Origin of the sequence: Actinospica robiniae DSM 44927, assembly GCF_000504285.1 — a bacterium.
GTDB classification, from domain to species: domain Bacteria; phylum Actinomycetota; class Actinomycetes; order Streptomycetales; family Catenulisporaceae; genus Actinospica; species Actinospica robiniae.
In genome coordinates this window covers 245,372-303,042 of record NZ_KI632511.1, presented here as the reverse complement: position 1 = coordinate 303,042, position 57,671 = coordinate 245,372, and the positions used below count along the sequence as shown (strand labels likewise).

Genomic DNA, 57,671 nt, shown 5'->3' with positions numbered 1-57,671 from the left:
GTCGTTCTGCTTGGTGCCCGAGCCGTGCGCGTTGACGTAGTCGACCTCTGACGGGTCGATCCGCGCCTGTTCCAGCGCGCGGTCGATGGACTCGGACATCTCCAGCCCCTCCGTCGTCAGCCCCGTCATGTGGTACGCGTTGCCGCGCGTCGCGAAACCGCCGATCTCGCAGTAGATCCGGGCGCCCCGGGCGCGGGCGTGCTCCCACTCCTCGAGCACGAGCACCCCGGCGCCCTCGCCGAGCACGAACCCGTCGCGTTCCGCGTCGAAGGGGCGCGAGGCGTGCTCCGGGTCGTCGTTGCGGGCCGAGGTCGCCTTGATGGCGTCGAAGCAGGCCACGGTGATCGGGGATATCGGCGATTCCGAAGCGCCGGCCACGATGACCTCGGCCTTGCCCTCGGAGATCAGCTGGAAGGCGTAGCCGACGGCGTCCAGACCGGAGGTGCAGCCGGTCGAGACCGTCTCGACCGGTCCGCGGGCGCACAGGTCCTCGGCCACCTCGGAGGCCAGGACGCTGGGTGAGAACGCGCGGTGCAGATGCGGCGCGGCCTCGCGGTGGTCCACGTCCCAGCGGCTGCCGGCCGCGCTGACGGCCACGTAGTCCCGCTCCAGCCGGGTGGTGCCGCCGACGGCCGTGCCGAGGGAGACGCCGAGCCGCCAGGGGTCCTCGCGCGCGAGCTCGATGCCGGAGTCCCGGACCGCTTCGGCGGCGGCGACGAGGGCGAACTGTACGTACCGGTCCGCGCGCTCGGCGCGGACCGGGTCGAGTCCGCAGGCCAGGCCGTCGAAGTCGCACTCGGCGGCTATTCGGGAGCGGAAGCCCGCGGGGTCGAACAGCGTGATCCCGCGGGTCGCGGTCCGGCCCGAGGTCAGCAGGTCCCAGAAGGCGGTGATGCCGACGCCGCCGGGGGCCACCGCGCCCAGGCCGGTGACGGCCACCCGCCGGTTCACCGCCGTGCTCCCGCCAGGTCGGGCGGTCCGGCCGGCTCGGCGCCGGCCGCGTCCTCGGTGTCGACGTGGCCGAGCTCGGGACGCGGCGCCAGCGGACCGAGGTGGAAGACCATCCGGGCCTCGGTGTCCCCGACGTTGCGGAAGCGGTGGCGCATGTTGATCGGCACCATCAGGCCCTGGTCCGGGCGCAGCTTGTGGGCGACCCCGTCGAGGTCCACCTCGACGTCGCCGCAGACGAGGAAGACGAACTCCTCGGAGTAGGGGTGGTAGTGCTCGGCGATCCGCTCCCCCGGCGGGATCAGGGCGAGGCCCATGAACCCGCTGGTGGCCCCCACGGTCTTGGGTGTGAGGATGGCCCGCAGGTCGCCGCCGCGCCTGCGGTTCGGTTCCGTCTCGTCGAGGTCCACGATGCGCACTGATGGCTGAGCGGTCATTGATCTCTCCATTGGCTGGGGAAGGGTGGCGTCGTGACGGCGGCTCAGGCGTCCTGCGCCCGGCGGTCGGTGACCGGATCCATGCGGCAGCCCTCGAGGAAGCGCTCGATCCCGGGCAGCGACCGCAGGTCGGTGCCCGCCTCCGGATCCAGCTGCCGGGACAGCTCCTCGGCCGCGGCGCCAAGCCCGAAGCCCGCGGCCGATTCGACCGCCTCGTGCTGAGCGCAGTTCAGATCGACCAGCCGGACGAGCGTGTCGTCGCGCAGGAACATCGTGGTCCCGATCAGAGCGCGTCCGGGATCGGCGACCGCCGCTTCGTCGTGTTCGGCGAGCAGCCGCGCGACCTCGGCTCCGCAGCCCGGGCGCACCGGATAGAGGTAGGCGTGGCGGACCGCGCCATCGACCCCGTCGGCCGACTTGCCGACGTGCTGCACGGCGGGCAGCGCGGCCCGGGCGAAGAACGCGCGCGCGGACGACGGGTCGTCCAGGTCGCGCGCCTCCTCCAGGTAGGGGTTGATCGCCTGCTCGACCGCCCTGATCTCGGGCTGGACCGCGACGTGGCGCAGGGCGTTGCCCAGGTCGCCCTCCACCTCGACGGCCCGCACGACCCGGTTGCCGCGCATGAACAGCGAGGTGCGCCGCAGCCGGGTGGTGTCGTCGACGCGCGCCTGCGGCGACCGGTAGTCGGCCAGGAAGCCGGCCACGGCCTGCTCGCTTCCGGGCTTGACCGTGAAGGTCAGGGCGTGCCGGACGACGCCGCCGCGGGAGAGCGGCGGTACCGGGATGGGATCGGTCCCGCCGGCCGGCGGCCGATCGCCCGTCATCGACCGGGTGGGGACGGTGGCGGGCGCGGCGGGCGCCGGGACGGTGCCGCGCAGCGCGGTCGCGCCGCCCTCGGGGGTCTCCCGGGCGATCAGGAACCGCAGCGAGCGGGTCTCGCTCACACAGACGTGCAGCGGTTCGACCACGGCGCGGTGCTCTTCGCTCTCGACCCAGTTCAGGAAGGGCTCGGCGCTCTCCCACTCGCTGGTGATCAGCCACTGCGAGGCGTTGCCGAGGGACTGGCACAGCTGGTCGCTGATATGACCGGCCACATCGGCCACCTGCAGCCGGATCTGGTCGTAGGCGGCGAGGAACTTCTGCTCGTGCCCGTCCAGGACGTCGAGCAGCAGCACCACCCGCAGCCGCGAGGTCGCGGCGTCCGGGCCGGGGGTCTGGGTCTGGGTCTCGTACACGGTCGACAAGGTCGCTTCTTCCTCTCGAGCGGCGGTCCGGCGGCGCGGCGGCGGGATCGCCGCGCCTCACGGCCCCGCGATTCCGGCGATCCGAGCCGAGGCCGTGGGTTTCGACGTACTGGATCATCTGAACTCGATGCTCACCTGACGGCATCACGGATGCGCGTTGCGTGAGCCAGATGAGTGAGGATCGGCTCAAGCAGGGCTCTGCGGGGAATGCACGGTGCAGGCGGAGACGCGCTCGGACGGCCGGGGGGCGACGGCCGAGCGCGGCAGCCGCGAACCCCCTGACCACCGGCTTGGAGAGGTCCATGGCATCGAAGGAAGCAGAGCGTGTTCCCGTCCTGATCGTGGGCGGTTCCCTGGTGGGGCTGTCCGCCTCGTTGTTCCTCGGCCGGCTCGGCATCGAGCACCTGCTGGTGGAGCGGCACGCCGGGACCTCGCATCATCCCCGCGGGCGCGGCAACAACGTGCGCACGATGGAGCTCTACCGGGGCGCCGGAGTGGAGCAACTGATCCGTGACGCGGCGTCAGTTCTGGCCGAGAACCACGGAATCCTGCAGGCGGGCTCGCTGACCGGGCCCGATCAGGAGTGGCTCTTCCGCCAGATCGACCCGGGCGGCGCACTCTCCCGGCTGAGCCCGTCGGGCTGGTGCCTGTGCAGCCAGAACGACCTGGAGCCGGTGCTGCTCGACGCCGCCCTGGTGCAGGGCGCGGACATCCACTTCGGGACCGAGCTGGTCTCCTTCGAGGAGCACGGGCAGGGCGTGACCGCGCAGATCCGGATCCGGGAGACCGGGCAGACCCGGACGGTCGAGGCGGACTACCTGGTCGCCGCGGACGGGCCGCGCAGCCCGGTCCGGGAGCGGCTCGGCATCGGCCACACCGGCAAGGGCGACCTGTTCCACAACGTCAGCGTGACCTTCAAGGCCAAGCAGCTCGCCGACGTCGTGGGCGATCGGCGGTTCATCGTCTGCTATCTGACGAACCCGCAGAGCGAGGGCGCGCTGCTGCCGGTCGACAACCAGGAGAACTGGGTGTTCCACGCGCCGTGGCGGCCGAACGACGGCGAGACCCTCGAGGACTTCACCGACGAGCGCTGTGCGGAGCTGATCCGCACCGCCACCGGCGTGCCGGACCTGGAGGTCGAGATCACCGGCAAGGCGCCGTGGCACGCGGCGGAGCGGATCGCCGAGCGCTACGGCACCGACCGGGTCTTCCTCGTCGGGGACTCGGCCCACGAGATGTCCCCCACCGGCGCGTTCGGTTCGAACACCGGCATCCAGGACGCCCACAACCTCGCCTGGAAGCTCGCCGCGGTGCTGGAGGGCTGGGCCGGCCCGGCGCTGCTGCGCACCTACGAGGCCGAGCGCAGGCCCGTCGCGCTGGCGACCGCGGAGCGCGCCTCGGCCCGCTCGGCGGAGCATCAGCACCCCGGGTACGAGGTCAGCCCGGGCACCGGCCGGCAGCCCGGCATGCTCGCCATCGTGTTCGGCTACCGCTACGCCTCCAGCGCGGTCTGCGGCGCCCCCAAGGACGCGGAGGCCGTCCCACAGGACTTCCGGCCCAGTGCCGAGCCCGGACGTCGCGCGCCGCACATGTGGCTGCTGCGCCAGGGCGTCCGGGTCTCCACCCTCGACCTGTACGAGAAGAACCCGGTGCTGCTGACCGGGCCCGAGGGCGGCGACTGGCATGCGGCCGGCCTGCGCCTGGCGGCCGCGGCGGGCGTCCCGCTGGACTGCTACCGGGTCGGTCCCGGCAGCGGCGACGACCTGGTCCCCGAGGCCGAGGACGCCGACTGGGCGCAGCTGCACGGCGTGGCCGCCGACGGCGCGGTCCTAGTGCGTCCGGACGGCTTCGTGGCCTGGCGGTCGCACGGCTCCTCGGCCGAGCCCGGCCGGGTCCTGGCGGAGGCGCTGGAGAAGGTTCTCAGCCTTCGCTGACACTCCCCCTCGACGGTGCTCGCGGCGGCGGGCGGACGGCTTCGGCCCTCCGCCCGCCGCCGCGTTTTCCGGGCGTGGCACGCGGTCCGACGCTCTGCGCGCGCCCAGGCGAGTGAAACTATCTGATACTCCGTCAGTCATTCAGCGCATCTTCTGATGACTAGTCAGAAAGTTCGGGAAACAGCTTCTCGACCCGCCTCGGCCGCGCGGAGTACCGCGACGGCAGGCTCTAAGAGAAGAGGAACCCCATCACCATGCTGGCCTCCCGTATCGCCGCCCTCACCTTCGTCACCGGTACGCTGGTCGCCGCCGCGAGCCCGGCGTTCGCCGCCGCCGACCCCGGCACCAACCCGCCGCCCGTCGCCCCGGGCAGCAGCATCTGGATCACCGACGGCTTCACCGACTCGTTCTGCCCGAGCACCGACGCCTCGGCGGTGGCCAAGTCCGACGGCTTCAAGGGCGCGATCACGCTGACCCGCAGCGCCGGCTTCAAGGGTCTGTCCGGCAGGGGCATGTCGGTGGACACCCCCGGCTCGTACACCGTCTCGATCACCTGCGCGAGCGGCAAGACCTCCGCCGCGGACATGCAGACCCTGGTCGTCTCGCCCAAGGGCGCGGCCCACACCGGTGACGGCGCCTCCCTCCTCGGCGGCGGCACCGACACCGCCGGCCTGGCCCTGCTGGGCGGCGCGCTGGCCCTCGGTGTGGTGGCCACCCGCCGCAAGGCCAAGACCGAGCGCTAGAGAGGCGAGGGCGGCACCCCCGTCCCGCCCCTGACGGCTCGCGCCCGGGCACGGTCACCCCGTGCCGGGGCGCGCCCGCCGACCCCCTGACGCTCCTCGCACCACAGCACGACCCGAACGAGACGACCGAAGGCCGGGAGATCCCGATGGCGCACAAGGACGGCGACGTCCGCGGCAACAAACTGCTCTACGTGGCCGCGGCGGTCCTCGCCGTCGCGGCGTTCTTCAAGCTCGACCACGCGAGCGCCGCGTCCGGGCCGCCGCAGCCCAAGGCGACCGTCCTGGGCAGCCTGGCCCCGGCCGCCGTCAAGCCCGTCGTGCCGCTCCCGACGCTGGGCCGCTCCGTGCCGACCCACATCGACATCGACGCCGTGAACGTGCACGCCGACATCATCACCGTCGGCGTCAACAAGGACGACACCGTCGGCACGCCGCCGCTGAGCAACGCCAAGGTGGCCGCCTGGTACAACGGCAGCCCGACGCCGGGCCAGGTGGGCGCGTCGATCATCGACGCGCACGTGGACTCGTCGCTGATGGCGGATTACCGCGGCGCGTTCTACTACCTCGGCCTGGCCAAGCCCGGCATGGAGATCGACGTCACGCGTTCGGACCACAGCGTCGCCGTCTTCATCGTCGACGAGGTCCAGGACGCGCTCAAGGCGGATTTCCCGACCGACAAGGTGTACGCGGCCACGCCCTACCCCGGGCTGCGCCTGATCACCTGCGGCGGCGACTTCGACCCGAAGACCAAGGAATACCTCGGCAACACGATCGTCTACGCCCACATGACCGCCAAGCGCGTTTTTCCGCACAACGCTAGTTGACATAACCCAGTGATCAATCTGACCGTAGGCTGATCAGCCCATACGCGAAATCTCCGCCACGCAGGTGGATTCGCGGCACCCTGGCGTACTCCGCCCCTGAGCTCAGGGCCATGCCATCCCATTTCGGCCAGGATGGACGCGTGACGACTACGACCAGCACGGTGCCGAGCGCGCCCGAGCCGGCCGCCGAGGCGGGAGACCGCCCGGCGGCCGACGTGTTCGCGCGGCGGTGGCGCATCGCGGCACTGCTCGCGCTCTGTGCACTGACCGCGGCGCTCTACGCCTGGAACCTCTCCGCCGCCGGATACCCGCCGTTCTACTCGATGGCCGTGCGCAGCATGTCCATGAGCTGGAAGGCCATGTTCTACGGCGCCCTCGATCCCCTCTCGACGCTGACGATGGACAAGCTCGCCGGCTCGTTCGTGCCGCAGGCCCTGTCCGCACGCGTCTTCGGCTTCCACGCGTGGTCGCTCGCGCTCCCGCAGATGCTCGAGGGCGTCGCCGCGGTGCTCGTGTTCCACAGCGCGGTGCGGCGCTGGACCGGCAGCCGCGACGCCGCCCTGCTCGGCGCGCTGCTGCTCGCGTTCACGCCCGTGGTGGCGTCCATGTTCGAGCACTCGATGGAAGACGGCGCGCTGACGCTGTGCCTGGTGCTCGCCGCAGACCGCTATCAGTACGCGGTCACCCGCGGCAGACTCCGCTCGCTGGTGTTCGCCGGAGTCTGGGTCGGGGTCGGCTTCCAGGCCAAGATGCTCGAGGCCTGGGTCATCCTGCCCGCGCTGGCCGTGGGATACCTGGCCACGGCGCCGCTGCCGCGCGCCCGGCGCCTGGCCCACGCGGCGATCGCCGGGCTGGCCATGGTCCTGACCTCGCTCTCCTGGCTGCTGCTCTACACGTTCACCCCCGCCGCCGATCGTCCTTACATCGACGGAACGAACAACAACAACGCCTTCTCGATGGTCTTCGGCTACAACGGCGTGTCACGGCTGGGGATCCACGTGCCGGGTGCTCTCGGCACGGCGAGCGGTAGCAACCTGCATCACGCGCTCAAGCAGCTCGGCGTGTCCTCCAGCCCGACTCAGTCTCAGTCGTTCGGCGCCGACGGCTGGACCAAACTTCTCGGCCCGGAATTCGCGCCCGAGGTCGGTTGGCTCTACCCGCTGGCCCTGCTCGCGCTCGGCGCCGGGCTCTGGTGGACGCGGCGGGCCTCGCGCACCAACGCCGTGCGCGGCGGATTCGTCTTCTGGGGCATCTGGTTCGTCACCGGCGCGCTCGTGCTGAGCGTGATGGCCGTCCCCCACATGGCCTACCTCTCGCTGCTCGCCCCGCCGATCTGCGCGCTGTCGGCAGCAGGCGTCGTCCTGTACTGGCGCACGTGGCTTCTCCCGGTCGCCGTGCTCGCCGAAGCGCTGTGGACCGCGTACCTGGCACACCAGTACGCGCACTTCCTGCCCTGGCTCACACCCCTCGTGATGGCTTTGGCGGTGCTCTCGCTGTCGCTCGTGGCCATCGGGGCGTTGAACCGCTCCTCGGCCCCGACAGACCGGCCGATCCGCCTGGCCGCGATCCTCGGCGCCACGGCCATGCTCGCCACCCCGCTCGCGTGGGCCGCCGCCACGGTGAACACGTCGTACAGCGGCAACGCCCTCGACGCGATCGCAGGACCAGTCCAGTTCGGCTTCACCGCGGGCAGCAGCACTCCGGTCGCCCGGCAGGGCGCGCCGGCCGGCGGAAACCCCCTCAGCCAGGACGCCAGCATGAACGCCGCGCAGCGGGCGCTGCTCGCCTACGTCGACGGCCACGCGCACACCGCCTACACCTTCGCGACGGACGACTGGCTGACGGCAGAGCCGTACGTGGACGGCGCCGGCGCGGCGGTACTGCCGATGGGCGGCTTCAGCGGGATGGCCCCGGCCCCGAGCCTCGCGGCCGTGCGCGCCGACGTGCAGGACAAGCGGCTCGCCTACGTCCTGCTCGACGTCCCCGGCACCTTCAACATCGGCTTCCTGTTCGGCAACGTCGGCGGCGGCCCCACCATCAAGGCGGTCGACGCCTGGGTGCGCGCCTCCTGCCGTCTGGTGCCCTCCGCCCAATACAGCGGGTCGGCGGGACCGGTGGCCCAGATGCTCTACGACTGCGCTGAGCCGAAGGCGGCGTGAGTGCCTTTTTCGCTCTCAGGGTTCTGGTGCGATAGTAGGCGCCGTGTTCGATGGACTGCTGGATGTCGACTGGGAAGCGCTGGAGCACGCCTACGGCTCGGCCGAGGACGTGCCCTCGATGTTGCGGAAGCTCGCTTCGGACGACGGTGCCGAGCGAGAGTCGGCGTTGGCGGAGCTCTACGGGGCTGTGCATCATCAGGGCACTGTGTACGACTCGACCGTGGCCTGCCTGCCTTTCCTGTTCGAGCTGGTCGCGGACACCGGCAACGCGGGCCGCGGGCAGGCCATCGAGCTGATCGCGGGCATCGGCGCGGCATGCGAGGACGGAGCTGACGCGCCGGCACCGTATCAGGAGGCGAATGCGCTGATTCGGGCGCGGGCCGGAGACTTCGCCTCCTGGCTGGAGGATGACGACGCGACCGTGCGCGCCACCGTTGCGCGCACGGTCGGGTACGTCCTCGCCGACACCGAACGCGTCATCGCGTTGCTCCAGCAGCGAATGGAGTGCGACGGGGATTCCGGCGTGCGGCTGGCCGCGTTCGATCAGTTGGCCCGCCTCGATTCGGGCCGGCCCGAGGATGTGCCGGCCCGTATCGCGCTGATCGAAGAGGAAGTTCAGCACCCTGATCCGGTCCGTCGCGTGGACGGGCTACGGCTCGCCGGCGAGTTGATGCGCGGCTTGCGCGGGTCATATGCGAACCTTGTTACGCTGGTCGGGGGCCGACTCGCCTCGTCCGAGGCGCAGGTCAGGCGCATGGCGCTGCTTGCGCTCAAGAACAAGTACGATCTCGCCGCGCCAGCCGCCGACGCTCTCGCCGAGCAGGTCGCGGCTCTCGGGCCGCAATCCTGGAACAGCGCGGATGCGAAGGTGCGCAAGGACTTCCGGGAAATGGTCCTCATACTCGCCCGGCTCGGTGATGAGCGCGTCTTGCCGATCATCGAAGCGGCGCTGTCCGAGGAAGCCGGTGTGCGCCCGCTTTCGAGCGCGCTGGTGAGGTACCGCGCACACACCGACCGCTTCATACCGACGCTGCGCGCCCAACTCCATGCGCAGACGGACGAACTCGGCACGGGCCCCATCACCGCAGTGTTCGGACTGCTCTCGGCGGTGCGCGACCTCGCCGTCGTGGACGCGGCCCCCGAAGTACTGCGCCTGCTCGACGCCGCGGTGCGCGGACGTCAGCGGCTGGTCACCGAGGTCACCCTCAGAACGCTCGCATCCTTCGGCCCCGCAGCCGCAGCGGCGTACGACCTCGCGGCCGCAATCGCTGCGGACGAGGAGCAGCCGGGTCACGTGGTCCTGCGTGCCATCGAAGCATGCTGGTTCCTGCGCAACGACGCCGACAAGCTGCTCCCGCTACTGGAACCCCGGCTGCGCGAGACGGACTGGTTCTCCGAAGGGAATCCGGCCGAACGGACCGTCGTGGGCAGCGCAGCGGACGTGGCCGGGGCGATCGGCCCGTCGGCCACGCCGTTGACCGGCCATCTACGAAAGCTGATGGCTTCGGCCGACGACGATCAGGCGCGCGTCAAGAGTGCCATTGCACTGATACGCATCGTCGGGCCGGCCGAGTTTCCCGCTGCCCTGCCCGCACTCGAAGCCGCGTGGGAGAACGATCCGTACACCCGGGTCCAGACCGCCGAATGCATCCGCGATCTCGGCCCGGCAGCAGAGCCCTTCCATCCGGTCCTGCGCACGGAACTCGAGACCCCGTACCGTCATGCCGGCTCGCCCGGTATCACCGACAGCGACGAGGTACGCCTGGACGAGCACCTGCTCGCTCTGTGCCGGCAGGCCCTCGACTCAGGTGGCGCCGCAGAGTTCTGCGGCGCCACCTGAGATCACCCGTCAGACGCTTCCGACGCCGTTCGAGTAGCTGGTCATGTTGTACGTGCCGAAGCCGTTCTCGACCGGACCGCCGAAGTCGTTGATGCAGTGCACGATGCCGCCGCCGTTCGCGTCGTTGAGGCAGACGATCATCAGGTCGGTGAAGACGACGCCGGGGGTGTCGGGCACCTCGTAGGCCCGATCGGTGTAGACGTGCGCCTCTTGGGTGAAGACGCAGTAGCTGCCCAATCCCCACGCCTGGTGGTCGGTCACGGAATCAGCGACCTTATAGGCGGCGTAGCCGTTGGTGCTGCCGTGGACCCAGGCGTCCTGGCTGGGGACGTCGTACGGGTGCTCGTTCTGGAAGAAGTACGAGCGGCCGTGGTTGCCGTTCCAGATCACTTCGTACTTCTGGTAGTGCTCGACGGCCAGGCCGTAGGCGACGACGCGGTCGCCGTTCACGATGATGCCGGTGTCGGCCGGGTTGACCGTCCAGCCGACGGTGCCGTCGTTGCCGTGGTCGGCGCGCCAGAGCCACAGGTTGTCGCAGATCACGTCGTTGCTGTCGACCTGCACGCTGACGGTGGCACCGCCGGCGAGCGCGCCGCCGATGCGGGCGTAGACGTCGAAGAGCGCGGTGGGGTCCTCAGTGTGCCGGATGTAGCTGCGGCCGTGGCCCACGCGGAGCAGGACCGGCGAGTTGGCGGAGGCCGCCTCGAGCAGCACGCCCGCGATGCTGACGCCGCCGACGTCGGCGACCTCGATCAGCGAGTTGCCGTGGGTGGCCTGCAGGGTGGTCAGACCCAGGCCCAGGACGACGGTGCCCGGACGCGACACGCGGATCGGCGAGGACAGCGCGTAGACGCCCGGGGTGAACAGGAGGTGCTCGCCTCGGGCGAGGGCCTCGTTGATCTCAGCGGCGGAATCGCCGGGCTGGGCCACGTGGAAGCGCGACAGCGGGATGCTGATGCCGTGCGCCCGCCCGGAAGACCAGGTGGTGCCGCTGCTGTTGCGGCGCACCGCGGGCACGAAGACGCTGTAGGAGCCGTTACGGCCGACGGTGAGGAACGGCTTCTCCCGCACGACCGGGCTCTGGTCGACCACGGTCCAGGCCGGGTTGGGGAAGTGCTGGGCCGGAGCGCCCTGGGTGCCGACGAACACCATGTTCCAGTTGGAGCCGGTCCAGCTGCCGAAGGTGTCGTTGCGCGAGAGCCACTGCTGCTGCGAACCCGAGTCGACCTGCCCATCCACCACGCTGTCGGCGAGGAACCCGCCGCTGGACCACTGGTTGCCGGGAGGGCTGGGCCACAGGGTCATGTCGCCCTTGATGTGGGCGCGGCGCATCGGGCCCGCCTGCGCGACTGCCCAGCGCTCGAGGCCGTCCGGCGGCACGATGCACAGGTTCTCGGCCGCACGCCAGAAGTTCTGGGTGCCGTTGCCGCCGAGCCATTGCGCGTCGACCGTGACGTGTCCGTTGATCACGACGTCGTCGGGGCTGTCGCCGAGCCCGAGCACGTGGGTGTAGAAGCCGACGTTGATGTCGACGTTGTAGGTGCCCGGCTTGAAGGCCAGCGCGTACCGCTCGGTGCCGAACTGGTTGGACTGCTGGATCGCGAACACGGCGTCGACCTGAGCCTGGATCGCCGCGTCGCCCATGGAGGGGTCGAAGACGAGGACGTTGGGGCCGAGGCCGCCGGCTCCGTGGGAGTTCGAGGAGGCGGCGAAGGCCGCTGACGTGCCGAGGCCGCCGATCAGCGGCAGAGCAGCGGCTACGGCGGCGCCGCGCAGGACGTGGCGGCGGGTGGGGGTGGCAGACAACAGCGCTCCCTGACGTGGTGGATGGGGAAGGCGTCACGCTGGACCTCGAGAGCACGGAGAGCGCTCTCCCGGCGAGAGTCAACCACTCGGTCCACGCAGCGTCAATACCCTGTGCTAGCCGCCGCCCGCACCACCGCGTCCCGCCGCTCAAGGCTTCGCAGGACCGCGATATGCGCGCATCCGGCCACCTCCGGACGCGCGCGAGCCGCGGCTATTGGAGTTCTCGGCGCAGCTTCATGATCCGGCGCAGCGCCGCGTCGGACTCGGGCACGTCCAGCGTGCCGTCGGCGAGGGCGGCGGTGAGCGCGTCGACGACCGCCTGCCCGTGGGAGATGTCGCGGGTCGACTCGAGGATCAGGTCCATGCCGGCGTTGGCGGCCTTGACCGCGTTCTGCGGCGGCGTGCCGAAAGCGGCCAGGGCGCCGGCGTTGATGGCGTCACTGATGGTGACGCCCTCGAAGCCCAGCCGGTCGCGCAGCTCGCGGCGGATGATCTTGGAGGACAGCCCGGCCGGGTAGTTCGGGTCCAGGGCGGTGTAGACGGCCCACGACATCATGACCAGCGCGAGGTTCGCGGCGATGGCCGGGATGTACGGCTGCTCGTCGATGGAACGCAGGTCGGACAGCGATGTGGTGAGAGTGACCGGGCCGTTGTCGGTGTTCTGCTTCGCACTGGCGGGGCCGAGTCCGGGGAAGTGCTTGGCCGTGGCCGCGACACCGGTCTCCTGCTGCGCGGCGATGAACGCGGTCCCGCAGGTCGCCACCACGGCCGGATCCATGCTGAAGGAGCGCTGGTACTGGTCCTCGAAGTCGCCGGGCGTGCGGAACACGTCGAGGACCGGCGCGAGGTTGACGTTCAGCCCGGCGCTCCGCAGCAGCAGCCCGGCTTCGCGGCCGGCGCCCGCGGCGGCGGGCCCGGGGTCGGGCGACGCTCCGATCTGCTTCGCCGTCTGCACCGGGCCGCCGGGCAGACGACGTACCTTGCCACCTTCCTGATCGGTCATCACCAGCAGCGGCGCGCGCACCGGACTGCTCGCGTTCGCTTCGCGCATCTGCGCGACGGCCGCGGTGATCTGGGGCAGACTCGAGATGTTCTCGCCGTACAGGATGACGCCGCCGACCAGGCCGGCCGCGATCAGATCGAGCAGCGACTGCGGCACCGTGGCGCCGGGATATGAGAAGATCACCCGCTGCGCCGCGAGGTGACGCACGGTCAGCTCCGCGTCCGGCTCGGGCGCGAACCGCGGCGCCGAGTCCTGGGCGTCGGCCGCACGCGCGACGCCCGGCAGGGCGGCCACTGCGGCGAGCGAGGCACCGGCTACAGCCAGCGCGTCGCGGCGGGAGAGCGGGCTGCCCGGGTAGACCATGCGTGCATCCTCCTGTGAGTTGCCGTGCGACGCCGTTCTACACAGCCGGGCGCGCCACCTGCGGAAGGCGCGCCTCGAGGGCGCGCGGACGATCCCCACTTCGGCCCATTGGACGGGCGGGACGGGTAGCGTCGGGCGCAAGCGGAAGGGAGCAACTCATGCTCAGGCAAGTCGCGGACGGTGTGCTGGTCCATGAGAGCCGGTTCTGCAAGAGCAACGCCGTCGTGGTTCAGGGCCACTCCGGCGTGCTGCTCGTCGGCGACATGCTTTCCGACATCTTCGTGCCGATGGTGGACATGATGAACGCCGCCGACCCGACCTCGGACTATCTCGCCGCGCTAGGGCAGCTCGAGGATGTGGCCGACGACGTCGACATCGTCATTCCAGGCCACGGCTCCGTCGCCGGCGCCGATCAGGTCCGCGCACGGATCGAGCAGGATCGGGCGTATGTCCATGACCTGATCAAGGGCGACGTCACGTACGACCCAAGGAATCCCTCGCGAGCTTGACGAGAATGACAGTGGCCTGCATCGGGTTCATCGCGCGTTCGAGGTCGTCGACCAACCTGGGCTTCGTCGGCGCGACCTGGGTTTGAGGGGCGTCAGCGATATCAGGCGAACCGCTTCGAGGGAGACGCCTGCCGACTCGAGTGCCTTGACCGCGACGCCTTTGCCCTCGCGGATGAGGCCGAGCTACATGTGCTCGGTGCATACGTGGTTGTGGCCGAGTCTCCGGGCACGTCGGCAAGCCGATAGTGATGTGCGCACGAGGTGGGAGGCGATCGAGAGCTTAGCCGACCGCAACGCACGCGAAACGGATCTCGCCGCTCGACTTGCGGCAGACCTCTGCCAAGTGACGCCTCGTCGCGGCGACGAAGGTGCGCGCCGCTATCGGCTCTATGCGGGTGTGACGATCAGACTTCTGGAGAAACGGCACGACCGCGGAACCGATCACGCGGCGATTTTCCTGGCCGACCCACAGGCTCGCAAAACCCTGGTTCTCAGGGCTTTGCAGGAATCGTCCAAGACCATCGGAAACTGCCCGGTCAGACCACTGACATGCCGTCGATCGACATGCAGTATCTGCTGATGGAGCTACACAAGCGAGGGCCCTCGATCCTTTACACCGAAGGCCTTTTCGCCGAATCGACCGAGACGCCGCCCCGCCGGATCCCACGCGCCAGGTCCTGCTCTGGTCCGTCATGGGCGAGTCCGGGCTGCGAGTGATCACCACGGCGACGCGCGCGGAGCTTCGGGCGGTCACGCCGCGCAACCCCGTCTACCGGCTCGCCCGGCGCCGCTTCATCCGCGTTGTGCGCGTCAGCGGGTGAGCGCGCCTGGGACGTGCGCCAGGGACGCGGTCAGGTCCTCGATGAACACCTGCGCGGCGCGCGGCGGTTCCAGGCCGCGGCGGCGCGCGAGCAGCACCGTCCGGTGCAGGCCGGGCGTGCTGATCGCCGTCACGGTGAACCGGCCGCGCACCACGGTGCTCGGCACGACCGCGACGCCGAGGCCGGCCTGGACGAACTCGAGCACCGCGTCCATCTCGCCGCCCTCGATCGCGAAGGTCGGCTCGAAGCCCGCGGCGCGGCAGGCGGCCACGGTGGTCTCGCGCAGGTCGTAGCCGGGCCGGAACATCACCAGCGGCACACCCTCGAGCTCTGCGACGGTCAGCCGCTTACGCCGCCCCGTCGGGCCGGGTTCGCCGAGCCGGGAGATGACCACGAGCTCCTCCGTCAGCAGCGGGACGGTGGCGAGCTCCGGATCGTCGCCCAGGCTCGCGTCGATCACCAGCGCCAGATCCAGGCTGCCTTCGAGCAGGGCCTTCTCCAGGTCCCGGGAGCCGCTCTCGTGGATCACGAGGTCCACTCCGGGATGTGCTGACCGGTAGCCGGCCAGCACGGCCGGCAGCAGTCCGGTGCACAGGCTCGGGGTGGCGCCGAGGCGGACGCGGCCGCGGCCGAGGGCGGCGAGCTCGCGGATCTCGCGACGTGCGGTCTCGGCGTCGGCGAGCATCCGCCGGGCGACCGGCAGCAGCGTCTCGCCGGCCGCGGTCAGCCCCACCTGGCCGCGGGCGCGGTGCACCAGCTGCGCGCCCAGGTCCATCTCGAGCGCCTTGATCTGCTGGGACAGCGAGGGTTGGGCCACGTTCACGCGCTCGGCCGCCCGAGTGAACGAGCCCTCCTGTGCGACCGCGAGGAAGTACGCCAATTGCTGCAACTGCATGAACACAGCATAGACCAACATAGCCAGTGCCTATGGATCTGAGAGAATCCATCTCTTTGACCTCTGCTCAGGCGCGCCTTACCGTGGCGACGTGGCTATCGACACCCGCGTACGTCCGGCCGAGGCGGCCAGAGCCCAGACCCTGTGGCGCTCCTCCATCGGCAAGAAGGCCGTCATGGCGGTCACCGGGCTGATCATGGTGGCGTTCCTGCTGGCGCACATGCTCGGCAACCTCAAGATCTTCTTCGGGCCGCACGACTTCGACGGCTACGCCGCCTGGCTGCGCACGATCGGCGAGCCCGTGCTGCACGGCGCCTGGTTCCTGTGGATCCTTCGCGCGGTGCTGCTGGTCGCGCTCGTGCTGCACGTGACCGCCGCCGCCCAGCTCTCCCGGCGCGACCTCGCCGCCCGCCCGACCCGCTACGCGCACGCCCAGCGGGCCCGGGCGAGCTTCGCCACCCGCACGATGCGCTGGGGCGGGGTGATCCTCGGGCTGTTCCTGGTCTGGCACATCCTCGACCTGACCGTCGGAGTGGCCAACCCGGACTTCGACAAGGGCGGGCCGTACCACAACGTGGCCGCCGACTTCCAGGTCTGGTGGATCAACCTCATCTACTTCGTCGGGGTGCTGATGGTCGGGCTGCACGTCAACCACGGCTTCTGGAGCGCCGCGCAGACCCTCGGACTGCGCCGGCGCCGCGGCCGCGACCTGGCGCTGCGCTACGTCGGCAGCGGGCTCGCCGCGGTGATCACCCTCGGCTTCCTGGCCGTTCCCATCGGCGTCATGACAGGTCTGGTGCGTTGAAATGACCCTCGAATACACGACCGGCTCCCCGATCCGCGACACCGCCGCCCCGACCGGGCCGATCGAAGAACGCTGGGACGGACGCCGCTTCGCCGCCAAGCTGGTCAACCCGGCCAACCGGCGCAAGCACAAGGTGATCGTCGTGGGCACCGGCCTGGCCGGCGGATCGGCCGGCGCGACGCTGGCCGAGCAGGGCTACCACGTCGTCCAGTTCTGCTTCCAGGACTCCCCGCGCCGCGCCCACTCGGTGGCCGCGCAGGGCGGGATCAACGCGGCCAAGAACTACCGCAACGACGGCGACTCGGTGCGCCGGCTCTTCTACGACACCGTCAAGGGCGGCGACTTCCGCTCGCGCGAGTCGAACGTCTACCGGCTGGCCGAGATCTCCACGCAGATCATCGACCAGTGCGTGGCACAGGGCGTGCCCTTCGCCCGCGAGTACGGCGGCCTGCTCGACAACCGGTCCTTCGGCGGCGTGCAGGTCTCGCGCACCTTCTACGCCCGCGGCCAAACCGGGCAGCAGCTGCTGCTCGGCGCGTACCAGGCGCTCTCCCGGCAGATCGATGCCGGCAACGTCGAGATGCACGCCCGCACCGAGATGCTCGACCTGATCGTGGTGGACGGGCGCGCCCGCGGCATCGTCGCCCGCGACCTGGTCACCGGCGAGGTCAGCACCCACCTCGCCGACGCGGTCGTGCTCGCCACCGGCGGCTACGGCAACGTCTTCTACCTGAGCACGAACGCGAAGGGTTCCAACGCCTCGGCGATCTGGCGCGCACACCGGCGCGGCGCCTATCTGGCCAACCCCTGCTTCACCCAGATCCACCCGACCTGCATCCCGCGCACGGGCGAGCACCAGGGCAAGCTCACCCTGATGAGCGAGTCGCTGCGCAACGACGGCCGCATCTGGGTGCCGGCCGCGAAGGCGGACACGCGGCCGCCCGAGCAGATCCCCGAGGACGAGCGCGACTACTACCTCGAGCGGCTCTACCCGTCCTTCGGCAACCTCGTCCCGCGCGACATCGCCTCCCGCGCGGCGAAGAACCAGTGCGACGAGGGCCGCGGCGTCGGCCCGGGCGGGCTCGGCGTGTACCTCGACTTCCGCGACGCGATCGCGCGGATGGGCCGGGCTGCGATCGAGGAGAAGTACGGCAACCTCTTCGACATGTACCAGCAGATCACGGCGGAGAACCCGTACGAGGTGCCGATGCGGATCTACCCGGCGATCCACTACACCATGGGCGGCCTGTGGGTCGACTACGACCTGCAGAGCAACGTGCCCGGCCTCTACGTGGTCGGCGAGGCGAACTTCTCCGACCACGGCGCGAACCGGCTCGGCGCCTCGGCGCTGATGCAGGGCCTCGCCGACGGCTACTTCGTGCTGCCGGCCACCCTCGCCGACTACCTGGCCCGCACCCCGCTCGAGCCGGTGGACCCGGCGCACGACGCGGTGCTGCGGTCCGAATCAGAGGTCGCCGAAAGGCTCTCCCGGCTGCTCGCGGTCCAGGGCAGCCGCACCGTGGACTCGTTCCACCGCGAGCTCGGCACGCTGCTGTGGGACCACTGCGGCATGGCCCGCACCGAGTCGGGCCTGCGCAAGGCGCTGGAGCGGATCCCGCGGCTGCGCGAGGAGTTCTGGCGCGAGGTGCTGGTGCCGGGCAGCGGCGAGCAGCTCAACCAGGAGCTGGAGAAGGCCAACCGGGTCGCGGACTTCCTGGAGTTCGCCGAGCTGATGGTGCTCGACGCGCTGGTGCGCGAGGAGTCCTGCGGCGGCCACTTCCGCGAGGAGAGCCAGACCCCTGACGGCGAGGCGCGGCGCGACGACGAGCGCTTCTCGCACGTCTCCGCCTGGGAGTACACCGGGGTCGGCGAGAGCCCGGTGCTGCACCAGGAGGAGCTCGAGTTCGAATACGTCCATCCCGTTCAACGGAGCTACGCGTGAAGATCACGGTTCGGATCTGGCGGCAGGCCGGTCCGCAGCAGGACGGCGAGCTGGTCCCCTACGAGGTCGACGGCATCAGCCCGGACATGTCCTTCCTGGAGATGCTCGACATCCTCAACGAGCGCCTCATCCTCGGCGGTCAGGAACCGGTCGCCTTCGACCACGACTGCCGTGAGGGCATCTGCGGCGCGTGCAGCACGGTGATCAACGGCCGTCCGCACGGCCCGGAGCAGACCACCACCTGCCAGCTGCACATGCGCAGCTTCAAGGACGGGGACGTCATCGACGTCGAACCGTGGCGCTCGCGCGCGTTCCCGGTGATCAAGGACCTCGTGGTCGACCGCGCCGCGCTCGACCGGATCGTGCAGGCCGGCGGCTACATCACCGCGCCGACCGGCACGGCCCCGGACGCGCACGCGACGCCGGTGCCGAAGCCGGACGCCGACAAGTCCTTCGAGAACGCGACCTGCATCGGCTGCGGGGCCTGCGTCGCCGCGTGCCCGAACGGCTCGGCCATGCTCTTCACCAGTGCCAAGGCCGCGCATCTCAACTCCCTGCCGCAGGGCCAGCCGGAGCGCGATTCCCGCGTGCTGAACATGGTCGCGGCCATGGACGACGAGGGCTTCGGCGGCTGCACGAACACCGGCGAGTGCGTCGCCTCCTGCCCGAAGGGCATCCCGTTCCAGAGCATCGTCGAGCTCAACCGCGACTTCCTGCGGGCGGCCCGCAGGAAGTGAGGTCGCCGAGCGGGGGCGAGGGTCACCTGAGCTCGGCGGTGTTCACGGCGGCCGTTTCGACGAGGCGTTGGACGTCGCTTGCGCTCGGCGTACCCCAGGCCGCGTACGTGACCGACTCCAGCAGGTCGCCCCTGCGGATCAGGACGAGGTAGACCGACGCAGAGCGTCCGGACGTGCTCAGCGCACGCCGAGCGTCGGACGCGTCGCCGCTCCGCGGGAGCGACGTCTGCGCGAGGACCATTTGATGCGTCTGTCCAGTTAGCCGCATCGTGAGATGCTCGCACGCTGATACAGGCGTCACGTACTTCTTCCAAGCGGCATCCACCTCGTCTGTGCCGCCGTAAGCGAGGGTCTCAGCCAAGATGGGCATACTTCCCGAGTCCGCGGTGAAGTCGGCTTCGGCGTGTAAGGGCAATGCGTCGAAGGCTGGATCGCTGATCGCCTTGCAGCTCGCGTCGAGGTCTGTGCCGGCGCTTGTGCTCTCCTTCCAGCCGGCGGGCAGGTCGGAGAGGGTGATCAGGTGCGCACGGAGCACGGTGTCCGACGACTGCACGATCTCGGCCGACTTGCTGCTGCCCGGCGACGGCACGAGGATTCGCAAGGGACTGACGCTCACGATGGGGTGGCTGACGCGCCCGCCGCCAGAGCAGCCTGCGAGCACCACCATTGCGGCCATGAGAACACTGATGCGACGGAGCATGAGGCCTCCACTCTCAGTGCTCGTACTTTACCGGGGCGCCGCCTCCGCCAGTGTCTTCTTCGCGTCGGCGGCAGCGTCGGGATCGGTACCGCGCCAGGCGACGATGTGGTCGGGGCGCAGCAGGATGTGTTGGCCCTGCGGCAAAAAGTCAGTGAGTGGGCCGCCGCCCTTGAGCACGGCCCAGGCCGGTCCAGCCGCGTCGATGGTCGAGCGGGTCCGCGCGGCGTCGAGCCAGCGATGCGGTATGCGGGTGCCGACGCGCCCGGCCGGGGCGAACTCGGTGGTCGGCTCGGGGTCCGTCTGATCGACGGCGATGACGGCGCCATGCGTGTACTGATACCCGCCGAGCGCGAGGACGAAGGGGTGGGCGAGGGACGGGTCGGGAACGCCGGATGCGAACCCTGCTGATCGGCGGGCGGACTGGTCGGCGACGAAGTACCCGGCCGGGCGGCGCTCGGCGTCGTAGCTGTCGAGCAGGGCGGGATCGGCCTGGCCGTGCAGGACCGCGGCGAGCTTCCAGGCGAGGTTGTGGACGTCTGCGATACCGGTGTTCGCGCCACTGGCCGCGTAAGGCGGCATCACGTGGGCGGCGTCTCCGGCCAAGTGGATCCGGCCGGCGGAGAAGGCGTCGGCGACGAGCATCTGCGGCTGCCAGGTCAGGACACTGAGTACGTCGAGATCCGGTGCGGGCACGCCGAGTGCGGTGCGCAGCAGGTTCGGCCAAGCCCGGTCGGCGCGGTCCCCTGCGACGGTGAACACCCAGCGGGCGCGCCCGTCGATCGAGGCGAGCCAGCCGGCCGCGTCGGGGTGCTCGATCTTGCAGAGGTTGAACTCCCGCCCGCGCACGACATCGGCGAGGTCGGCGCGGAAGTACACGTTGGTGCTGGGCTCGCCCAGATCCCCGCGCCCGGACCGGGCGATGCCGAGTGACCGGCGGATCTCGCTGCGCGCGCCGTCTGCGGCGAGGAGGTACTGCGCCTCGATCTTCTCGCCGTCGGCGAGGATCCCGACCACGCCGTCAGCATCCTGCCATGCCTCTGCCAGGCGCGTGCCGAAGCGGATCTCGGCCCCGGCGTCCGACGCGGCCTGGCGCAGCAGCGGTTCGAGCTGGTCCTGGGCGATCAGGCAGGGCAGCTCGGGGCTGAGCTCGTCGATCGTGTGGCCGCCGGGGATGTGCAGCGGCTGCTGGACGGATTCGGCGAGGGTGCGGCCGGCCGCGAAGTGGTCGTGTCCGGCCAGGTCGCGCGCGGCTTCGCGGACCAGGGCGGCCAACCCCAGCTCGCGGAAGATCTCCATGGTGCGCATGTGGAAGCGGCGGGCCTTGGGCTGCGGGGAGGTCGCGGCGTGCTTCTCGACGAGCGTCACGGCGAGTCCGTGGTGGCGCAGCGCCAGCGCCGCGGTGAGGCCGACCAGCCCTCCCCCGACGATCAGGACGTCCGGGGAGCTGGCCTGTGTACGTTGTCCACTCATACTGTACAACGTACACAGACTGCTAAGCTGAGGGCAAATGAGCAAACCACCGCTGTGGCTCGACGAGCCCGATGCCCCGCGCACCCGGCCGGCCCTGACCCGCGAGCGCGTCGTCGAGGCCGCGATCGCCCTCGCCGACGAGGAGGCAGACGGCCAGATCACCATGCGCACCCTGGCCGAACGGCTCGGCGTGCGCAGCCCGATGGCCCTGTACCGATACGTCGGCAGCAAGGACGGGCTCGCCGATCTGATGGCCGATCACGTCTACGGCCGGTTCACCGTCGCTACCGGCCAAGGCTGGCGGCCGGCGCTGCGCGAGCTGGGAGACAGCGGCTGGCAGTCCGTCCAGCGCCACCCCTGGTTTGCGCGCCTCGCCTTCGCCCGCCCCCCGCTCGGACCCAACGCCCTCGCACTGTACGAAGCCGCGCTCGCCGAGCTCGACCCGCTCGATCTGCCCGCCTCGACCCGGATGGGCTTCGTCAACACCGTGCTCGGACACGTCCTCGGCTCCGGGCTCGCCCTCCTCGAAGAGCAGTCGATGCGCCGCCGCACCGGCGTGGAAAGCGAATCAGAGCTCTCTGACGCCGCGACCCCCTACCTCGCCCGCATCGCCGCCGACGGCAAGCACCCCCATTTCAGCCGCTGGGCCGCCGACCCGCGGCGCCACGATGCCGCTCCGCAAGACTTCGAGACCATCCTCGAGTGGCTGCTCGACGGCCTCGACACGCTCGCGCACCCCACGCCTCGCGCATGAATCAGTGGTGATCCGACCGATTCCTTTTCCGATCTCGGCGAGTCTGCCTAAGTGAAGGATCATGACGTGCTGGAATGAGAGGATCGGCGAAAATGCGGACGAACACCGAGACGGGCGTGGAGCTGGCGACGGCTCTGCAGAGCACACTGGGCATTCTGCGCACGGTCACCCGCGACGAACTGGCCAAACCCACGCCGTGCGCGGCCTGGGACGTGCACGCGCTCATCAACCATTTCATCGGCACGGCTCGCTGGTGGGCGCCGATGGTCACCGGCGACGACGCGGCCGGGGCCGCCGAGGACTTCGCCGCCGGTGACTTCGTGGCCGCCTACGAGGAGAGCATCCGGATCGCGCTCGAAGCCTTCGAAGCGCCCGGAACGCTCGAGCGGACGGTGCAGCTGCCGTTCGGCACGTTCTCGGGCGCGGAGGTCGCGGGCTTCGCGGCCACCGACCAGTTCGTGCACGGCTGGGACCTCGCCCACGCTCTCGGGCAGGACACCGATCTCGTTCCCGATCTCGCCGAGTCGCTGCTCAGCTTGGCGAAAACCGGTGCCGTCGACTCGCTGCGCGGGCCCGCGGACGACCCCGAGGTCCTGTTCGGGCCGGCCCTCGATGCCCCGGCCGACGCGTGCGCGGCGGACCGGCTCGCCGCATACTTCGGGCGCAGAGTGTAGGTCGCAGAATGTAGGTCGCGAGGAAGGAGCGTCTTGCGTGGCGGGGACCGAGGATTTCGTCCGGCAGACCGAGCCGTACCGCCGTGAGCTGCTCGCTCACTGCTACCGCATGCTCGGCTCCGTCTTCGATGCCGAGGATCTCGTCCAGGAGACGTACCTGCGCGCGTGGCGCCACTTCGACGGCTTCGACGGCCGCTCCTCGGTGCGGACCTGGCTCTACCGGATCGCGACGAACGGCTGTCTGACCGCGTTGGCCAAACGGGAGCGGGCAGCTCGTCGAGTGCTGCCGTCCGGCCTGGGGGCACCGGACGGCGACCCGGAGACCGCGGTGATCGAGCCGGATCCGGCCGAACCGTGGCTCGAGCCGATCCCGGGCGCGTGGGTCGCATCCGAGTCCGGCGACCCAGCGGCCGTGGTCGCCGGACGCGCCGGGGTGCGGCTGGCACTGGTCGCCGGCCTGCAGCTGCTGCCACCGAGGCAGCGGGCCGTCCTGGTCCTCCGGGATGTGCTGGCGTTCCCCGCCGAAGAGGTCGCGCAGATGCTCGGGACGACCACGGCGTCGGTCAAGAGCGCCCTCCAGCGCGCCCGGGCCACGCTCAAGGACCAGGCGCCGACGGTCGAGGAGATCCGCGAGCCGACCGAGCCAGAGGCCAAAGCGGTGCTCGACGACTACATCAAGGCGTTCGAGGCCGCTGACGCGCAGCGCTTGGCGCAGCTCCTGCTGAAGGACGCCACGATAGAGGCGCCGCCCATGCGCGCCTGGTTCAGCGGCGTCGCCACCTGCCTGCCGGTCCTGCGCGACCGCGTACTCGGCGAGCCCGGCCGGTGGCGCATGTTCCCCGTGCCCGGCGGCGCGAGCGGCGGGGTCGCGGCGGCGGCCTACGTGCGGGATGAGACCGGCACATACCGGCCCTACGGCATCGTCGTGCTCGAAGTGACCGGCGGCGGCGTCAGCCGGATCGTCTCGTTCGGCAAGCCAGAGCTTCTTGCCGTTTTCGGCTTCGCGGACGCGCTCGAATCGGAGTGATCGGCGGATCTCGAGGGCATCCGGCCCCGCCGCGGATGCAACGGCGAAATCGGGGCACCGTGGCCCCATGGCCCTACACCGAAGCGAACGAATCCTGGTCGGCACGGCGGGCTGGGCGGACCGCGACCTGGTGGCTTCCGGCTGGTATCCGCCGCAGACGCGGACGGCCGCAGCACGCTTGGCCTACTACGCCGAACGGTTCCCGCTGGTCGAGGTCGACATGTCCTATTACGCCATTCCCACGGCGGCGACCGTGTCGGGCTGGGTGGAGGCGACCGACGACCTCATCATGGACGTCAAGGCCTTCCGCCTCTTGACCGGCCACTCCACGCCGATCGCCTCGCTGCCGCCGCAGCTGCGGGCCGAGGCTCCGAGACCCGCCCTGACCGGCCGCAATGCTCCAGAGGCACTGCTGCGCGGCGCATGGCAGCACTTCCGCGACGGCCTCGAACCGCTCCGCGCGGCCGGCCGGCTGGGGCGCGTCCTGCTGCGGTTTCCAGCGTCGGTGATGGCGGGCGAGCCCGGCGTGACGCAGGTGGCGAAGGCGCTCGAGCTGTGTCGGCCACTGCCCGCCGCCGTGGAGTTCCGCCACGCGTCCTGGCTCCATCCGGAGCGGCGCGCCCAGACCCTGGATCTTCTCGCTGATCACGACGCGGCGTACGTCTGCGTAGACATGCCCCAGCACTCGGCCTGCGCGATGCCGCCGGACCTCGAGGTGACCGCGCCCACGGCCGTCATCCGGCTGCACGGGCGCAGCAGGCACTGGATCGACGGCGACAAGCGCGAACGCTACCGGTACGACTACACGCCCGCTGAGACCGAACAGTGGTCGCGCAACGCCCGCCTGCTGACCCAGCAGGCCCACGAGGTGCACGTGATCGTCAACACGTGCTGTGCGGGCACCGCGCAACGTACGGCTGCGGGCCTGCAGGCGTCCCTGCGCTCGGCTGCCGTATCCGGATAACGGAATGTCCGGCCGTGGAATCCGGCTGGGCGGACCCGGAAGCTGAGAGCAGCCGAAAGGTTCGGCCCGGCTCTGGCGGCGGGCTCGTCCGAGGATCAAGCTGAACATGAAGAGCCATGGAAGCAGGTGAGCGCCATGCGCACTCGGTTCCGTCCGAACGCCCAGCTCGTCGCGCGGATGAGCGTGACGATGTTCCTACTCGGGCTGTTGTACGTCGGCTTCGCGGTAGCCCTCATCGTGCTGCTCAAATCCCTCGCGCTGATCATCGTGATCCTCGCCGCGCTGCTGGTGGTGCAGTACTGGTACTCCGACAAGATCGCATTGGCCGCCCTGCACGGCCACGAGGTGAGCGAGGCCGAGGCGCCCCAGGTGCACGCGATCGTCGACCGGCTGTGCGCGTCGGCGGATCTGCCCAAACCGCGGGTGGCGATCGCCGACCTCGACATGCCGAACGCCTTCGCGACCGGCCGGAACGCGAAGCACGCGGTCGTGTGCGTGTCCACCGGGCTGATCCGCCGGCTTGACGAGCCGGAGCTCGAAGGGGTCATCGCGCACGAGCTGACCCACGTGGCCCACCGGGACGTCGTGGTGATCACGGTCGCCTCGTTCCTCGGTGTGCTCGCCGGCCTGCTGATGCGCGCCGCGCTCTTCTCGCAGCTGTTCGGCGGGCGGCAGCGCGACCAGAACACGGTGCTGATCTTCGCCGCGATCGCGGCCGTGTCCGCGGCGGTCTACGCGATCAGCTACGTGCTGATCCGGACCCTCTCGCGGTATCGGGAGCTCGCGGCGGACCACGACGGCGCCCTGCTCACCGGCCGCCCCTCGGCGCTGGCATCGGCGCTGGTCAAGGTCTCCGGCGAGCAGTCCCGGATCCCGTCCCGGGACCTGCGCGGCGCCCAGGCGTTCAACGCGTTCTTCTTCTCCCCCGTCGGCGCGCAGTGGACCCTCTTCTCGACCCACCCGAGCCTGCAGCGGCGCCTGGAGGAGCTGGAAAAGATCGCCGCCCAGCTCGGCGACCAGAACTGGTCCCTGCCGCGGTCCTGACCGCCGAAGGCGCGGCGACGCGCCGCGACGGACGACGCGGCGATCCCCGGCGTCGCGCGGGCCGGACGCTAGGCTCTGGCGTGTCACAGTACGCATACCAGAGGGTTGTCGTCGTCGGAGCGCCCCGGCACGGCCCGGCGCGGAGGTCGCGGCCGCCCCGGAAAGGCCGCCATGGCGCAGAGAACAGAGTCCGACCCGTCGGGACCGGTGCCGCTCAGCCGGCGCCGACTGCTGGTGGCGGGAGGACTCGGCGCCGCGTCCGTCACCGCCCTCGACACGCTGATCGGCGCGTCGCCCGCGGCGGCCTCGGTCGTCCGGCCGCAGACTCCGCTGCCGGGCAGGGAGATCCCCAAGTACCTCGACGCGCTGCCGACGTTCAGCGGAAAGCGCGTCGGCGCGGCCTCGATGACGACCTCGTTCGTCGAGTTCCCGCAGAAGGTGCTGCCGGCCTGCGTCTATCCGGAGCACTGCGCGGAGGGCACCTGGGTGTGGGGCTACCAGGTAGCGGACCGGCCGGCGAGCTGGCCGGGCTGCACCGTCGAGGCCTGGGAGGACCGGCCCACCACCGTCCGCTACGTCAACAAGCTGCCCGGGCGCAACGGCGGATCCCGGGTCGCGCCGCTGCTCACCGTCGACCAGACGCTGCACTGGGCTGATCCGCTGCACGAGATGAACTCGTTCAAGCCCTATCGCGGCCCGATTCCGGCGGTCGCGCATCTGCACGGCGGCGAAGTGCCCTCCGGCGACGACGGCGGACCGCAGGCCTGGTTCACCGCGAACGGCCTGCGCGGACCCGCGTACGCGAGCTACCGCCCGACCGACCGGAACGCGGCGGTCTACCGGTACCCCAACGCCCAGCCCGCGACCGCGCTGTGGTTCCACGACCACGCCCTCGGCGTCACCCGGCTCAACGTGTACGCCGGGCTCGCCGCGTTCTACCTGGTCCGCGACCGCTACGACACCGGGCGCCCGGACAACCCGCTCGGGCTGCCGGCCGACCCGTACGAGATCGAGATCGCGATCCAGGACCGGCAGTTCGACACCGACGGCCAGCTGCTCTTCCCGGACGGCTCGACCGCGGCCTCGGAGACCTTGGTCGGCCTGCCTCCGAACCCGCGCGCGCACCCGTACTGGATCCCCGCCTTCCTCGGCGACGCGATGGTGGTCAACGGCCGGACCTGGCCGGTGCTGCGGGTCGAGCCGCGGCGCTACCGCTTCCGCGTCCTGAACGGGTGCAACGGCCGCTACCTGTCCATGAACCTGACCGAGGCGCGCTACGCGAACGGGTATTCGGCGCCGTCCGCGGTCGCGTTCTGGCAGATCGGCACCGACGGCGGGCTGCTCGACTCCCCGGCCGAGCTCAACACCCCGGGCGGCCCGGACGCGCAGCGGCTCGTGCTCGCGCCGGCGGAACGCGCCGACCTGATCATCGACTTCTCGGCGCTAGCGGGAAAGTCGCTGGTCCTGACCAACACGGGGGTCTACGGCTACCCGATCGGCGACCCGCCGGACCCGAAACTCGACGGCCAGATCATGCGCTTCGACGTGGACCTGCCGCTCTCCGGCCGGGACAGCACGTACGACCCGTCGACCGGAGCTCCGCTGCGCGGCGGCCCCGGGCAGCCGGCGCCGATCGTGCGACTCGCCGACCCGTCCACCGGCGATCCCGCTTCCGGGCTGCCGGTGGACGGCAGGCGCCAGCTCGTGCTCAACGAGCCGGACACGGTCCCGTGCGCGCAACGGCCGGGGGACCCGGGCGGCACGCTCATCGCGCTGGTCAACAACAGCATGTGGACCGGCCTGCGGGCCGGGACCGAGCAGCCGATCCAAGGCTCGCGTCCGGACGGGTACGGCCAGGGTCTGTGGCTGACCGAGCGGCCGCGGGTGGGCTCCACCGAGGTCTGGGAGATCCTGGTCACCTCCGACTTCGCGCACCCGATGCACCTGCACCTGATCCAGTTCCAGGTGCTCAACCGGCAGGACATCGACGTGGCGGCCTACCGGCGCGCCTGGGCCAAGGAGTTCCCGGGCGGCACCTACGAAGGGCAGCTGTGTAACGGCAGCATCGGGAAGGTCGACTACAAACCGGGCGAGATCATCCCCGGCTACGGGCCGCCCCGCGACTACCTCGTCCCGAACGCCGACGGCGCGCTCGGCGGCAACCCGGCGTTCAGCCCGTACCTGACCGGCCCGCTCGTCCCGCCCAACCCGAACGAAGCGGGCTGGAAGGACACGGTGAACACCATGCCGAACCAGGTGACGCGGCTGATCGCGCGGTGGGCGCCCAGCCAGACCCCGGCCAACGGCGCCGCCCCCGGCCAGAACCGGTTCCCCTTCGATCCCACCGCGGGGCCGGGCTACGTCTGGCACTGCCACATCATCGACCACGAAGACAACGAGATGATGCGGCCGTACGCGCCGATCCGCTGATGCCGCAGTTTCACACGGCCGGGGCGCCGAGCAACTCGTAGGAAGCCGGGTTGCTCGCGCCGCCGGGCGTGGTCACGATGACGACGGCGGGGCCGGGGGCGCCGCCCGGGATCGTCGCCACGACCTCGGCATCGGAGAGCGCCACGAACGACGCCGCGACCCCGCCGATCGTCGCCGAGTGCGTCAGAGTGAGATTGGTTCCGGTGATGGTGACGGCGGTTCCGCCGCTGTCCGGGCCCTGACCGGGCGTCAGGGAGGCGATGACCGGGACCGCGAGGTAGCTGTAGAACGGGCTGCCCACCCCGGGCAGGCTCGTGCCGCCCGGCGTGGTCACCGTGACGGCCACGGTCCCGGCACCCGCGGGCGCGTGAGCCGTGATCTCGCTGTCGGAGACGACGACGATGCCCGTGGCCGCGGTGGACCCGAAGTGCACGGCCGTGACGAGGGTCAGCGCGGCGCCGGTGATGGTGACGGCGTTGCCGCCGGCGACCGGCCCCACCGCCGGAGACACCGAGAAGACGGTCGGCTGCGGGACGTAGTAGTAGAACACTCCGTTGCTGGTGCCGCCGACGGACGCGACGGTCACGGAGACCGGCGCCAGCGCCCCGGCCGGCGCCGTCGCAGAGATCTGAGTCGCGCTGACCACGGTGAACGAGGCGGAAGCCGAACCGAACAGCACCGCCGTCGCCCCGGTGAACCCCGTCCCGGTGATCGTCACCGTGTTCCCGCCCGCGCCCGGACCCTGGTTCGGGCTGAGACTGCTGATGACCGGCGCCGTCACGTACGTGTAGGCCATGGCGTTGCTCGTCCCGGCCGGGGTGGCCACCGTCACGGACACCGACCCGGTGCCGGCCGGCGCCGTCGCGGAGATCTGGGTCGCGCTGACGACGGTGTACGAGGCCGAGGCCGATCCGAACCTCACCGCGGTGACCCCGGTGAACCCGGTCCCGGTGATCGTCACCGTGTTGCCGCCCGCGCTCGGACCTTGGTTCGGGCTGATGCTGCTGATGACCGGCGCCATGACGCGGAAATCCTTCCGACTGCGGGAACATGCCTTCCGTGAATGTCCAGGTATGGAGTGGACGCGGCGAAGGCGGTGATCGAACTGCTTTCAGTAACCCGCTTGGACCAGCGTGCCGCAAGATTCCTGACTCCGAACCACTCTTTCGGGTCTGTGATTCCGGACGCGATCAATCCCACCACCTGCACACTTCGCTCGAAAAGGTGATTCCGGGTCAGGAAGATTGCGATGCGCTGGTCCGAGCGGGTTACTGACCCTACGAGCTGCACACCTGCTGAGCGCAAGGAACCATGCACATGCCGATTTCGCCGAACCAGGGATCGACCAGCGGCGGGACCACCGTCACCATCACCGGCGTCAACCTCTCCAACGCGACCTCAGTGACCTTCGGCACCAATCCGGCCACCATCACCGCGAACACGCCCACCGCCATCACCGTGATCGCGCCCGCGGGCGGCGGCGCGGTCGATGTGACGGTCACCACCGCGGGCGGCACCAGCAACCCGCTGCCGTTCTACTACATCGGGGCGCCGTTCAAGTCGCGGCTCAGCTCGGGCTCCGGTCCGATCGCGGGCGGCAACACCCTCACCCTCAGCGGCTTCGGCCTGTCCACCACCGAGAGCGTGACGTTCGGGGCCAACGCCGGGGACCCGACCGTGGTCTCCGACGGCCTCGTCAGCGTGATCGTCCCGGCGGGCACCGGCGCGGGATCGGTCGGCGTCACGGTCACCACCTCCGGCGGCAGCGCGACGCTCGTCGGCGGCTTCACCTACACCGCCGCCCCCGGAATCTGATCAGACCATCCCATCGCGCCGGGGCAGAGCACGCCTCTGCCCCGGCGCCGTCCTTCTCAGCGTCCGATGGAAGCGCCGGCTCCGTTGCCGACACCGCCGATGCGGCCGTCGTTGTAGATGTCGCCCGCATTACCGACATTGCCGACGTTCTGGACCGTCAGGTCGATCAGGCCGTTGCAGAACAGCAGGCAGAGGCCCGCCGAAGGGGTGGACGGCTCAGTCGCCTCCGTCACCTGCACCGTGGTGGTGTTGTTGGAGGCGTCGCAGTTGTCATTGCCGTTGTACGCGGCGGTGATCGTGTGCGTCCCGGTGGTGCTGAAGCTGGTCGAGTACGAAGCCGAGCCGTCCGCCGCCACGGGAACGGTGGTCAGCTCGTCCCCGCCGTCGAAGAACGTCATGCCGAGGCCGCCGCTCAGGTCTCCCGTGCAGGAGACCATCGCCGTCAGCGCCACCGACTGCCCGGTGGTCGCCGACGAAGGCGACGCCTGGACCGTGGTCGAGGACGACACCGCCGCCACGGCCGGCGACGCGAACGCGAGCACGGCCAGCACCGCGCAAGCCGACGCCGCCCGCAAATTCCGTTTCTGCCCGTTTAGCACGGTTGCCCACTCCTCGGTCGTCAGGAACCCTCGGCGCTGTGGCCGCATGCCCCACCACGATGCGGGCTCCCGCCGCGTTTCCGAGACCGCACGGCCCGAGCCGGTCCGGCCATCTCAGGGATTTCACTCGTTCGGGCCCAGCCCGTCGCCCGGGCGCGCGGCCGGGCCGGCCCGCCGAAACGGCGTCCGGCAGGCGCGGGCGCCGGCGCTTTTTGGCGGTTCCCCACAAAGAGCGGCCCCAGGCCTGCTCCACCCCGACATGCCCAGACGTAGGGCGATCCGGGACAATGGTCTCGGCAGGGGACCGGCACGATACGGTTCCCGTTTGTGCTTTGACTCCTTGGAAAGGCTTGCTGCGGTGTTCAATCGGGTCGCCATCGTCAACAGAGGAGAGGCCGCGATGCGGCTGATCCACGCCGTCCGAGACCTCGCGGCGCAGACGGGCGCGCCGATCGAGACGGTCGCCCTGTACACGGACGTCGACCGCACCGCCACCTTCGTGCGCGAGGCGGACCTCGCCTACGACCTCGGCCGCGCCGCCGCCCGCCCGTACCTCGACCTCGAGGTGCTCGAGCGCGCGCTGATCGAGTCAGGCGCCGACGCGGCGTGGGTCGGCTGGGGCTTCGTCGCCGAGGACCCGGCGTTCGCGGAGCTGTGCGATCGGATCGGGGTGACCTTCATCGGCCCGAGCGCGGACGCGATGCGCAAGCTCGGCGACAAGATCGGCGCGAAGCTCATCGCCGAGGAGGTCGGCGTGCCGGTGGCGCCGTGGAGCCGCGGCGCGGTCGCGGACCTCGACGCGGCGGTGCGCGCGGCCGGCGAGATCGGCTACCCGCTGATGCTCAAGGCGACCGCGGGCGGCGGCGGGCGCGGCATCCGCGTGATCACCAACGAGGCCGAGCTGGTCGACGCCTACCACCGCACCAGCCTGGAGGCCGAGCGGGCCTTCGGCAGCGGCGTCGTCTTCCTCGAGCGGCTGGTCACCGGCGCGCGGCACGTCGAGGTGCAGGTGATCGCGGACGGCCAGGGCACCGCGTGGGCGCTCGGCGTGCGCGACTGCTCGGTGCAGCGGCGCAACCAGAAGGTGATCGAGGAGTCGGCCTCCCCGGTGCTCAGCCCCGAGCAGGCCCAGGAGCTCAAGACCTCGGCCGAGCGGCTCGCGATCGCGGTCGGCTACTGCGGCGCGGCCACCGTCGAGTTCCTCTACCACCCCGGCGACCGGCTCTTCGCCTTCCTCGAGGTCAACACCCGGCTGCAGGTGGAGCACCCGATCACCGAGTCGACCACCGGCGTCGACCTGGTCAAGCTGCAGCTGCACGTCGCCTCCGGCGGCAAGCTCGCCGGCGAGCCGCCGGCCGAGCGCGGGCACGCGGTCGAGGCGCGGCTGAACGCCGAGGACCCGGACCGCGACTTCGCCCCCTCCCCCGGCCGGATCGCCCGGCTCGACCTGCCCGCCGGCCCCGGCATCCGGGTGGACACGGGCGTGAGCGAGGGCGACACCATCCCGGCCGAGTTCGACTCGATGATCGCGAAGATCATCGCCTACGGCCGGGACCGCGACGAGGCGCTCGGCCGCCTGCGCCGCGCCATGGCGCAGACCACGGTGATCATCGAGGGCGGCGCGACCAACAAGAGCTTCGTGCTCGACCTGCTCGACGAGCCCGAGGTGATCGACGCCAGCGCGGACACCGGCTGGATCGACCGGGTGCGCGGCGAGGGCCGCCTGGTCTCGCACCGGCACTCCGCCGTCGCGCTCGCCGCGGCCGCGATCGAGGCCTACGAGGAGCAGGAGCGGATCGAGCGGGACCGGCTGCTCTCGACCGCGTTCGGCGGACGCCCGCAGGTGGCGCACGTGGGCGGCCGGCCGCTCGAGCTGATGCTGCGCGGCGCGAGCTACCAGGTGAAGGTGGCCCGGGTCGGCGCCCGCCGGTTCCGGATCGGCATCGAGGCCGGCACGCAGACGCACACCGCGGACGTCGAGCTCGACCGCTTCGACCGGCACACCGGCCAGATCATCGTCAACGGCACCCGGTTCCGCCTGGTCACCGGCACGCACGGACCGGTCTGCCTGGTCGAGGTGGACGGCGTGGCGCACCGGGTCAGCCGCGGCGAGGGCGGCGTGGTGCGCTCGCCCGCCCGCGCGCTCGTGGTCGCGGTGCCGGTGTCGGTCGGCGCCGAGGTCGAGGCCGGCACCCCGCTCGTGGTGCTGGAGAGCATGAAGATGGAGACGGTGCTGCGCGCGCCGTTCCGGGCACGGCTGAAGGACTGCTCGGTGTCCGTCGGCGGCCAGGTCGAGACCGGCACGGAGCTGCTGCGGCTCGAGCCGCTGGCCGAGGAGGGCGAGCAGGACGCCGCGCCGGAGGCCGCCGAGAGCGTGCCGCTCGAACTGCCCGCGGGCACCGGCAACGTGCCGGCCCAGGAGCGGGCGCTGCGCGGACAGCAGGACATCCGCAGTCTGCTGCTCGGCTTCGACGTCGACCCGCACGACGAGAGCCGGGTGCTGGCCGACTACCTCTCCGCTCGCGCCGAGCTGGCCGAGGCCGGCAAGCGACCGCTGGCCGAGGAGATCGAGCTGCTCTCGCTGTTCGCCGACCTGTCCGAGCTCAGCCGCAACAAGCAGGCGGGCGACGAGGGCGGCATGGAGAACCGGGTGCACAGCGCCCGCGAGTACTTCCACACCTACCTGCAGTACCTCGACGCGGAGCGCGCCGGGCTGTCCGAGGTGTTCAAGGCCCGCCTGGCCAAGGCGCTCGGCCACTACGGCATCGCCGACCTCGAGCGCACGGCGGAGCTGGAAGAGGCCGTGTTCCGGATCTTCCTCGCGCTGCAGCGGGCGTCCTCCGACGCCGCGGCCGTCACCGCGCTGCTGCGGGAGTGGCTGCGCGAGGCGCCGCCCGCCGCGGAGACGCTGTACGAGCAGGCCGGCCTCGTGCTCGAGCGCCTGATCGCGGCGACCCAGGTGCGCTTCCCGGTGGTCTCCGACCTCGCCCGCGGGGTGGTGTTCGGCTGGTTCGGCCAGCCGCTGCTGCGCCGCAACCGGGCCCGCGTCTACGCCGAGGTGCGCCGGCACCTGCGCCACCTCGACGCGAACCCGCAGTCGCCGGACCGGGACGAGCGGATCGCCGCGATGGTCGGCAGCACCGAGCCGCTGGTGCGCCTGCTCAGCCGGCGCCTCGGCCGCGACGGCCTCGAGGCCACGCTGGACCACGCGCCCATGCTCGAGGTGCTGACCCGGCGTTACTACGGCAACAAGGGCCTGGTCGCGGTGCGCACCACCGACGCGGCCGGGTGCCGCTTCGTGGTCGCCGAGCGGGCCGGCTCCCGGATCGTCTCGACCGCGGTCGGCTTCGACGAGTTCGGCGACGCGCTGCGCGGCCTGGCCACGGTCGCGGCCGACAGCCCGGACGAGGTCGACGCGGACGTCTACCTGGCCTGGGAGAAGCAGCCGGAGGACTCCGACGCGCTGGCCGAGGCCCTGCACGCGGTGATCGACGGGCAGCCGCTGCCCGGCCAGGTGCGCCGGCTGACCGCCACCGTCGCGGGCAGCCACGGCGCGGTGATGCACCATCACTTCACCTTCCGCCCGGCCGAGGGCGCGATGGCCGAGGAGCGGCTGATCCGCGGCCTGCACCCGTACATCGCCCAGCGGATGCAGCTCGAGCGGCTGCGCGCGTTCGACCTGACCCGGCTGCCGTCCTCGGACGAGGAGGTCTACCTCTTCCGCTGCGTGGCCAAGGAGAACCAGGACGACGACAGGCTGGTCGCGTTCGCGCAGGTCCGGGACCTGACCGAGCTGCGGGACCACGAGGGCCGGCTGGCCGCGCTGCCGACCGCCGAGGACACCGTGGCCGCGTGCCTGGACTCGATCCGGCGGGCGCAGTCGCGCCGGCCGGCGAAGAACCGCTTCCCCACCAACCGGATCGTGATCTACGTCTGGCCGCCGATCGAGATCACCCGGGCGGAGCTGGAGACGATCGCCGCGCGGGTCATGCCGACCACGGCGGGCGCCGGGCTCGAGGAGATCGAGTTCATCGCCCGCCAGCGGGACCCGGAGACCGGCGCGCTGGCGAAGGTCGCTGTGCGCTTCACCTTCGACGCCACCGGCGGCAGCCGGCTGACCATCGGCGAGCCGTCCGAGGAGCAGGTCGAGCCGCTCGACGGCTACCGGCTCAAGGTGCTGCGCGCCAGCAGCCGCAACACCGTCTACCCGTACGAGCTGACCGGCCTGCTCGGCGAGTTCGCCGAGTACGACCTCGACGCCGAGAACGCGCTCGTCCCGGTGGACCGGCCGAAGGGCCGCAACAGCGCGGCGATCGTGGCCGGCGTTGTGCGCACGCCGACCGAGCGCTACCCCGAGGGCGTGAGCCGGGTGCTGCTGCTCGGCGACCCGACCAAGGCGCTCGGCGCGCTCTCCGAGCCGGAGTGCCGCCGGATCATCGCGGCGCTCGACCTGGCCGAGCAGATGCGCGTGCCGCTGGAGTGGTACGCGCTCTCGGCCGGCGCCCGGATCTCGATGGAGTCGGGCACCGAGAACATGGACTGGGTCGCCGCCGCGCTCAAGCGGATCGTCGAGTTCACCCAGGACGGCGGCGAGATCAACATCGTGGTGGCCGGGATCAACGTCGGGGCGCAGCCGTACTGGAACGCCGAGGCGACGATGCTCATGCACACCAAGGGAATCCTGGTCATGACGCCGGACTCCGCGATGGTGCTGACGGGCAAGCAGTCGCTGGACTTCTCCGGCGGCGTGTCGGCCGAGGACAACTTCGGCATCGGCGGCTACGACCGGATTATGGGCCCGAACGGCCAGGCGCAGTACTGGGCCGCGGACCTGGCCGGTGCGCGCGACGTGCTGATGGCGCATTACGACCACGCCTACATCGCGCCGGGCGAGCAGGCCCCGCGGCGGGCGGTCACCAGCGACCCGTTCGACCGGGACGTCTCGAGCTTCCCGCACAGCTCGCCGGACAGCGACTTCACCACGGTCGGCGAGATCTTCTCGGCGCAGGCCAACCCGGACCGCAAGAAGCCGTTCGACATCCGCACCGTGATGCGCGCGGTGGCCGACCAGGACCACGCGGTGCTCGAGCGCTGGGCGGGCATGGCCGAGGCGGACACCGCGGTCGTCCAGGACGTGCACCTCGGCGGGATCCCGGTGTGCCTGCTTGGCGTCGAGTCGCGCTCGGTGGCGCGGCGCGGCTTCCCGCCCACCGACGGCCCGGACACCTACACCTCGGGCACGCTCTTCCCGCAGTCCTCGAAGAAGGCGGCGCGGGCGATCAACGCGGCCAGCGGCAACCGGCCGCTGGTGGTGCTGGCGAACCTCTCCGGGTTCGACGGCTCGCCGGAGTCACTGCGCAAGCTGCAGCTGGAGTACGGCGCCGAGATCGGCCGGGCGATCGTCAACTTCCGCGGCCCGATCGTGTTCTGCGTCATCTCGCGCTACCACGGCGGCGCGTTCGTGGTCTTCTCGAAGACGCTGAACCCGAACATGACCGTGCTCGCCCTCGAGGGCTCGTTCGCCTCCGTGCTCGGCGGCGCCCCCGCGGCGGCCGTGGTGTTCACCGCGGACGTCAACGCCCGTACGGCGAACGACCCGCGCATCCGCGAGCTCGAGGCCTGGGTGGCCGCGTCGGCGGGCGCCGAGCGCGCCACGCTGGCCGCCGAGCTCGACGAGACGCGCGCGTCGGTGCGCACGGAGAAGCTCACCGAGGTGGCCACCGAGTTCGACCGCGTGCACAACATCCAGCGCGCGGTGGAAGTCGGCTCGGTCGACGCCGTCATCAGCGCCGCGGAGCTGCGTCCGCGCATCATCGAGGCGATCGAGTCTCGCCTGGGCTAGCCGGCCAAGGACGGGCGCGCGTGCCGGCAGTCGTGCCGTCATGCGCGCCCGTTCGCGTGCATCCAGGAGAAGACGTCGCAGTAGGTCGCGCCGTCGGGCAGGTGACCGCCCTCGTAACCGTGATCCTCCGCGCCCGGGACATGCGTCAGAAGCCATGCGGCGTGCACGTTCGGGACGTTCGTGTCGCGTGAGCCGTGCCAGCTCCCGACCGGGCACACGATCGCGTCCAGGTCGAATCCCCACGGGTGCACGAAGGCGACCGAGTCGTCGACCCAACCGTCGTGACTCTCGACGAAGGTCGCGTTCAACCGCATCATCGCGGCCGGGTCCGAAATCGCCGGGCCGGGACGCGGGCTGCTCGCCGGCGCGTGCGGATCCGGCGGGAACTCGGGGCCGCCGGCGTCGATCCCGTCCATGATCCCGCGGGCCACGTCCTCGATGTGCGGGCGCAGCGCGGCTTCTCCGAGCGCCGCGAGCCGCGATCCCTTGCTCAGCCCGGGTCGATCGAGATCGGACACGTCGGTCGGGCTGATCCCGGAGACCACCGCGCAGCAGGTCACCCGATGCGCCAGCAGAGCCGCGCAGGCCAGAGCGTGCGGGCCACCGCCGGAGCCGCCGAACACGGCGAACCGGGACCACCCCTGGGCATCGGCCAGGAGCAGAGCGTCCTCCGCCGCGTCCGCGACCCGCCGCCCGGCCCAGCGCGTCGATCCGCCGTACCCGGGCCGGTCGAACACCAGCACGCGCAGGCCGCTTCGCGTCATCGCCGCGGCCAGATCAGGGTGCTTCCAGCGCGTGCCCGGTGATCCGCTGTGAAAGATCGCGGGCGCCCCGTCCGGCGGGCCATAGAAGCAGTAATTCAGCACCCTGCCGTTCGGCGTGACCAGCTCGTGCGTCGCCCAAGACGACTGATCCCGGCCGGCGTTCGTCATCGGCTCGCTCCCTCGACGTAGACATAGACGTGGACGGTGGACGTGCAGGTGCTTTTACTGCCCTGGTACTGGCCGAGACTCGTCAGCACTCTGCATTTGCCGTGCTTGGCTCTGACCTTGGCGGCAACGTCGCGCACTACGGCAAGGACCGATCCGAGCAGCGCCTCGGCGCGGACCGCGGCGGCGACGGCGACGGCGACGGCGGTTGAGGCCGCCGAGCGCCATGTCGCGATAGAAGTCCGTGCCGCTTACGTCGTGGGGATGACACTAGTCGGATTGATGATCGGCTGAGTGCTCGTCGGGTGGGGGCGGGTGCTTCGCTTCGCCCACGGTTTCGTTTGCCCACCCAGCCCACCCGTTGCGTGGGTGGGGCGGCCTGCGGCTTCAAGACGAAAATCGCCGCTGGCAGGCCCTTCCCTCGGAGAGAGATGCCGGGGTTTGTGGGGTGCTGGCGTGGCGGGGCGGGCTGTTGTTCGGGGTGGTGGGGTTGCGGGGGTGTGCTCTCTCCTCGGTCGGTCCCCGGAGGCAATCAGGGACCTGCCGGGAGGTCAAGCGGCGGCGGCCTGCGCTGGTGGTGGATTGTGTATGGCGCCGCTTGACCTCCCGGCAGAACCCTGATCGGGCTTCGCCTGCCCGACCGAGGAGAGAGCCCACCCCCTGGGGAGTGGTGCGAGCTGCGCTCGGGCCCGGGTCCCATCCCGTGGCCCGGTCGCGCTCGATCCGGAAGAATCCTGCACCGCTCGTATGCGGCCGCTTCTCTTCGACTGCGTGGTCCGGGAGCCGTGCGGAGCAGTGTCCGGCGGCCCGGCGGCCGATACAGGATCATGCATCACCGCTCCTGGTGGACGGTGGTGTGATGCTTCGCGCAGTACAGCCGGAGGTTTCCCACTCTCGTCTCTCCGCCCTGCGCGAACGGGACGATGTGGTGGGCGTGCAGGGCGAACGTCATCGGGCGATCGCACCCGGGATAGGTGCAGTACCGGTCGCGCCACGCGAGAAACCCGCGCTGCCCGGGCGAGGCCAGACGCGCCCGCGGGTCACGATCCAGCGCGATCCCGTCGAAGGTACCCGTACACCCATCGGTCACCAGCTCATGACGCCTCGGATCACTCCGCCTCGGCAGCCGCCCCGCCGGGACCAGCGCCCCGAATACCGTGCGCGCACAGCCGGCCGGAATGTCGGCGTGCACGGCAGGATCCTTCATGCCCGCCACATGCGCGGAAGGGTCCTTCACGGCCGCCGCGTGTCCGGCAGGATTCTTCACGGCCGCCGCGGGTGCGGTCGGGTCTTGAATGGTGACGGCGAGCGCGGGCAGGGAGAAGTGGGCGTGGCGCTGCTCGGGCGGGGCATCGAGGAAGACTTGTGCGAGCCGGGTGACCGCTTCCGCGTTCATCTGCTCGGTGCTGCGCACATCCCCCGGTACGATCTCGCCGCCGTCGAACTGCCGGGTCCGGATCATCTCGGCGACCTGCAGATCGATCGCGGCCTGGAAAACGGCGCCGCGCACCGGGTCGAGCAGGATCTCACACCGGTGCATCTGACCCTCCCCGCACGTGCTGATCCGGGCGAAGGAACGCTCGCGCTCCCGTGCGTGACGCGCCTCGATCGAGCCCGGCGCGACCTGCTCCTCGAGCACCCGTACCCGTTCCAACCCGGCGCGCGCACCGCGCTCCCGGGTCACCTCGAGTGTCTTGGCGGCCTCCTCCGCGGGGTCCAGGCCCGTCGCCCGCACCGCTTTGACCGTGCGCGCCAGCGCCCGCGCGGAATCAGGCCCGATCACACCCGAGCACAGTTCCGCCTCCACTCCCGGCAGCCGGGCCAGCAGCCGGGCGTCGTGCGCGAGCGCGCGGGCCCGGCCCTCGGTCACATCCAGCACCGTCGCCAGCCACGGACCCACACCCCCACGCGCGATACCGAGCCGGTCGCCCTCACCGACCAGCGTCAGCAGCATCCCGTGCAGCGCCTGCGCCGCCCGGCCCACCTCCACGATCGCCTCACGCACCGCGTCAACCCGCCCCACATCATCCCCACCCGCCCGCGCACGCTCGAGCACCTCCCGCACCACGCGGGACATCGACGCGATCTCCACTGCCACCCCGTCCACGACACCCTCCCCTCACCGGCCCCGACATCCCCGAACACTTCTATTCTAGAGCCCGCCACTGACAAAAGGCGTGTATACGACCCTTGTAGGGCAGAAAGAATCAGGGATGTTCCCGGGAACCCGCGGACGTCCCCGGGCGTTGAAGTAAGAGATGGGAACGGTACCGCAACCGGCGATACAGGAATCTACGCGATGCAACATCCTGTATCGAGCACAGCCGAACCACCGGACACCACTCCACAAGGCTGAGCGAACCAGGAAGCCGAAGAGGAGCGTCGGTCGGGTCAGAGCGATGCAGGATTCTTCCGCACCGAACGCGACCGGGCCACCGGACGGGACCCGGGCCCGAGCGCAGCGCACACCACTCCCCAGGGGGTGGGCTCTCTCCTCGGTCGGGCAGGCGAAGCCCGATCAGGGTTCTGCCGGGAGGTCAAGCGGCGCCATGCACAATCCACCATCAACGGAAACCACCGCCGCTTGAGCTCCCGACAGGTCCCTGATTGCCTCCGGGGACCGACCGAGGAGAGAGCACACACCCGACACCCCACCACCCCGAACCCCAGCCCGCCCCGCCAACAACAGCACCCACACGAACCCGGCATCTCTCTCCGAGGGAAGGGCCCGCGCCGGAGGCAAAAGCTTGAAACCCCAGCCCACCCCGCCCACGCAACGAGTGGGCGGGGCGGACAAACGAAACCGAGGGCGACGCGAAGCACCCGCCCACACCAAGACGATCACCCAGCCGATCATCAATCCGCACCAGAGCTATGCGGGTTCCCACGCCCACACCGGGCACCGCTATGATCATCGGGTCAAATGGTGACCGGCTGCGCAGGTGTGCGTCGGCGGACTGTGACGGCGCTCACGCGCATCGGCCGCTGAACACAGGGTACGTGGACGCACCGCCCGGATCCTGCTGGGGTCCCGTGCGGCCGGCACCCGCCGTGTCGATGCGTCCAGAAAGGCTCTTCGTGCGTCCGCTCCTCCGTGCTGCGTCGGCCATCGCCGTCGTGGGCGCCCTGACCGCAGGCTGCGCGAGCGTGGGCGGGCATGGCGCCGCGGGGCCGGCCGGCTCGGCCGAACCCGCGCTTTCGAACCCGCCCGATGGGACGGCCACGGCTTCGTCCTCGGCCTCCGGTTTGGCCCCCGCCTCGTCCTCCGCCTCGTCGTCGTCCGTGCCAACGGCTCCCGGCACCGGCACGACGCAGGTCGACGCCGCGCTGCCGAATCTGGGTCCTGCGACGCTTGCCAAGATACCCGCGAACAGCCGCGAGGTCGTCGAGGTGGTCGGGGACGGGCCGAACTCGCCGGACTCCACGCTGGTGCTCTACCAGCTGACGGCGGACGGGTGGCAGGCCGGGCCGCAGTGGGCCGCCCACAACGCGCTGCACGGCTGGACCGCGCACAAGCAGCAGGGGGACCTGCGCAGTCCGATAGGCGTGTTCGGACTGACCGACGCCGGCGGGCGGGACGCGGATCCGGGCTCGAAGCTGCCCTACTACCGCTCGGCGAACTTCGTCATCGGCGGTCGCGGCTTCGAGGGCGAGCCGCTGGCCGGATCGTTCGACTACGTCATAGCGATCAACTACAACCGGAAGGCCGGGGCCTCCCCGCTCGACGACACTTACCCGCTCGGCTGGGAGAAGGGCACCGGCGTCTGGATACACGTCGACCACGGCGGTCCGACCCACGGGTGCGTGAGCATCCCGCGGGCGGACATCATCACGCTGCTCGGTCTGCTCGACCCGGCTCAGCACCCTGTCGTCGTGATGGGCGACGCCGCCGACCTGGCGCACTGAGGCCGGCCTGGTTGGCCCGGCCGGTGCGCGCTCAGCCCGAGGCGCCGCCGGTGAACCGCCAGGCGCCGAGGCGAAGGCCGGGGGCCGTCGCGGAGTTGGCGCCGTAGTTGTACGGCAGGGCGATCGCGTGGCTGCCGACGGCGAGCACGTTGCCCGGGGCGAAGGCCTCGGAGTAGGACTGGGTGAAGCGCATGTTGCGCACCGGCCGCACGATCTCGCCGTTCTCGATCAGCCAGGTGCCGTTGCGGGTCAGACCCGTCATCAGCACCCTGCGCGGGTCGAGGCAGCGCGTGTAGAAGTGGTCCGTGACGAGCAGGCCGCGCTCGACCCCGGCCACCAGCGTCTGTACCGACGAGTTCGACACCGGCCCGTCGACCTCGACCGGAGCCGGTCCGGCCGACGGCTCGAGCCGGATGTTGTTCGGCACCGGGCCGAGCCCGTTGCCGACGACGCCGGCTTCGGCTGCCGCGCGCCGGTCGTAGCCCGCAGCCCGGCTGACGCCTTCCTCGACCAGGACGAGGCGGTCGCGCGGAGTGCCTTCGTGGTCGAACGGGAGGCCGGAGGCGAAGGCCGAGACACCGTCGTCGACCAGCGTGATCGATTCGTCCATCTGCCGGCTGCCGAACTCGACGAACGACTGGTGCTCGTTGACCAGCTTGCCGTTGAACCCGTAGGCCGCGAGGCAGTAGAGCACGTCCCCGACGGCAGTCGGCTCGAGGACGACCTCGTACGTGCCCGGCTCGATCTCGACCGCGCCGTCCCACGCGCGGGCCTTGGCGGCGGCTCGCGCGCCGTGGACCGCGCCGTCGATGTCGGCGATGCGCCGCGACGCCTGGCGTGCGACGCCATCTGACAGCGACTCGGTCCGGGCGATGGCGTCGAGCGCGGCCTCCGTGCACGATCCCGACACCGCCTGCCCGGCCGAGTTCGCGTACGCGGAGGTCCAGTAGCGCGTCCGGAAGTAACCGGCCGCGCTGAGATCGCCTACGGCTTCGACGAAGTCGCGCACCCGCGAGGCCCGGTCCGCCGGCGACGCCTCGATGACGGCCTCGTCGACGCCGTGGCTCGCCGGCACCGGCAACGGCCCGATGAGCCCGGGCCAGCCCGGATCCAGCGGCGAGACCTTGGCCGCCGCGACGGTCCGTTCCACCGTCTCGGCCAGCGCGTCCGCCCCGATCAGCGTCGTGGACGCCGATGTCGTGCGGCCGTCGGTGTGGATGCGCAGCTGCACCTCGGTCGTCGTGTCGGCGACGTTCTGGTGGATGTACGAGTTGGCGAACCGGGTGAGCGCCAGCGCCACGCGGTTGACCGAGACGTCCACCTCGGCGGACGGCCCGGCCGACGCGCGCGCGAGCTCCAGCACGCGCGCGGCGAGTTCGAGCTCTGTCTGAACGCTCATCCGCGCACTCCCACTCGGACGTTGGTGAACCGGGCCGGCGCGGCCGGGTGGCCGGTGTGCCCGGTCTGGCCCGGCTGGCCCTTGCCGCAGTTGGGCGTGCCCCACGCGACGATCTCCGAGGAGAGCATGTCCATCGAGGACCAGAAGCGCGGGCCGATGCCGGTGTAGGTCGGGTTCTTCAGCATCCGGCCGAGCTTGCCGTTCTTGATCTCGTAGCCGATCTCGCAGCCGAACTGGAAGTTGAGCCGGCGGTCGTCGATCGACCAGGACCGGTTCATGTCCAGGAAGATGCCGTCGTCGGTGGCCGCGATCATCTCCTCGAGCGTGTGCGGCCCGGGCTCCAGCCCTACGTTCGTCATCCGCACCATCGGCAGCCGGGACCAGCCGTCCGACCGGACGCTGCCGCCGTAGTCGAGTCCTGCGACAGCCGCGCTCTCCCGGCCGGCCAGCACACCGGTCCAGATGCCGTTGCGCACCGCGTCGCGTTTGTGCGCCCTGGTGCCCTCGTCGTCCCAGCCGAACGAGCCCAGCGCGCCGGGGTAGGTCGGGTCGATGACGATGTTCATCAGCTCCGAGCCGTACTTGAGCCGGCCGAGCTGGGACAGGTCGAGCCAGGAGGTGCCCGCGTAGGCGGCCTCCCAACCGAGGATGCGGTCGAGTTCGATCGCGTGGCCGACCGACTCGTGGATCTGCAGCGCCATCTGCTCGCCGCCGATGATCACGGTCGTCTCGCCGGCCGGGCACTGCGGCGCCCGGGTCAGCGCCCGGGCCTCGTCGGCGATGCGCGCGGCGTGCGCGGCGACGTCCGTCTCCTCGACGAGCTCCCAGCCGCGGGTGCCGAACTGGCCGCGGCGCGAGGGATAGGAGCGCACCTGCGTCTCCCCGTCGCCGATCACGGTGGCGCTGATGGCCACACCGCACTCGCGCACGTGCTGGTCCACCCGGTGGCCCTCGGAGGAGACGAACCACTTGCGGGTGTCCCAGATGTCGTAGGAGCCGACCGCGACGTCAGCCCCCTGCTTGCGCATCTCGGCGGTCGCCGAGGTGAGCAGGTCTCCCTTGTCCGAGAGCGGCACGGCCAAGGGGTCGATCAGGCACTCGCTGGCCCAGGAGCCGACCTCGGGATCCGACGGGATGAGCGCCTCGCCGGCGCCGCGGCGGTTCGGCACGCTCGCCGAGGCCGCGGCGATCTCGGCGGCGCGCACTCCGGCCTGCCGGGCGGCGGTGTCGGCCAGGTCGGGCACGGCGTAGAACCCCCAGCAGCCCCCGACCAGCGCCCGGACCCCGACCCCGGCGTTCTCGCGCTGCGCCAGGTCCTCGACGTCGCCGTTGCGCGCGGCCATCGACTCGAACCGGCGGTGCATCACCCGGGCGTCGGCGTACGTGGCGCCGGCGGCCAGCGCCGCTTCGACGGCAGCGTCGGCGGCGTCGAAATGTGTCATGAGCCTGAGCCTATGGCATGGCTTACCCACGCGCTAGATCATCGGCCCCTGACGCGTCCGTCAGGGTTCGATCCAGACCCGGTCGCGGCCGGCCGCCTTCGCGGCGTAGAGCGCGGCGTCGGCGGAGGCCATCAGCTCGGTCGGGGTCGGCGCGTGCTCGAGGCTGGCCGCGACCCCCACGCTGACCGTGATCGGGTGCTCCCACTCCCGCGCCCGGGTGCGCACGCGGTCGCACAGGTCCCGGGCCCGCTCGGCGGCCTCCTGTGGGACGCAGTCCACGAGCAGCGCCGCGAACTCCTCGCCGCCGATCCGGCCGACCACGTCGGTGGCCCGGAACGTGCTGCTGAGCAGACCGCTGAGCAGGCGCAGCGTCTCGTCCCCGGCGGGATGGCCCCAGGTGTCGTTGACGGTCTTGAAGTGGTCGATGTCCACCAGCAGCAGCGCCGAGGGCGGACCGCCGCGCAGCCGCCGGGCGTGCTCGCGGGCCAGCGCCTCGTCGAAGCCCCGACGGTTGATCAGGCCGGTCAGCGGGTCGGTCCGGGCGAGCCGGGCCAGCGTCTCGCGCAGCCGCAGCGACTGGTTCTGCACCCGCACCACCATGCCGCACACCACGGCCAGCGACGCCGCGGTCTCGATCCACAGCACCAGGCCGTCCACGCCGCGGCTGAGCGAGGCCAGCACGGCGAAGACCACCCCGGCCACGCCCGCGGTGATCCAGGCGACGCGGGCCGAGAGCACCGCCGCGGCGTAGGTCACCGGCCAGGTCAGCAGCAGCGGGCTGAGCGCGTCCGCGGCCTGGTTGGGCGAGGTGGGCAGGCAGATCAGGACGGCGGCGACGGAGGGGATGGAGTTGGCCAGCCAGAGCGGCAGCCGCCGCGGGGTGCGCAACAGGAACAGGCCGAACGCAGCCACCAGCGGGCACAGTACGTAGTTGGCGATCCGGGTGGCCGGCGGGTAGGGTTCGCCGCGCAGGTCGAACAGCCCGGTGATCAGCAGGACCAGCACCGCGGCGGCGATCATCAGCCCGCCGGCGACCTTCTTGATCGCCCACTGGCGGGATTCGGCCAGCTCCGAGTCGGACGCGGCCCCCAGCGCCATGCTCCGCCTCGATCCCGTGCTCGAACGCTTCCCTTCCCGCGAGCCGCCCTCGAGCTCTGCGAGCAGGTGCGACAGCCGACCACCTCAAGTCTCGGCGACCGGGCCGCTCCCCCGCCTTCGCTTGAACCCGACCGGTGGCGGATGATCACTCGACTGGGCGCACCCGGGCGTCCGTCCGCGGGTCCGGCGGAGGGGTGTGATCCGAGCTCATCCACGTGCTTTCATAGGCGGGTGACTGATGAGAGTGTTGCGATATCGGCGCCCGAGTACTACGCCAAACGCGTGCGCTACTACCTCGCCGAGCGCGGTATGGACGAGCAGGTCGTCTCCGTGGTGCCGATGTACCCGGCCGGGCAGACACGGGCCCAGTTCGCCAAGGACATGGGCGGGCTGCTCGGCACCGTGGCCGGGAGCGGATCGAACGAGGGCATGATGATCGGCCACAACGTCGGACGGATGGTGGGCGCGCAGGCGAACCGGCTGCAGGGCGGGGGCGTGGTCCAGTCCTCGATCAAGTTCCCGAAGCGCTGCCATCTGGTCATGACCGACACACGGCTGCTCGTCTTCAGCTTGTACCGGCTGGGATTGTTCACGGCCAAGCCGAAGAAGGACGCCGCGGTGGACGTCCCGCTGGCGGAGATCGTGTGGGTCTCGGAGCCGACGACGGCCTCGGGCGGCTACACCAAGCTGCTGCGGCTGGACGTCTGCGTGCGCGACCGCGGTTTCCTGCACATGGAGATCCCGCTTCCGTCGTTCGGGCCCACCCGCGGGGTGGCGTTCGCCGCCGAGCTTCACCGGCGGGTCGGGCTGCTCGACGCCCCCGGCCGATTGAATTAGATGCAGTGCGGCCCCGGCCGGCGCACGGCTGCCCGGGGCCGACGCGTCATCGCCCGGCGAGTTCCTCGATGACCGGCGCGAGGGCGTCGAGATCGTCGACGAGGAACGAGCTGATACCGAAACGCTCGCGCAGCTCGATGAACTTGTGCCGCAGGTCGTCGAGTGTGCCGATGAACATGTGCGGCGAGTCGAGGATCTGCTCCACCGTCAGTTCGACGCCGGTACGCTTGCGCAGCCGCTCGGCCCGGCGCGCGGCCTCGGCCCGCGGCTCGCCGGTGATCGTTATCGGGCCGCCGTTGGGATAGGTGTTCAGTTCGATCTCGTCGAAGCGGTCGCCGGCGGCTTCGCGGATCCAGCCGATCTTCTCCTCGGTGGCCTCCGCGGTCAGGCTCCAGGCGTCGGTGCGCTGCGCCCCGTCGATCGGCTTGATCCGCGGCGCCAGGCCGATGATCTGAGCCTCGCGTGCGGCGAGGGTCAGCGTGCGCTTGCCGCCGCCGCCGAGGAAGATCGGCGGGTGCGGACGCTGGGCCGGCTTGGGCAGGCCGTCGTGCCCGGAGATGGTGTAGTACTCGCCCTTGTAGTCGAAGGCGCCTTCGGCGAAGCAGCCCTTGATCACGGCGATCGCCTCGGTCAGCCGCTTGATCCGCTCGCCGGTCGACTCGAACGGGATCCCGACGGCGTCGTGCTCCGGCTTGTTCCATCCCGCGCCGAGGCCTATATCGAGCCGCCCGCCGGAGAGCACGTCGATGGTGGCGAGTTCCTGGGCGAGCACGGCGGGGTGGCGCAGGCAGATGTTCAGGACGAACGGGCTCACGCGCATGGTCTCGGTGATGGCGGCGACCGTGGCGAGCAACGGCAGTGTGGCGGGCTGGTCGAGCAGATGGTCGGGCAGGACGAAGGTGTCACAGCCGACCGCCTCGGCTTTGCGGACCTGCGCGGTGAGGCCGGCAAGGTCGAGGCGGCGGTTGTCGTCACTCTCTTCGATGGTCGCGAGGAAGCGGAAGGGGCGCATGGGGCCCATCATGCCCGCGCGCCGCGTCGTCCGCGACGGTGTTTATTGCTGCTCCGGCGCGTGGCCGCACTCCCATCGTGCACGCATATAAGAGTTGATCCGCACATAAGGGACCGGAGACGCGCGAGCGTACTCGACCGGAGTCGCACGCGCGCGACTCCCCGGTAGGAACTGGCCCAGATCCCTCAGGCCTCACACATACCTCTCGGACACGGACGGTGGTCACGTCACGTCACCGTCCCACAGCGCAGAGATCGGCCTCAGGGCTTTCGCCGGAATGCTCACCAATCGGACTCATGGGACTTATCGGGCTAACCGGGCGGACCGGCTCGGCGTTTCCGGGGTGTGGGCCATAAGGTAGGCGGGTGCCGAATGCAGCCACCCAGATCGCGGCGGAGCCCACACCCGCCGCCCGCAAGCGCCGCGGACTGCGCGCCAAGCTCGCCCTTCCGATCGTGCTGGCCGCGGTCATGGTGAGCGCCGCGTGCGGTTCCTCGTCGCCCTCCGCCACCGCGACCCCCACGTCCACCGCGATGCCGACCGTCACCGGCAGCATCGGCCAGGCGGCCGACATCACCGTGCCGAAGGGGGCCGCGCCGCCGAACCAGTTCCAGACTAAGGTGCTGGTCCAGGGCACCGGCAAGGCCCTGGCGAGCGATGATCTGGCGGTGGTCAACTACACCGTCTTCAACTGGTCGCAGAACAAGAAGCTGGGCGACACCTACGCCTCCGCGAACCAGGCCGTGACCGAGCCGCAGAGCGTGCAGCTCGGCTCGAGCACCGCGCTGCCCGCCTTCACCAAGGCTCTGACCGGCGTGAAGACCGGAAGCCGGATCGAGGTGGTGGCCCCGCCGGCCGACGCCTTCGGCAGCCAGGGCAACACCCAGGCCGGGGTCAACCCGACCGACGTGCTCATCTTCGTGCTCGACGTGGTGGCCGGCTACCCGGCGAACGCGCAGATCACCGGCACCATGGCCGCGCAGACGGACGCCTCGCTGCCCAAGGTGACCGGCGAGCCGGGCTCGGGCAACCCGACGGTGAAGATCCCGAGCGGGGTGAAGCCGCCGACCGGCCTGGTCTCCAAGGTGTTGATCCAGGGCCAGGGCAAGACCGTCGCCAAGGGCCAGACCCTGCTGATCCAGTACACCGGCGTGGACTGGAACACCGGCAAGAACTTCGACTCCTCCTTCTCCCGCAAGACCCTGTTCAGTACCGCGATCGGCGAGGGCACGGTCATCCCGGGCTGGGACCAGGGCCTGGTCGGCAAGCACGTCGGCGACCGGGTGCTGCTGGTCATCCCGCCGTCGCTCGGCTACGGCCCGGAGGGCGGCTCGTCCCAGGCCGGCATCGGCAAGGACGACACGCTGGTCTTCGTGGTCGACATCGTCGCGGCGCTCTAGTCCGCGTCTCTCTCCGTCGGCACCGGCCGGCGTCCGCCCCCGGAATCGGGGCGCGGGCGCCGGCCGGTTCGTCTGCTGCCGGCGCCGCTCGGTGCGAATCAGAAGGCGAAGGTCGACGCAACGAGCGCAATGATGATAGAAGTCGCTGTGGCTACTTCTCTGAACTCCTCAACCGACCCCACCACTCCCCCGGATGCCGCGGACTCGGGTACCTGGCGGTTCGGCGACCGCACGGTGAACCGTCTCGGCTTCGGCGCTATGCGTTTGACCGGCACCGCCGCTTTCCACGGCGGGACTCCCCGCGACCGCGCCAACTCGATCGCGGTCGTGCGACGTGCCGTCGAGCTCGGCGTGAACCACATCGACACCGCCGCGTTCTACTTCTCGGCGCTGCGCTCGGCCAACGAGATCCTCAACGCCGCGCTCGCGCCGTTCGGTGACGAGGTGCTGGTCGCCACCAAGGTCGGCCCACGGCGTGAACGCGACGGGGGCTGGGCCGACGCGGCGCGGCCGGATCAGCTGCGGGAAGACGTCGAGGAGAACCTGCGTCAGCTCGGCCGGGATCACCTCGACCTGGTGTACCTGCGCAACATGCGGTGGGAGTCGATCGCCGAGCACTTCGGCGCCTTGGCCGAGCTGCGGGACGCCGGACTGGTCCGGCAGCTCGGGGTCTCGGAGGTGACGCCAGCTCAGCTCGCCGAGGCGCGGGCCATCGCACCGGTGGCGTCGGTGCAGAACCGCTTCGGCCTCGGGCAGCGCGACGCCGCCGAGCTGCTGCGAGCCTGCGGGCAGGCGGGGATCGCGTTCGTGCCTTTCTTCGCGATCGCCGGGGCCCGGGCGTCCCGGGCCGGGTCGGACGACGCGGGTGCGCAGGAGGACGAGGCGGTCCTGACGATCGCGAAGGCCCACGGCGTGACGCCGCAGCAGGTCCGGCTGGCCTGGACCCTCGCCCAGGGGCCGCACGTCCTGGCTATCCCGGGCACCGGCGATGCGGCGCATCTGGAGGCGAACGTCGCGGCGGGCGGCATCCGGCTGACGCCGGAGGATCTGGCCCTGCTGGAGTCAGTGCTCTGACGCGTCGAGGGGTCGCCCGAGTGGGCGAGCGGCCTCGCGGCCGGGGGCGGCGGGCGGTTCGATGGAGGCATGAGCAAGCAGCCGGGGCCCGATCATCACCGGAACATCGTTCTGCGCGGAGGTCCGTTCGACGGCAGAACCCTCTCCGGCGACGCCTCGCAACCGCTTGCCGTCAACGAGGGCCGCGGCCCCTACTTCATCTACCGGCCGACCGACCAGATCGACGCGGAGTACCGCACGCTCGCCGTGTTCGTGATCGACCACATGGAGCCGATCTGAGCCGGTCGGCCCGTCACGGCCGCAGGCGGGCGTACGCGAGCAGCGCCGCCGCCGCGAGGGCGATCGCCGCGACCAGCACGCTGGGGCGGGTGCCGAACGCCTGCGCGGCGAAGCCGACGCTGATCACCGGGATCGTCAGGCCGACGTAGGCCGAGGAGAAATACGCGGAGCCGACCTGCCCGCGCTGGTCGGGGGCGGCGACGGACAGGGCGGTGTCGAGGCTGCCGAGGAAGACCACACCGACGGCGCCGCCGGCCGCGACCGTGCCGACCAGGAACGTGGCGAACGAGACGGCATAGAGCCCGGCCACGATCAGCGCGAGCGCGACCGGGAGGGCGAGCAGGCCGGACCGCACCGCCGTTCCGCGCTCCACCCGGCGGCACAGCACCTGCGCCACCACGGCCGCCGCGAACAGCAGGAACACGACCGTGCCGACCACGGCCGGGCGGTGCTCGTGCAGGGTCTGGCCGAGGAACGTGGGGATCACCGAGGTGAACAGCCCCAGCAGGGCGAAGCTGATCAGGCCGGCGAGGGCGGCGGCCCAGAAGGTCCAGCGGCTGTGCGACGGGACGGCGATCTGCGGGCGCCGCACCCAGGTCGGCTTGGGCTTGGCCGTGACCGTGTCCGGCGGGATCAGCGCGAGCGCGGCGCACACGAGCAGCACCAGGTGCACCTCGAACGGCACCATGGTCGGATGGCCCGGGATGAGCTCGGCCAGCACGCCCGCGAGCAGCGGGCCGCAGCCGAGGCCGAACAGGTTGACGGCCCCTGGCACGACCGCGGCAGCCTCCGGGTGATCGCGCCCGGCCAGTTCCCGTAGCGACGCGGTGGCCGCGGCGGTCGTCAGGCCGGCGGCGAGACCGGAGACGAAGCGGGCCACGAGCAGGACGGTGATCGAGTCCGCCGCCGCGAATCCGATCGACGCGGCGAACGAGAGCACCAGCGCGACGGCGAGCACCGGCCGGCGGCCGGCTTCGTCAGAGGCCTGACCCGCGGTGAGCAGGGCCACCAGTACGCCGAACGCGTAGGTGGCGAACACGACCGTGGTGATGGCGGAGCCGAACGTGTACTCCCGCTGCCAGAAGACGTAGAGCGGCGTCGGCAGGGTCGTGCCGATCATGATCACCACGAACAGCGCGCTGATCGCCGCGAACGCGCCCATCCGGCCGCCGGAGCGGTCGGACGCGGCGTCCGCGGCGTCGGATGTGCCCTCGGCGTGGGCGTCGGCGTGGGCGGCGCGGGGGGCCGGACCGCCGCGCCGCCCGTCGGAACCCGTCGGTCCGCTCAGCGGCCCCGGTTCTCCATGGCCATCATCCACGCCTGCTTCTCCAAGTCGTCGATCAAGACGTGCAGCAGATCGGCGGTGGACGGATCCTCGCCGTCCACCTCGTCGTGCACCGCGCGGGCGGTGGCCACGGCGTGCTGGATCTGGTCCGTCATCAGGTCTACCACTTCGTGGGTGGACTTCTCCCCCGGCGGGAACTCGGGCAGGGTCGCGCTCTGGGCGACCGTCTTGAGCCGGCCGTCGGCCACCGCGTGCAGCGCCCGCATCCGCTCCGCGATGGTGTCGCTGTGCTCGCGCGCACTCGCGGTGATCTCGTCGAGCTGCAGGTGGATGTCGCGGAAGTTCGGGCCCACCAGGTTCCAGTGGGCCTGCTTGGCGGTCATGTGCAGGCTGATCAGGTCCACCAGCACCCGCTGCAGGCAGCCGGCCAGCGCGGTGGACGCGGTGAAGCCCTGGTAGGTCTCCGTGGCGCCGCGGGCACCACCGTTTCGACTCGACATGTTCTGCTGACCTCTCTCGGCGACGGGCCTTACCCTCCATTGTTCGAACACCGCCCGGGGCGCTGGGAAGTCGGCGCGCCTGTTCGAGTGACGCCGCCGGGCGGTCCGCGCCGGATGCTCTGCGCCCGGCGCGATGTGATGCGAAGTCATAGGTGAGAACTGGAGAATCGGACCGGCCTGCGGCCGGCGAGCGCTTGATTTCCCGAGCGGCTCAGAGCCGACGCCAGCGGGCTTCGCAGAACGAGTAGCAGCCGAACGCGGCCAGCCCGACGGCCATGACGATCAGCACGACGGGACCGGCGGGGGCGGCTGCGAACGCGCGCAAGGTGCCGTCCACGCCGCGGGCTCGGTGCGGGTCGAAGGTGATGGCGGCGTCGAGCAGGAAGACGCCCGCGGCCGCGCCGATCACGCCGCGGGCCACGTTGCCCGCCACGCCCACGGCGAGCACCCCGCGCCGGGTGCGGACGGACATGGCGGCGGTGTCGAGGTTCTTCGCGAACTTCCGCCGGATGCCGCGCACGATCAGCACCCCTCCGGCGACGATGAAGCCGATGCCCACCGCGCCGACCAGCAGGCGCCCGCCGGAGTGCCGCATCGCGTCGGTGGTGAAGTCGGTGGAGACCTTGTTGGTCGAGCCGCTCGAGTGCCCGGTCACGGTGAACCGGGCCGTGGTGTACGCGGCGACGACGTAGAGCAGGGCTTTGCCGCCCGAGGCCAGCCGGGAGCCGGCGCTCTGCTTCCCGGGCACGTCCGGGCGCACGGCCATGACCGCGCGCCACAGGGCCATGCCGGCGAAGCCGACGATGAGGAACCAGAGCACGACGAAGCCGAAAGCCTTGCCCGCGACCAGTTCCAGCGCTCCTGTGCGGTCGGCCTCCGACGTGCGGTGGTCCAGCGCGATCATCAGCGTGATCCAGCCGATGAGCAGGTAGACGATCCCGCGTGCGGTGAAGCCGATCCGTCCGAGGGTGTCGACCGCGTTCGTGTGGTTCGCGCGCGCTCGGCCCGCGTTGATCCGCGAGCGCGACGTCCAGCGTGATCCGACGCTCATGTCCTGTTCCACACCTTCCTACGCGTGCTGCCGGGATGTCCGCGTGCCCGAGGCGGTTGCGGGTAAACGGATCCGACCCTGCCCGGTTCGCTTTCGAGGAAGGCAGCACATGGATACGCATCTGCCACTGCACCGGCACTATCGGCGTCTGAGCGGCTTCGACACGCGCGCTATGCGTCTCGTCGCCGATCGGCCCTCGCGCGTCGGAGACTCGGTCCTGCCGGCACTGGGCCGGGCCGCCGACCACGGTGTGCTGTGGTTCGCCGTGGCCGCCGGACTCGGTCTGGCGCACAGCCGGACGGCCCGGCGGGCGGCGTTGCGCGGGCTGGCGGCGCAGGCCACGGCCAGCGCGGCGGCGAACCTGGCCGGCAAGTCGCTGGTGCGCCGGGCCCGGCCGGAGCTCGACCTGACGCCGTTGATCAGACGTCTGCGCCGCCCGCCGACGAGTTCCTCGTTCCCCTCCGGGCACACCGCCTCGGCCGCGGCGTTCGCCACCGGCGTGGCGCTGGAGCAGCCGCGGCTGGCCCTGCCGGTGGCGGCGCTGGCCGTCGGGGTGGGTCTGTCCCGCGTGGTCACCGGCGTGCACTACCCCTCCGACGTGGTGGCCGGGGCGGCGATCGGCGTGGCCTCGGGTCTGGCCACCACCCGCTGGTGGCCGACCGCGTCGCCCATCCCGGCCGGCGCTCCGGACGCCGCCCGCGAGGTCGACGGATGCCCGACCGGCGAGGGCGTGATCATCGTCGTCAACACCGCGGCCCGCAGCGCCGATGAGGCCCTGGCCGAGCGGCTGCGCCAAGCCTTGCCGGACGCCGAAGTGATCAGCGCCGCCGACGGGGCCGAGACGGCGAAGGCGCTGGCCGACGCTGCGGAGCGCGCGCACGTTCTAGGCGTGGCGGGCGGTGACGGCACGGTCAACACCGCCGCGCGCCTGGCCGTCGATCGCGGCATCCCGCTGCTGGTTTTGCCCTCGGGCACGTTCGACCACTTCGCCCGCGACCTCGGTGTGGAAGGCGTCGACGACGCCCTGCGCGCACTTCGCGAGGGCCAGGCTGTGGAGGTGGACGCCGGCCTGGTCAACGACGACGTGTTCATGAACACCTTCAGCATCGGCGCCTACGTCGACCTGGTGCACGGCCGGGAGCAGCACGAGGCCCGGCTGGGCAAGTGGCCCGCCACCATGCTCGGCGCGATCGGCGTGCTGCGACGCGGCGGCGCCATCACCGTGCACGCGAACGGCGAACGGCGCCGAATATGGCTGCTGTTCGCCGGGAACTGCCGCTACGAGCCGGCCGGCCTCGCGCCGTCCTACCGGCCCCGGCTCGCCGACGGCGACCTGGACGTGCGCATCGTCGACGCCGATCAACCGCTGGCCCGGCTGCGCCTGATCGCCGCGTTGGCGACGGGCACGCTGGCGACGTGTCCGGTGTATCAGTACCTCTCCGTATCGTCGCTCACGCTCGAGTCCGCGGACGGGCAGCCGCTGGACTACAGCGTCGACGGGGAGGCCTGCACCGGGACACCGCGGCTTTCGTTGCGCAAGCTCACCGGCCGACTCGTCGTCTACCGGCCCGCCGCCGTCTGACGGCGCGCCCCCTGGAGAGATCATGGATCCCGTGAAGGCCTCGCGCACCTCCGGCAGCCTCAGCCCGCGGCTCGCCCTCGTCCTGCTCGTCGCTCTGCCGATGGCGCTGCTCGTCGGGCTGCTGGTCCTCGCGGTCGAGGCGTCCTGGGCGCCGCTGCGGAACGTGGACCGGTACGTCGCCAACACCCTGCACACCCAGGCCCTCGGCCATCCCGCGCTGGTCCACGCGATGGTGCTGGTGTCTGACATCGGCTCACCGACGGTCATGCGGATCGCCGCGACCCTGCTCGCGGTGGTGCTCTTCCTGCGCGGCGCGCGCCGGCTGGCGCTGTGGACCGCCGCGACCATGATCAGCGGGGCGGCGATCGACGAGGTGCTCAAGGTCGCCGTCGACCGGGCCCGCCCGGTCTTCGTCCAGCCGGTGGCGAGCGCGCCCGGCCCCTCGTTCCCCTCCGGCCACGCCTTCACCGCCACGCTCGGCGCCGGCGTCTTCCTGCTCGTCCTGCTCCCGCTGCTGCCCCGCCGCACCCGCCTGGCCGCCTGGCTGCCGGCCGCGCTGATCCCGCTCGCGGTCGGCTACAGCCGGATCGCCCTCGGCGTGCACTGGACCAGCGACGTCCTCGGCGGCTGGCTGCTCGGCGTCGGCTTGCTCACCGGCACCACCGCTGCCTTCGAGACCTGGCGCCGCGAACACGCGCTGCCGCGGGTCCATCCCGTCCTCGAGGGCGTGGCGCCGGAGGAGAGCGGACGCGCCGCGCACCCCGTTCGATCAGGCCCCGAAGACGCATGATCCGTCGCCGGGCGGTCACCTGTGGCCATGCCCCATTCGCCTCGGGAGATGAACGCACGAAGGCTGCTCGTCACCTTCGCCTGCTGCGTGGCCGGCCTGTCCGCGGGGATGATCCTGCTCGGCCTGCTGTGCACCGGAATCCTGGCGCACAGCGCCCCGCTGACCGGGGAGGACCACGTCGACGTGTTCTTCGCAGCGCACCGCGTTCCCTGGGCGAACACCGTCACCGACCTGCTGTGCCTCCTGGCCGGCACGTACGGAGCGGCGGTGGTCGCCCTCGCCATGGTGATCTGGGCACGGTGGCACTACAAAAGCGGAGCCGAGCCGCTGTGCATCGCCTTCGCAATCCTGTTGGAACTGAGCACTTTCTTGATTACCACTGCTATCGTGCATCGCTCGCGCCCGGCCGTCGCCGAACTCGACGCCTCACCACCGACATCGAGTTTTCCCTCGGGCCACACCGCCGCGGCAGTGGCGCTTTACGGCATCCTGGCTTTGATCGTCTACCGGCACAGCGGTCGCAGAATCCCGTGGCTGCTGCTGTTGATTCCGGCCGCAGTCGGCGTCGCGCGCCTGTATCGCGGCATGCACCATCCGTCGGACGTCGTCGCCGGCGCGATACTCGGAGCCCTCGCCGTCTGGGCCGCCCAGCACTTCGTCCTCCGCGCCCATCAGAGCCCTGAGCCGGTGGCCACCGCGTCTCCGGAACTCGCGCGTCCGGCGGGCAGGGCCGCACGGTGAGCACTGCCGCGAAGGTCCCGGAGACACGCGACATGACCGGCGAAGACCTCTCCGCCGAGGACGCCTGGACCACGCTGCGGCGCGGCGGCATCAGACAGCTGCTGCGCGATGCGTTCCTGCGCTTCCGTTACGCCGACGGGTTCAGCCACGCCCGGGCGCTCGCGTTCCAGATCTGCCTCGCCGTCCTTCCGATGATCATCGCCCTGTTCGGGCTCTCCACCACGCTGCACCACGAGGCGCCCGGGCAGGTCCTGGCCGACGTGCTCGACCGGCTCACCCCCGGCGCCGGCCAGCCGGTTGTCCGCCAGGCGCTCGCCAACGCCCAGGCCGACGCGCAGGCCGGCGGTCCGGCGCTCTGGCTCGGCCTCGCCTTCGCGCTCGTCTCCACCGCCACCGCGATGGGCCAGATCGAACGCGGCGCCAACCGGATCTACGGCGTCGAGCGCGACCGGCCCTTCCCCCGGAAGTACGGAACCGCGCTGCTGCTCACCGTCACCGCCGGCGCGCCGATGGCCGTCGGCATGACCGTCACGGTCGCGGGCGGCGCCGTCGGCGACGCGCTGACCGAGGTCTACCACTGGCCGCACGCCGCCCACCTCGCCTGGGTGATCGCCCGCTGGCCCGCGGGCGGCGCGCTGGCCCTGCTCTCGCTCAGCTTCGTCTTCCGGCGTTCGCCGCGACGCCACCAGCCGACGCTCGGCTGGCTCGCCTTCGGGGCCTGCGTCGCACTGGCCCTCTGGCTCGCCCTGACCGGACTGCTCGCCTGGTACGCCCGCGGCAGCGCCACCTTCAGCGCCACCTATGGCCCGCTGACCGCGATCATGGCCCTGATGGTGTGGGCCGACCTCACCGCCATCGCGCTCTTCTACGGCCTTTCCACCGCCGCCCAACTCGAAGCGACCCGCAGCGCCCAGCCCCGGCCGACCCTGCCGGACCCGGGCGTTTAACGCGAGTGATGATCGGCTGGGTGCTCCTGGGGCGTGGTGGCTTGTCGGGTCGGGGTGGTGGTCGTAGTTCGGGCGGCCGCTTCGCGTCGCCTGGTTCGTCTGACCACCCGCCCACACGTTGCGTTGGCGGAGCGGGCTGCGGTTTCAAGACGAAAATCGCCTCTGGCAGGCCCTCCCTCGGAGAGAGTGCCGGGGTCTGTGGGGTGCTGGCGTTGGCGGGGCGGGCTGTTGTTCGGGGTGGTCGGGTTACGGGTGTGCGCTCTCTCCTCGGTCGGTCCCCGGAGGCAATCAGGAACCTGCCGGGAGCTCAAGCGGCGGTGGCTGTGGCTGGTGCTTGATTCTGCATGGCGCCGCTTGACCTCCCGGCAGAACCCTGATCGGGCTTCGCCTGCCCGACCGAGGAGAGAGCCCACCCCCTGGGGAGTGGTGCGAGCTGCGCTCGGGCCCGGGTCCCGTCCTGTGGCCCGGTCGCGCCCGATCCGGAAGAATCCTGCACCGCCGTTCTGAGCTGCTCTTTCTCTCTACTACTTCAACTCCGGGGAACGCGTCCGAGTGCCCGGAAATCTCCGGTATTTTGACTTTTCTAGCAATAGACGGATGCGCGGTTTTTGTCGGTGGTGGCGTCTAGCATGGAAGCGTACGAAGGTTGTCGGGACTTGTGACGGAAGGGGGGGTGGATGGGGTGGCTGGGCAGATGGCGTCGGGGGCATGGCCGAAAGCGGTGCAGGAATTCCCCTCGGCGTGCGACAGGGCCAGGCGACCCGAGCACCGACGCCTTCACACGGGTCGAGGATCGGGATGCTCGGATCAGGGGCGATGCAGAATCCTTCCGCACCGAGCGCGGTCGGGCCACGGGCCGGGACTCGGCCCGAGCACAGCTCGCACCACTCCCCCAGGGGGTGGGCTCTCTCCTCGGTCGGGCAGGCGAAGCCCGATCAGGGTCCTGCCGGGAGGGTGAACCCGATCTGCCGCACGGCACGGAATCCGCCCGCGCCGCCGCCGGTCCCGTCGACCGCGCCACCCTGGTGCGCGGCCTGGTCCGCGAGGCCAGGCCGAAGCAGTGGATCAAG

Annotated in this window: 47 protein-coding genes and 1 pseudogene (1 of these 48 cut by a window edge); 27 read left to right on the top strand and 21 right to left on the bottom strand. The window is 71.1% G+C overall.

The features are described 5' to 3' along the window. The 3 genes in view from ACTRO_RS01215 to ACTRO_RS01205 are tightly spaced (at most 44 nt apart) and all read right to left on the bottom strand, a layout consistent with a single transcriptional unit that may run on beyond the window. Positions 1–951, bottom strand: partial view of a beta-ketoacyl-[acyl-carrier-protein] synthase family protein gene (locus ACTRO_RS01215; RefSeq protein ID WP_034260572.1) — the 5' portion only. The gene continues 318 nt to the left of window position 1, outside the view; the window shows 951 of its 1,269 coding nt (coding positions 1–951); it begins with the start codon at positions 949–951; the stop codon falls past the left edge of the window. Beyond that, a complete protein-coding gene (locus ACTRO_RS01210) occupies positions 948–1,385 on the bottom strand; it encodes a cupin domain-containing protein (protein WP_034260570.1) in 438 nt (145 codons plus the stop codon). The genes ACTRO_RS01215 and ACTRO_RS01210 overlap by 4 nt, the downstream gene beginning before the upstream one ends. 44 nt (positions 1,386–1,429) lie before the next feature. After that, complete coding sequence (locus tag ACTRO_RS01205; protein WP_034260568.1) at positions 1,430–2,629, bottom strand: SchA/CurD-like domain-containing protein; 1,200 nt, start codon at positions 2,627–2,629, stop codon at positions 1,430–1,432. Between the two features lie 302 nt (positions 2,630–2,931). Between ACTRO_RS01205 and ACTRO_RS01200 the strand changes: the two genes are divergently transcribed. From ACTRO_RS01200 to ACTRO_RS01180, 5 genes are all read left to right on the top strand, one after another. Further along, a complete protein-coding gene (locus ACTRO_RS01200) occupies positions 2,932–4,563 on the top strand; it encodes an FAD-dependent oxidoreductase (protein ID WP_034260566.1) in 1,632 nt (543 codons plus the stop codon). Between the two features lie 254 nt (positions 4,564–4,817). Beyond that, entirely contained in the window at positions 4,818–5,306 is a 489-nt protein-coding gene (locus ACTRO_RS01195; RefSeq protein WP_034260563.1) for a hypothetical protein, read from the top strand. A gap of 146 nt (positions 5,307–5,452) precedes the next feature. Then, positions 5,453–6,130 (top strand): class F sortase, encoded by a 678-nt coding sequence (locus ACTRO_RS01190; protein WP_051450115.1) that lies wholly within the window; start codon positions 5,453–5,455, stop codon positions 6,128–6,130. 140 nt (positions 6,131–6,270) lie between these two features. Next, positions 6,271–8,289, top strand: coding sequence for an ArnT family glycosyltransferase (locus tag ACTRO_RS01185; RefSeq protein ID WP_211244033.1), 2,019 nt, complete (start codon positions 6,271–6,273; stop codon positions 8,287–8,289). A 43-nt stretch (positions 8,290–8,332) separates the two neighbouring features. Then, entirely contained in the window at positions 8,333–10,129 is a 1,797-nt protein-coding gene (locus ACTRO_RS01180; protein ID WP_034260562.1) for a HEAT repeat domain-containing protein, read from the top strand. 9 nt (positions 10,130–10,138) lie between these two features. Here ACTRO_RS01180 and ACTRO_RS01175 read toward each other — a convergent pair whose 3' ends face one another. After that, entirely contained in the window at positions 10,139–11,935 is a 1,797-nt protein-coding gene (locus ACTRO_RS01175; protein WP_034260560.1) for a hypothetical protein, read from the bottom strand. A 211-nt stretch (positions 11,936–12,146) separates the two neighbouring features. After that, positions 12,147–13,301 (bottom strand): glycoside hydrolase family 3 N-terminal domain-containing protein, encoded by a 1,155-nt coding sequence (locus ACTRO_RS01170; RefSeq protein ID WP_034260558.1) that lies wholly within the window; start codon positions 13,299–13,301, stop codon positions 12,147–12,149. A gap of 158 nt (positions 13,302–13,459) precedes the next feature. Here ACTRO_RS01170 and ACTRO_RS48485 point away from each other — a divergent pair, with 158 nt between their 5' ends. Beyond that, the gene (locus ACTRO_RS48485; RefSeq protein WP_051450113.1) at positions 13,460–13,810 is read left to right on the top strand and encodes an MBL fold metallo-hydrolase; all 351 of its coding nucleotides are present in this window, start codon (positions 13,460–13,462) and stop codon (positions 13,808–13,810) included. A gap of 105 nt (positions 13,811–13,915) precedes the next feature. On the opposite strand, the pseudogene ACTRO_RS50635 reads toward ACTRO_RS48485, so the two are convergent. Both ACTRO_RS50635 and ACTRO_RS46625 read right to left on the bottom strand, forming a co-directional pair. Next, a pseudogene (locus ACTRO_RS50635) lies at positions 13,916–14,083 on the bottom strand (Clp protease N-terminal domain-containing protein); the annotation flags it as partial. Between the two features lie 7 nt (positions 14,084–14,090). Further along, a complete protein-coding gene (locus ACTRO_RS46625; RefSeq protein WP_157435629.1) occupies positions 14,091–14,255 on the bottom strand; it encodes a hypothetical protein in 165 nt (54 codons plus the stop codon). A gap of 247 nt (positions 14,256–14,502) precedes the next feature. Here ACTRO_RS46625 and ACTRO_RS50180 point away from each other — a divergent pair, with 247 nt between their 5' ends. Then, on the top strand, positions 14,503–14,631 hold the full coding sequence (locus ACTRO_RS50180) for a hypothetical protein (RefSeq protein ID WP_281177823.1): 129 nt from the start codon (positions 14,503–14,505) through the stop codon (positions 14,629–14,631). Here the strand turns inward: ACTRO_RS50180 and ACTRO_RS01160 are convergent. Further along, on the bottom strand, positions 14,621–15,526 hold the full coding sequence (locus tag ACTRO_RS01160) for a LysR family transcriptional regulator (protein WP_034272470.1): 906 nt from the start codon (positions 15,524–15,526) through the stop codon (positions 14,621–14,623). The genes ACTRO_RS50180 and ACTRO_RS01160 overlap by 11 nt on opposite strands. A gap of 97 nt (positions 15,527–15,623) precedes the next feature. Here ACTRO_RS01160 and ACTRO_RS01155 point away from each other — a divergent pair, with 97 nt between their 5' ends. From ACTRO_RS01155 to ACTRO_RS01145, 3 genes are read left to right on the top strand one after another with little or no spacing between them, the layout of a single operon-like run. After that, a complete protein-coding gene (locus ACTRO_RS01155; RefSeq protein WP_051452258.1) occupies positions 15,624–16,331 on the top strand; it encodes a succinate dehydrogenase cytochrome b subunit in 708 nt (235 codons plus the stop codon). Position 16,332: 1 nt separating this feature from the next. Further along, positions 16,333–18,273 carry a fumarate reductase/succinate dehydrogenase flavoprotein subunit gene (locus ACTRO_RS01150; RefSeq protein ID WP_034260554.1) on the top strand — a complete coding sequence of 647 codons (1,941 nt, stop codon included), beginning with the start codon at positions 16,333–16,335 and terminating at the stop codon, positions 18,271–18,273. Beyond that, positions 18,270–19,010, top strand: a complete 741-nt coding sequence (locus tag ACTRO_RS01145) for a succinate dehydrogenase/fumarate reductase iron-sulfur subunit (RefSeq protein ID WP_034260552.1) — start codon at positions 18,270–18,272, stop codon at positions 19,008–19,010. Before ACTRO_RS01150 ends, ACTRO_RS01145 begins: the two co-directional genes overlap by 4 nt. A 22-nt stretch (positions 19,011–19,032) precedes the next feature. Here ACTRO_RS01145 and ACTRO_RS01140 read toward each other — a convergent pair whose 3' ends face one another. Continuing rightward, positions 19,033–19,626 carry a hypothetical protein gene (locus tag ACTRO_RS01140; protein WP_157435628.1) on the bottom strand — a complete coding sequence of 198 codons (594 nt, stop codon included), beginning with the start codon at positions 19,624–19,626 and terminating at the stop codon, positions 19,033–19,035. Between the two features lie 111 nt (positions 19,627–19,737). After that, on the bottom strand, positions 19,738–21,180 hold the full coding sequence (locus ACTRO_RS01135) for an FAD-dependent oxidoreductase (protein ID WP_051450112.1): 1,443 nt from the start codon (positions 21,178–21,180) through the stop codon (positions 19,738–19,740). A gap of 37 nt (positions 21,181–21,217) precedes the next feature. Here ACTRO_RS01135 and ACTRO_RS01130 point away from each other — a divergent pair, with 37 nt between their 5' ends. The 6 genes from ACTRO_RS01130 (at position 21,218) to ACTRO_RS01105 (ending at position 28,073) form a co-directional block, all read left to right on the top strand. Then, positions 21,218–21,934, top strand: coding sequence for a TetR/AcrR family transcriptional regulator (locus ACTRO_RS01130; protein WP_034260548.1), 717 nt, complete (start codon positions 21,218–21,220; stop codon positions 21,932–21,934). A gap of 92 nt (positions 21,935–22,026) precedes the next feature. Beyond that, on the top strand, positions 22,027–22,608 hold the full coding sequence (locus tag ACTRO_RS01125) for a TIGR03086 family metal-binding protein (RefSeq protein ID WP_034260546.1): 582 nt from the start codon (positions 22,027–22,029) through the stop codon (positions 22,606–22,608). Positions 22,609–22,645: 37 nt separating this feature from the next. Beyond that, the gene (locus ACTRO_RS01120; RefSeq protein ID WP_034260544.1) at positions 22,646–23,635 is read left to right on the top strand and encodes a sigma-70 family RNA polymerase sigma factor; all 990 of its coding nucleotides are present in this window, start codon (positions 22,646–22,648) and stop codon (positions 23,633–23,635) included. A gap of 67 nt (positions 23,636–23,702) precedes the next feature. Beyond that, on the top strand, positions 23,703–24,599 hold the full coding sequence (locus ACTRO_RS01115) for a DUF72 domain-containing protein (RefSeq protein ID WP_034260542.1): 897 nt from the start codon (positions 23,703–23,705) through the stop codon (positions 24,597–24,599). 135 nt (positions 24,600–24,734) lie between these two features. Then, positions 24,735–25,643 carry a zinc metalloprotease HtpX gene (gene htpX, locus ACTRO_RS01110; RefSeq protein WP_034260540.1) on the top strand — a complete coding sequence of 303 codons (909 nt, stop codon included), beginning with the start codon at positions 24,735–24,737 and terminating at the stop codon, positions 25,641–25,643. A 171-nt stretch (positions 25,644–25,814) separates the two neighbouring features. After that, entirely contained in the window at positions 25,815–28,073 is a 2,259-nt protein-coding gene (locus ACTRO_RS01105) for a multicopper oxidase family protein (protein WP_051450111.1), read from the top strand. Between the two features lie 10 nt (positions 28,074–28,083). Here the strand turns inward: ACTRO_RS01105 and ACTRO_RS01100 are convergent, their stop codons facing one another. Then, positions 28,084–29,094 carry an IPT/TIG domain-containing protein gene (locus ACTRO_RS01100; RefSeq protein WP_034260538.1) on the bottom strand — a complete coding sequence of 337 codons (1,011 nt, stop codon included), beginning with the start codon at positions 29,092–29,094 and terminating at the stop codon, positions 28,084–28,086. 296 nt (positions 29,095–29,390) lie between these two features. Between ACTRO_RS01100 and ACTRO_RS01095 the strand changes: the two genes are divergently transcribed. Beyond that, on the top strand, positions 29,391–29,888 hold the full coding sequence (locus tag ACTRO_RS01095; RefSeq protein ID WP_034272462.1) for an IPT/TIG domain-containing protein: 498 nt from the start codon (positions 29,391–29,393) through the stop codon (positions 29,886–29,888). A gap of 56 nt (positions 29,889–29,944) precedes the next feature. On the opposite strand, the gene ACTRO_RS44725 is transcribed toward ACTRO_RS01095, so the two are convergent. Further along, positions 29,945–30,439 carry an Ig-like domain-containing protein gene (locus tag ACTRO_RS44725; RefSeq protein ID WP_063627907.1) on the bottom strand — a complete coding sequence of 165 codons (495 nt, stop codon included), beginning with the start codon at positions 30,437–30,439 and terminating at the stop codon, positions 29,945–29,947. A gap of 406 nt (positions 30,440–30,845) precedes the next feature. Between ACTRO_RS44725 and ACTRO_RS01085 the strand changes: the two genes are divergently transcribed. Further along, the gene (locus ACTRO_RS01085; protein ID WP_034260536.1) at positions 30,846–36,329 is read left to right on the top strand and encodes an ATP-binding protein; all 5,484 of its coding nucleotides are present in this window, start codon (positions 30,846–30,848) and stop codon (positions 36,327–36,329) included. Between the two features lie 38 nt (positions 36,330–36,367). Here ACTRO_RS01085 and ACTRO_RS01080 read toward each other — a convergent pair whose 3' ends face one another. Together ACTRO_RS01080 and ACTRO_RS01075 are read right to left on the bottom strand one after the other, a co-directional pair. Then, a complete protein-coding gene (locus ACTRO_RS01080) occupies positions 36,368–37,261 on the bottom strand; it encodes an alpha/beta fold hydrolase (RefSeq protein WP_034260534.1) in 894 nt (297 codons plus the stop codon). Between the two features lie 829 nt (positions 37,262–38,090). Further along, the gene (locus ACTRO_RS01075) at positions 38,091–39,365 is read right to left on the bottom strand and encodes an HNH endonuclease signature motif containing protein (RefSeq protein WP_034260532.1); all 1,275 of its coding nucleotides are present in this window, start codon (positions 39,363–39,365) and stop codon (positions 38,091–38,093) included. Positions 39,366–40,336: 971 nt separating this feature from the next. Between ACTRO_RS01075 and ACTRO_RS01070 the strand changes: the two genes are divergently transcribed. Further along, positions 40,337–41,164, top strand: coding sequence for a L,D-transpeptidase family protein (locus tag ACTRO_RS01070; RefSeq protein ID WP_245594269.1), 828 nt, complete (start codon positions 40,337–40,339; stop codon positions 41,162–41,164). Positions 41,165–41,195: 31 nt separating this feature from the next. Here the strand turns inward: ACTRO_RS01070 and ACTRO_RS01065 are convergent, their stop codons facing one another. The 3 genes from ACTRO_RS01065 to ACTRO_RS42515 are packed head-to-tail and all read right to left on the bottom strand — an operon-like array spanning position 41,196 to position 45,103. Next, entirely contained in the window at positions 41,196–42,563 is a 1,368-nt protein-coding gene (locus tag ACTRO_RS01065) for a TldD/PmbA family protein (RefSeq protein ID WP_034260530.1), read from the bottom strand. Further along, entirely contained in the window at positions 42,560–44,005 is a 1,446-nt protein-coding gene (locus tag ACTRO_RS01060) for a TldD/PmbA family protein (protein ID WP_034260528.1), read from the bottom strand. The genes ACTRO_RS01065 and ACTRO_RS01060 overlap by 4 nt, the downstream gene beginning before the upstream one ends. A 60-nt stretch (positions 44,006–44,065) precedes the next feature. Next, the gene (locus ACTRO_RS42515) at positions 44,066–45,103 is read right to left on the bottom strand and encodes a GGDEF domain-containing protein (protein ID WP_051450108.1); all 1,038 of its coding nucleotides are present in this window, start codon (positions 45,101–45,103) and stop codon (positions 44,066–44,068) included. Positions 45,104–45,334: 231 nt separating this feature from the next. Between ACTRO_RS42515 and ACTRO_RS01050 the strand changes: the two genes are divergently transcribed. Then, positions 45,335–45,940 (top strand): hypothetical protein, encoded by a 606-nt coding sequence (locus ACTRO_RS01050; RefSeq protein ID WP_157435627.1) that lies wholly within the window; start codon positions 45,335–45,337, stop codon positions 45,938–45,940. Positions 45,941–45,986: 46 nt separating this feature from the next. Here ACTRO_RS01050 and ACTRO_RS01045 read toward each other — a convergent pair whose 3' ends face one another. Then, complete coding sequence (locus tag ACTRO_RS01045) at positions 45,987–46,952, bottom strand: TIGR03621 family F420-dependent LLM class oxidoreductase (protein WP_051450107.1); 966 nt, start codon at positions 46,950–46,952, stop codon at positions 45,987–45,989. A 365-nt stretch (positions 46,953–47,317) separates the two neighbouring features. On the opposite strand from ACTRO_RS01045, the gene ACTRO_RS01040 reads away from it, so the two are divergent. The 3 genes from ACTRO_RS01040 (at position 47,318) to ACTRO_RS01030 (ending at position 49,705) form a co-directional block, all read left to right on the top strand. Next, positions 47,318–48,352: an FKBP-type peptidyl-prolyl cis-trans isomerase gene (locus tag ACTRO_RS01040; protein WP_051450106.1), complete on the top strand. Its 1,035-nt coding sequence runs from the start codon at positions 47,318–47,320 to the stop codon at positions 48,350–48,352. 147 nt (positions 48,353–48,499) lie between these two features. Further along, entirely contained in the window at positions 48,500–49,426 is a 927-nt protein-coding gene (locus ACTRO_RS01035; RefSeq protein WP_245594268.1) for an aldo/keto reductase, read from the top strand. 69 nt (positions 49,427–49,495) lie between these two features. Then, positions 49,496–49,705, top strand: a complete 210-nt coding sequence (locus ACTRO_RS01030; RefSeq protein WP_034260522.1) for a hypothetical protein — start codon at positions 49,496–49,498, stop codon at positions 49,703–49,705. 13 nt (positions 49,706–49,718) lie between these two features. On the opposite strand, the gene ACTRO_RS01025 is transcribed toward ACTRO_RS01030, so the two are convergent. The 3 genes from ACTRO_RS01025 to ACTRO_RS01015 all read right to left on the bottom strand — a co-directional run bounded on the left by ACTRO_RS01025 (position 49,719) and on the right by ACTRO_RS01015 (position 52,541). Beyond that, entirely contained in the window at positions 49,719–51,023 is a 1,305-nt protein-coding gene (locus ACTRO_RS01025; protein ID WP_084315866.1) for an MFS transporter, read from the bottom strand. Continuing rightward, positions 50,990–51,490 (bottom strand): Dps family protein, encoded by a 501-nt coding sequence (locus ACTRO_RS01020; protein ID WP_034260520.1) that lies wholly within the window; start codon positions 51,488–51,490, stop codon positions 50,990–50,992. Before ACTRO_RS01020 ends, ACTRO_RS01025 begins: the two co-directional genes overlap by 34 nt. 211 nt (positions 51,491–51,701) lie before the next feature. After that, complete coding sequence (locus ACTRO_RS01015) at positions 51,702–52,541, bottom strand: DUF1206 domain-containing protein (RefSeq protein ID WP_034260518.1); 840 nt, start codon at positions 52,539–52,541, stop codon at positions 51,702–51,704. A gap of 109 nt (positions 52,542–52,650) precedes the next feature. Here ACTRO_RS01015 and ACTRO_RS01010 point away from each other — a divergent pair, with 109 nt between their 5' ends. Genes ACTRO_RS01010 through ACTRO_RS00995 form a run of 4 tightly spaced genes read left to right on the top strand, consistent with a single transcriptional unit; the run spans position 52,651 to position 56,601 of the window. Further along, positions 52,651–54,123, top strand: a complete 1,473-nt coding sequence (locus tag ACTRO_RS01010; protein ID WP_034260516.1) for a bifunctional phosphatase PAP2/diacylglycerol kinase family protein — start codon at positions 52,651–52,653, stop codon at positions 54,121–54,123. Positions 54,124–54,145: 22 nt separating this feature from the next. Continuing rightward, on the top strand, positions 54,146–54,913 hold the full coding sequence (locus tag ACTRO_RS01005) for a phosphatase PAP2 family protein (protein WP_051450105.1): 768 nt from the start codon (positions 54,146–54,148) through the stop codon (positions 54,911–54,913). A 48-nt stretch (positions 54,914–54,961) separates the two neighbouring features. After that, a complete protein-coding gene (locus ACTRO_RS01000; RefSeq protein ID WP_063628183.1) occupies positions 54,962–55,654 on the top strand; it encodes a phosphatase PAP2 family protein in 693 nt (230 codons plus the stop codon). Positions 55,655–55,686: 32 nt separating this feature from the next. Then, positions 55,687–56,601, top strand: coding sequence for a YihY/virulence factor BrkB family protein (locus tag ACTRO_RS00995; protein WP_211244031.1), 915 nt, complete (start codon positions 55,687–55,689; stop codon positions 56,599–56,601). The last annotated feature ends 1,070 nt before the right edge of the window (positions 56,602–57,671 follow it).

What these genes read in the sequence shown, in the direction of transcription:
- ACTRO_RS01200 (WP_034260566.1), top strand. Translation starts at nt 2,932, where the DNA reads ATGGCATCGAAGGAAGCAGAGCGTGTTCCCGTCCTGATCGTGGGCGGT.
- ACTRO_RS01030 (WP_034260522.1), top strand. Translation starts at nt 49,496, where the DNA reads ATGAGCAAGCAGCCGGGGCCCGATCATCACCGGAACATCGTTCTGCGC.
- ACTRO_RS01065 (WP_034260530.1), bottom strand. Translation starts at nt 42,563, where the DNA reads ATGAGCGTTCAGACAGAGCTCGAACTCGCCGCGCGCGTGCTGGAGCTC.
- ACTRO_RS01130 (WP_034260548.1), top strand. Translation starts at nt 21,218, where the DNA reads ATGAGCAAACCACCGCTGTGGCTCGACGAGCCCGATGCCCCGCGCACC.
- ACTRO_RS01150 (WP_034260554.1), top strand. Translation starts at nt 16,333, where the DNA reads ATGACCCTCGAATACACGACCGGCTCCCCGATCCGCGACACCGCCGCC.
- ACTRO_RS01000 (WP_063628183.1), top strand. Translation starts at nt 54,962, where the DNA reads ATGAACGCACGAAGGCTGCTCGTCACCTTCGCCTGCTGCGTGGCCGGC.
- ACTRO_RS01100 (WP_034260538.1), bottom strand. Translation starts at nt 29,094, where the DNA reads ATGGCGCCGGTCATCAGCAGCATCAGCCCGAACCAAGGTCCGAGCGCG.
- ACTRO_RS50180 (WP_281177823.1), top strand. Translation starts at nt 14,503, where the DNA reads ATGGGCGAGTCCGGGCTGCGAGTGATCACCACGGCGACGCGCGCGGAG.
- ACTRO_RS01105 (WP_051450111.1), top strand. Translation starts at nt 25,815, where the DNA reads ATGGCGCAGAGAACAGAGTCCGACCCGTCGGGACCGGTGCCGCTCAGC.
- ACTRO_RS01125 (WP_034260546.1), top strand. Translation starts at nt 22,027, where the DNA reads ATGCGGACGAACACCGAGACGGGCGTGGAGCTGGCGACGGCTCTGCAG.
- htpX (WP_034260540.1), top strand. Translation starts at nt 24,735, where the DNA reads ATGCGCACTCGGTTCCGTCCGAACGCCCAGCTCGTCGCGCGGATGAGC.
- ACTRO_RS01015 (WP_034260518.1), bottom strand. Translation starts at nt 52,541, where the DNA reads ATGAGCGTCGGATCACGCTGGACGTCGCGCTCGCGGATCAACGCGGGC.
- ACTRO_RS01190 (WP_051450115.1), top strand. Translation starts at nt 5,453, where the DNA reads ATGGCGCACAAGGACGGCGACGTCCGCGGCAACAAACTGCTCTACGTG.
- ACTRO_RS48485 (WP_051450113.1), top strand. Translation starts at nt 13,460, where the DNA reads ATGCTCAGGCAAGTCGCGGACGGTGTGCTGGTCCATGAGAGCCGGTTC.
- ACTRO_RS00995 (WP_211244031.1), top strand. Translation starts at nt 55,687, where the DNA reads ATGACCGGCGAAGACCTCTCCGCCGAGGACGCCTGGACCACGCTGCGG.
- ACTRO_RS01060 (WP_034260528.1), bottom strand. Translation starts at nt 44,005, where the DNA reads ATGACACATTTCGACGCCGCCGACGCTGCCGTCGAAGCGGCGCTGGCC.
- ACTRO_RS42515 (WP_051450108.1), bottom strand. Translation starts at nt 45,103, where the DNA reads ATGGCGCTGGGGGCCGCGTCCGACTCGGAGCTGGCCGAATCCCGCCAG.
- ACTRO_RS01095 (WP_034272462.1), top strand. Translation starts at nt 29,391, where the DNA reads ATGCCGATTTCGCCGAACCAGGGATCGACCAGCGGCGGGACCACCGTC.
- ACTRO_RS01160 (WP_034272470.1), bottom strand. Translation starts at nt 15,526, where the DNA reads ATGCAGTTGCAGCAATTGGCGTACTTCCTCGCGGTCGCACAGGAGGGC.
- ACTRO_RS01170 (WP_034260558.1), bottom strand. Translation starts at nt 13,301, where the DNA reads ATGGTCTACCCGGGCAGCCCGCTCTCCCGCCGCGACGCGCTGGCTGTA.
- ACTRO_RS01005 (WP_051450105.1), top strand. Translation starts at nt 54,146, where the DNA reads ATGGATCCCGTGAAGGCCTCGCGCACCTCCGGCAGCCTCAGCCCGCGG.
- ACTRO_RS01195 (WP_034260563.1), top strand. Translation starts at nt 4,818, where the DNA reads ATGCTGGCCTCCCGTATCGCCGCCCTCACCTTCGTCACCGGTACGCTG.
- ACTRO_RS01210 (WP_034260570.1), bottom strand. Translation starts at nt 1,385, where the DNA reads ATGACCGCTCAGCCATCAGTGCGCATCGTGGACCTCGACGAGACGGAA.
- ACTRO_RS01045 (WP_051450107.1), bottom strand. Translation starts at nt 46,952, where the DNA reads ATGCGCCCCTTCCGCTTCCTCGCGACCATCGAAGAGAGTGACGACAAC.
- ACTRO_RS01135 (WP_051450112.1), bottom strand. Translation starts at nt 21,180, where the DNA reads ATGAGTGGACAACGTACACAGGCCAGCTCCCCGGACGTCCTGATCGTC.
- ACTRO_RS01010 (WP_034260516.1), top strand. Translation starts at nt 52,651, where the DNA reads ATGGATACGCATCTGCCACTGCACCGGCACTATCGGCGTCTGAGCGGC.
- ACTRO_RS01080 (WP_034260534.1), bottom strand. Translation starts at nt 37,261, where the DNA reads ATGACGAACGCCGGCCGGGATCAGTCGTCTTGGGCGACGCACGAGCTG.
- ACTRO_RS01115 (WP_034260542.1), top strand. Translation starts at nt 23,703, where the DNA reads ATGGCCCTACACCGAAGCGAACGAATCCTGGTCGGCACGGCGGGCTGG.
- ACTRO_RS01020 (WP_034260520.1), bottom strand. Translation starts at nt 51,490, where the DNA reads ATGTCGAGTCGAAACGGTGGTGCCCGCGGCGCCACGGAGACCTACCAG.